At 64.4% G+C, this 44,102-nt stretch carries 39 protein-coding genes and 1 pseudogene (1 of these 40 only partly in view); 30 read left to right on the forward strand and 10 right to left on the reverse strand.

The window, feature by feature from the left end; all coding sequences use genetic code 11:
• The 10 genes from OZ411_RS19325 to hemC form a co-directional block, all read left to right on the forward strand.
• Positions 1-92, forward strand: the 3' end of a protein-coding gene (locus tag OZ411_RS19325; protein WP_282529227.1) for a M20/M25/M40 family metallo-hydrolase. Its footprint begins 1,336 nt before the window's first position; 92 of the gene's 1,428 nt are visible here — the last part of the coding sequence; its start codon lies beyond the left edge, outside the window; the stop codon is at positions 90-92.
• Positions 93-420: 328 nt separating this feature from the next.
• On the forward strand, positions 421-1,293 hold the full coding sequence (locus tag OZ411_RS19330; RefSeq protein ID WP_282529228.1) for a xanthine dehydrogenase family protein subunit M: 873 nt from the start codon (positions 421-423) through the stop codon (positions 1,291-1,293).
• Positions 1,283-1,774: a (2Fe-2S)-binding protein gene (locus OZ411_RS19335; protein WP_282529229.1), complete on the forward strand. Its 492-nt coding sequence runs from the start codon at positions 1,283-1,285 to the stop codon at positions 1,772-1,774. Before OZ411_RS19330 ends, OZ411_RS19335 begins: the two co-directional genes overlap by 11 nt.
• Positions 1,771-4,113, forward strand: a complete 2,343-nt coding sequence (locus tag OZ411_RS19340; protein ID WP_282529230.1) for a xanthine dehydrogenase family protein molybdopterin-binding subunit — start codon at positions 1,771-1,773, stop codon at positions 4,111-4,113. The genes OZ411_RS19335 and OZ411_RS19340 overlap by 4 nt, the downstream gene beginning before the upstream one ends.
• A complete protein-coding gene (locus OZ411_RS19345) occupies positions 4,110-5,228 on the forward strand; it encodes a ring-opening amidohydrolase (RefSeq protein ID WP_282529231.1) in 1,119 nt (372 codons plus the stop codon). Before OZ411_RS19340 ends, OZ411_RS19345 begins: the two co-directional genes overlap by 4 nt.
• Positions 5,228-6,439, forward strand: a complete 1,212-nt coding sequence (locus OZ411_RS19350) for an FAD-dependent monooxygenase (RefSeq protein ID WP_282529232.1) — start codon at positions 5,228-5,230, stop codon at positions 6,437-6,439. The genes OZ411_RS19345 and OZ411_RS19350 overlap by 1 nt, the downstream gene beginning before the upstream one ends.
• Positions 6,440-6,616: 177 nt before the next feature.
• Positions 6,617-7,135 (forward strand): VOC family protein, encoded by a 519-nt coding sequence (locus OZ411_RS19355; RefSeq protein ID WP_282529233.1) that lies wholly within the window; start codon positions 6,617-6,619, stop codon positions 7,133-7,135.
• Positions 7,136-7,228: 93 nt separating this feature from the next.
• Positions 7,229-8,056 carry an aspartate dehydrogenase gene (locus tag OZ411_RS19360; RefSeq protein WP_282529234.1) on the forward strand — a complete coding sequence of 276 codons (828 nt, stop codon included), beginning with the start codon at positions 7,229-7,231 and terminating at the stop codon, positions 8,054-8,056.
• 72 nt (positions 8,057-8,128) lie between these two features.
• Positions 8,129-8,749, forward strand: coding sequence for a bifunctional nicotinamidase/pyrazinamidase (pncA, locus tag OZ411_RS19365; RefSeq protein ID WP_282529235.1), 621 nt, complete (start codon positions 8,129-8,131; stop codon positions 8,747-8,749).
• A gap of 112 nt (positions 8,750-8,861) precedes the next feature.
• Positions 8,862-9,857, forward strand: a complete 996-nt coding sequence (gene hemC / locus OZ411_RS19370; protein ID WP_282529236.1) for a hydroxymethylbilane synthase — start codon at positions 8,862-8,864, stop codon at positions 9,855-9,857.
• A 97-nt stretch (positions 9,858-9,954) separates the two neighbouring features.
• On the opposite strand, the gene OZ411_RS19375 is transcribed toward hemC, so the two are convergent.
• Genes OZ411_RS19375 through OZ411_RS19385 form a run of 3 tightly spaced genes read right to left on the reverse strand, consistent with a single transcriptional unit; the run spans position 9,955 to position 12,523 of the window.
• A complete protein-coding gene (locus OZ411_RS19375; RefSeq protein ID WP_282529237.1) occupies positions 9,955-10,656 on the reverse strand; it encodes a DUF1045 domain-containing protein in 702 nt (233 codons plus the stop codon).
• A gap of 20 nt (positions 10,657-10,676) precedes the next feature.
• Positions 10,677-11,870 (reverse strand): alpha-D-ribose 1-methylphosphonate 5-triphosphate diphosphatase, encoded by a 1,194-nt coding sequence (locus tag OZ411_RS19380; RefSeq protein WP_282529238.1) that lies wholly within the window; start codon positions 11,868-11,870, stop codon positions 10,677-10,679.
• Positions 11,867-12,523, reverse strand: a complete 657-nt coding sequence (locus OZ411_RS19385; RefSeq protein WP_130580474.1) for a DapH/DapD/GlmU-related protein — start codon at positions 12,521-12,523, stop codon at positions 11,867-11,869. The genes OZ411_RS19380 and OZ411_RS19385 overlap by 4 nt, the downstream gene beginning before the upstream one ends.
• A 178-nt stretch (positions 12,524-12,701) precedes the next feature.
• Here OZ411_RS19385 and phnC point away from each other — a divergent pair, with 178 nt between their 5' ends.
• The 4 genes from phnC to phnE (OZ411_RS19405) all read left to right on the forward strand — a co-directional run bounded on the left by phnC (position 12,702) and on the right by phnE (OZ411_RS19405) (position 16,363).
• Positions 12,702-13,517 carry a phosphonate ABC transporter ATP-binding protein gene (phnC, locus tag OZ411_RS19390; RefSeq protein WP_130580473.1) on the forward strand — a complete coding sequence of 272 codons (816 nt, stop codon included), beginning with the start codon at positions 12,702-12,704 and terminating at the stop codon, positions 13,515-13,517.
• Positions 13,518-13,623: 106 nt separating this feature from the next.
• Positions 13,624-14,559: a phosphonate ABC transporter substrate-binding protein gene (phnD, locus tag OZ411_RS19395; RefSeq protein ID WP_282529239.1), complete on the forward strand. Its 936-nt coding sequence runs from the start codon at positions 13,624-13,626 to the stop codon at positions 14,557-14,559.
• Positions 14,560-14,633: 74 nt separating this feature from the next.
• Positions 14,634-15,518, forward strand: a complete 885-nt coding sequence (gene phnE, locus OZ411_RS19400) for a phosphonate ABC transporter, permease protein PhnE (protein WP_282529240.1) — start codon at positions 14,634-14,636, stop codon at positions 15,516-15,518.
• Positions 15,515-16,363 (forward strand): phosphonate ABC transporter, permease protein PhnE, encoded by an 849-nt coding sequence (phnE, locus tag OZ411_RS19405; RefSeq protein ID WP_282529241.1) that lies wholly within the window; start codon positions 15,515-15,517, stop codon positions 16,361-16,363. The genes phnE (OZ411_RS19400) and phnE (OZ411_RS19405) overlap by 4 nt, the downstream gene beginning before the upstream one ends.
• A 103-nt stretch (positions 16,364-16,466) precedes the next feature.
• Here the strand turns inward: phnE (OZ411_RS19405) and phnF are convergent, their stop codons facing one another.
• On the reverse strand, positions 16,467-17,198 hold the full coding sequence (gene phnF / locus OZ411_RS19410; RefSeq protein WP_282529242.1) for a phosphonate metabolism transcriptional regulator PhnF: 732 nt from the start codon (positions 17,196-17,198) through the stop codon (positions 16,467-16,469).
• 161 nt (positions 17,199-17,359) lie between these two features.
• On the opposite strand from phnF, the gene phnG reads away from it, so the two are divergent.
• From phnG to OZ411_RS19465, 11 genes are all read left to right on the forward strand, one after another.
• On the forward strand, positions 17,360-17,773 hold the full coding sequence (gene phnG / locus OZ411_RS19415) for a phosphonate C-P lyase system protein PhnG (protein WP_282529243.1): 414 nt from the start codon (positions 17,360-17,362) through the stop codon (positions 17,771-17,773).
• Between the two features lie 4 nt (positions 17,774-17,777).
• Positions 17,778-18,383: a phosphonate C-P lyase system protein PhnH gene (gene phnH, locus OZ411_RS19420; RefSeq protein ID WP_282529244.1), complete on the forward strand. Its 606-nt coding sequence runs from the start codon at positions 17,778-17,780 to the stop codon at positions 18,381-18,383.
• A 2-nt stretch (positions 18,384-18,385) separates the two neighbouring features.
• On the forward strand, positions 18,386-19,489 hold the full coding sequence (locus OZ411_RS19425; RefSeq protein ID WP_130579910.1) for a carbon-phosphorus lyase complex subunit PhnI: 1,104 nt from the start codon (positions 18,386-18,388) through the stop codon (positions 19,487-19,489).
• Positions 19,486-20,370, forward strand: a complete 885-nt coding sequence (locus tag OZ411_RS19430; protein WP_130579911.1) for an alpha-D-ribose 1-methylphosphonate 5-phosphate C-P-lyase PhnJ — start codon at positions 19,486-19,488, stop codon at positions 20,368-20,370. Before OZ411_RS19425 ends, OZ411_RS19430 begins: the two co-directional genes overlap by 4 nt.
• Entirely contained in the window at positions 20,363-21,163 is an 801-nt protein-coding gene (phnK, locus tag OZ411_RS19435) for a phosphonate C-P lyase system protein PhnK (protein WP_130579912.1), read from the forward strand. The genes OZ411_RS19430 and phnK overlap by 8 nt, the downstream gene beginning before the upstream one ends.
• Positions 21,164-21,171: 8 nt before the next feature.
• The gene (gene phnL, locus OZ411_RS19440) at positions 21,172-21,870 is read left to right on the forward strand and encodes a phosphonate C-P lyase system protein PhnL (RefSeq protein ID WP_282529245.1); all 699 of its coding nucleotides are present in this window, start codon (positions 21,172-21,174) and stop codon (positions 21,868-21,870) included.
• Positions 21,871-21,901: 31 nt separating this feature from the next.
• A complete protein-coding gene (locus OZ411_RS19445; protein ID WP_130579914.1) occupies positions 21,902-23,053 on the forward strand; it encodes an alpha-D-ribose 1-methylphosphonate 5-triphosphate diphosphatase in 1,152 nt (383 codons plus the stop codon).
• On the forward strand, positions 23,050-23,646 hold the full coding sequence (phnN, locus tag OZ411_RS19450; protein WP_282529246.1) for a phosphonate metabolism protein/1,5-bisphosphokinase (PRPP-forming) PhnN: 597 nt from the start codon (positions 23,050-23,052) through the stop codon (positions 23,644-23,646). Before OZ411_RS19445 ends, phnN begins: the two co-directional genes overlap by 4 nt.
• A 13-nt stretch (positions 23,647-23,659) precedes the next feature.
• A complete protein-coding gene (locus OZ411_RS19455; RefSeq protein ID WP_282529247.1) occupies positions 23,660-24,271 on the forward strand; it encodes a pyridoxamine 5'-phosphate oxidase family protein in 612 nt (203 codons plus the stop codon).
• A 259-nt stretch (positions 24,272-24,530) separates the two neighbouring features.
• Entirely contained in the window at positions 24,531-25,664 is a 1,134-nt protein-coding gene (locus OZ411_RS19460) for a diguanylate cyclase (RefSeq protein WP_282529248.1), read from the forward strand.
• A 246-nt stretch (positions 25,665-25,910) separates the two neighbouring features.
• Positions 25,911-27,707 (forward strand): NAD(P)/FAD-dependent oxidoreductase, encoded by a 1,797-nt coding sequence (locus OZ411_RS19465; RefSeq protein ID WP_282529249.1) that lies wholly within the window; start codon positions 25,911-25,913, stop codon positions 27,705-27,707.
• Between the two features lie 120 nt (positions 27,708-27,827).
• Here the strand turns inward: OZ411_RS19465 and OZ411_RS19470 are convergent.
• The 4 genes and pseudogenes from OZ411_RS19470 to OZ411_RS19485 all read right to left on the reverse strand — a co-directional run bounded on the left by OZ411_RS19470 (position 27,828) and on the right by OZ411_RS19485 (position 31,728).
• Positions 27,828-28,150: pseudogene (locus OZ411_RS19470) on the reverse strand (septal ring lytic transglycosylase RlpA family protein).
• 9 nt (positions 28,151-28,159) lie between these two features.
• On the reverse strand, positions 28,160-29,209 hold the full coding sequence (locus tag OZ411_RS19475) for a class I SAM-dependent methyltransferase (RefSeq protein WP_282529250.1): 1,050 nt from the start codon (positions 29,207-29,209) through the stop codon (positions 28,160-28,162).
• 185 nt (positions 29,210-29,394) lie between these two features.
• Complete coding sequence (sulP, locus tag OZ411_RS19480) at positions 29,395-31,119, reverse strand: sulfate permease (RefSeq protein WP_130579920.1); 1,725 nt, start codon at positions 31,117-31,119, stop codon at positions 29,395-29,397.
• 9 nt (positions 31,120-31,128) lie between these two features.
• On the reverse strand, positions 31,129-31,728 hold the full coding sequence (locus tag OZ411_RS19485; protein WP_130579921.1) for a TetR/AcrR family transcriptional regulator: 600 nt from the start codon (positions 31,726-31,728) through the stop codon (positions 31,129-31,131).
• A gap of 102 nt (positions 31,729-31,830) precedes the next feature.
• Here OZ411_RS19485 and OZ411_RS19490 point away from each other — a divergent pair, with 102 nt between their 5' ends.
• Together OZ411_RS19490 and OZ411_RS19495 are read left to right on the forward strand one after the other, a co-directional pair.
• Positions 31,831-33,075, forward strand: coding sequence for an efflux RND transporter periplasmic adaptor subunit (locus OZ411_RS19490; protein WP_130579922.1), 1,245 nt, complete (start codon positions 31,831-31,833; stop codon positions 33,073-33,075).
• A gap of 111 nt (positions 33,076-33,186) precedes the next feature.
• Positions 33,187-36,369: a multidrug efflux RND transporter permease subunit gene (locus OZ411_RS19495; RefSeq protein WP_282529251.1), complete on the forward strand. Its 3,183-nt coding sequence runs from the start codon at positions 33,187-33,189 to the stop codon at positions 36,367-36,369.
• 26 nt (positions 36,370-36,395) lie between these two features.
• Here the strand turns inward: OZ411_RS19495 and OZ411_RS19500 are convergent, their stop codons facing one another.
• Positions 36,396-36,620 carry a hypothetical protein gene (locus tag OZ411_RS19500; protein WP_130226165.1) on the reverse strand — a complete coding sequence of 75 codons (225 nt, stop codon included), beginning with the start codon at positions 36,618-36,620 and terminating at the stop codon, positions 36,396-36,398.
• A gap of 286 nt (positions 36,621-36,906) precedes the next feature.
• The gene (locus OZ411_RS19505; protein ID WP_282529252.1) at positions 36,907-37,707 is read right to left on the reverse strand and encodes an SDR family NAD(P)-dependent oxidoreductase; all 801 of its coding nucleotides are present in this window, start codon (positions 37,705-37,707) and stop codon (positions 36,907-36,909) included.
• Between the two features lie 201 nt (positions 37,708-37,908).
• Between OZ411_RS19505 and OZ411_RS19510 the strand changes: the two genes are divergently transcribed.
• The 3 genes from OZ411_RS19510 (at position 37,909) to OZ411_RS19520 (ending at position 43,827) form a co-directional block, all read left to right on the forward strand.
• A complete protein-coding gene (locus OZ411_RS19510; protein WP_282529253.1) occupies positions 37,909-41,379 on the forward strand; it encodes an indolepyruvate ferredoxin oxidoreductase family protein in 3,471 nt (1,156 codons plus the stop codon).
• Positions 41,380-41,598: 219 nt separating this feature from the next.
• Positions 41,599-41,949 (forward strand): hypothetical protein, encoded by a 351-nt coding sequence (locus OZ411_RS19515; RefSeq protein ID WP_130579927.1) that lies wholly within the window; start codon positions 41,599-41,601, stop codon positions 41,947-41,949.
• 300 nt (positions 41,950-42,249) lie between these two features.
• Positions 42,250-43,827, forward strand: a complete 1,578-nt coding sequence (locus tag OZ411_RS19520; RefSeq protein ID WP_282529254.1) for an alkaline phosphatase D family protein — start codon at positions 42,250-42,252, stop codon at positions 43,825-43,827.
• Positions 43,828-44,102 lie beyond the last annotated feature (275 nt).

A 44,102-nucleotide genomic window follows, 5' to 3' on the forward strand; every position in this document is an offset into this window, starting at 1 on the left:
ACGGCAAGGATGAACGGATCCTCGTGAAATCATTCTACGAAGGCGAGGACTATCTCTACCGCCTGGTGAAGACGCTTGCCGGCGGGACGTGACCGGTGCCACCCGTCATTGCGAGCGGAGCGAAGCAATCCATGCCTCCACAAGCGGTGAAATGGATTGCTTCGCTTACGCTCGCAATGACGCGGATACAGCGTCACGAATGCTGACTCCACAAGGAGGACGCATAATCGCTCTGCACATCAACTTTCTGTGCCGCCCAATGTTTATGCACGGGTGAGAAGAATGAGCAGGGATTAGCTGCATTTACATGCAGTTCTGGGCGCCTTTGGGCTCGCCGACTTTTGACTGGCATTGTTAGATTACAGATAGTCTTATCTCCTGTTTCGAGCCGATGCGGATGCGTTCGTCGAACGAGCCCTTATGAAGCCTGCACCCTTCAAATACATTGCCGCTTCATCGCTGGATCACGCGCTCACGCTGAAGGCCGAACATGGCGATGAGGCGAGATTCCTGGCCGGCGGCCAGAGCCTGATCCCGGCGATGAATTTTCGCCTGGCGCGGCCGGCGGTCGTGATCGATATCAATGGTCTGGATGAGCTGGCTGCCATCGATCACGGCGCAACTATTCGTGTCGGCGCGCTGACCCGCTATTGCGCGTTCGAGCGGGACAGCGAGTTCCTTGATTCCTGTCCGCTGTTCGCCGACGCGCTGCCGCACATCGCGCATCCGCAGATCCGCAACCGCGGCACCATCGGCGGCAACCTCTCCCATGCCGATCCGGCGTCCGAGCTTCCCGCGCTTGCGGTCGCGATGCAGGCGCGGATGCGGCTGAGATCGGCCGGCGGCGAGCGGAGGCTGGCAGCATCCGAATTCTTCCAGGGATCGCTCACCACCGATCTCGCCGCCGACGAGATGCTGGTCGATGTCGAGTTTCCCGCGCTGCCGCCGCGCAGCGGCGCCTGCTTCATGGAAGTGGCGCGGCGTCGCGGCGATTTTGCCATCGCCGGTTTGGCTACCATTGTAACGCTGGACACAGAGGGCCGCTGCAGCAAGGTCCGGCTCGCGCTGTGCGGTGTCGGCGAGACGCCGGTTGATGCCAGCGAAGCTGCCGCGCCCCTGGTCGGTCAGGCCTGCGCCGATGGGCCGATCGAAGCTGCCGCTGCCGCCATACAGGCAACGATCGAGCCGGCCGGCAATGTGCACGCCAGCGCCGATTATCAGCGGCATCTCGCCGGCGTGCTGGCGCAGCGCGCGATCCGCACGGCCTATCAGCGGGCGGCCAATGCAGCCTGACCGCCACGAGATCAGCGTCTCCGTCAACGGGACCGCCTATCGGCGCAGCGTCGAGGCGCGGACATTGCTGAGCGATTTCCTCCGCCATGATCTGTTGCTGGCAGGCACCCATGTCGGCTGCGAGCACGGCGTCTGCGGCGCCTGCACGGTTCTGCTGGACGGCGCGCCGGTCCGCTCCTGCCTGATGCTGGCAGTGCAGGCCAATGGGCACGAGCTCTCGACCATCGAAGGCCTCGCCTCTGACAGCGGCGAACTCAGCCCGGTGCAGAAGGCGATGCACGAACATCACGGCCTGCAATGCGGCTATTGCACGCCCGGCATCCTCATGACCATGACGGCGTTCCTGAAGCAGAACCCGTCGCCGTCGGAAGAGCAGGTGCGCGAGGCGCTGTCAGGCAATCTCTGCCGCTGCACCGGCTATCAGCACATCGTCGACGCCATGATGGCCGCGGCGCAGGCGATGCGGGCGGCCGCGCCATGACCACACGGTTCTTCGGCGCCCCCGTCAAGCGCAATGAAGATCGCAAGCTCCTCACCGGGCAGGCGCTGTTCGTCGACGATGTCGAGCTGCCGGGCATGCTGCACGCGGCGTTCCTGCGCAGCCAGGCCGCGCATGCGCGCATCGAGCGCATCGACGTCTCCCGCGCGCTGCAGCGCCCGGGCGTCGTGGCCGTTTACACCGCCGACGATTACGGCACCTATTGGCAGCCCGGTCCATTATTGGTGCCACCACCGCCGATCCCGGGAAGCGTCTTCAACCAGCGCACGCAAGTGCCGCTCGCCAAGGACAAGGTCCGGCATGTCGGCGAGCCCTTGGCCGTCGTTGTGGCCGAAAGCCGCTACATCGCCGAGGATGCGCTCGACGATATCGACGTCGATCTCGAGCCGCTGGCGGCGGTGATCGATCTTGAAGCTGCGTTGCGCCGCGACTCAGCGCTGGTGCACGACGACCTCGGCTCCAACATCTCAGCGCATGTGCATCAGAGCAAGGGCGACTATCGCGCCGCCGCCGCCAAGGCGCATCTGGTCATCAAGCGCCGCTTTGCCTACGAGCACGGCATCGCCTCGACCATCGAGACGCGCGGCGTCGTCGCACACTGGGAGCCGCGCAGCCAGCACATGACAATCTGGGACACGACCCAGGCGCCCGTGTTCGTCCGCAACGGCCTTGCCGCCATGCTCGGCCTCGGCGAGCGGCAGGTGCGGGTGATTGCGCCCTTCGTCGGCGGCGGCTTCGGGCCGAAGATCATGATGTTCTATCCGGAAGAGGTGGCGCTGCCCTGGATATCGATGCGGCTCAACCGTCCGGTGAAATGGATCGAGGACCGACTGGAGCATTTCTTCGCGACCACGCATGAGCGCGGCCAGATCCATGACGCCGAGATCGCGGTTACGCGCGACGGCCGCATCCTCGGCGTCAAGGACGTCTTCCTGCACGACGGCGGCGCCTATGATCCTTACGGGCTGACGGTGCCGATCAACAGCCAGTGCACGTTGCTCGGGCCATACGTGGTGCCGTCCTATGACGCAACCTTTACCGCCGTTTTCACCAATCTGCCGATCGTGACGCCCTATCGCGGCGCCGGGCGGCAGCATGGCGTGTTCGTGATGGAGCGGCTGCTCGATCTTGCCGCGCACGAGCTGAACATCGATCCCGCCGAGATCCGCCGGCGCAACCTCATCCCGGCCGACGCATTCCCGTACAAGAACGGGATCATCTACCAGGATTTTTCCCAGCTCGAATATGACAGCGGCAATTACGAGCCGGTGCTCGACCAGGCGCTGCAGGCGATCGGCTATGCCGAGTTCAAGCGGGAGCAAGAGAAGTTGCGCGCGCAGGGCCGTCACGTCGGCATCGGCATCGCCTGCTATGTCGAAGGCACCGGCATCGGACCCTATGAGGGCGCGAGAGTGCAGGTGCAGGCCAACGGCAAGGTCAGCGTCGCGACCGGCATCGGCACGCAAGGGCAGGGGCATTTCACGAGCTTTGCCCAGATCGTCGCGGATCAGCTCGGCGTCGACGTCACCGATGTCGACATCGTCACCGGCGACACCGACCAGTTCTATTGGGGCGCCGGCACGTTTGCGAGCCGCGGCGCGGTCGTCGCCGGCAATGCGGTCAACGAAGCCTCGCGCGCGGTGCGGCAGAAGGCGTTGAAGCTCGCCAGCGATGCCTTCGAATGCGCCGAGGAGGATCTGGTGCTTGCCGACGGCAAGATCTCGATCGTCGGCATTCCCGAAAAATTCTTGAGCCTCGGCGAACTCGCGCGGCGCGCCAACCCGATGCGCGGCGCGGTGAAGCCAGGCACCGAGCCTGGACTGGAATCGACGCAATATTTCGGGCCGCCGAGCGGCGCGACCGCCAATGGCGTGCATGCCATGATCGTCGAAGTCGATCCTGATACGTTCGACCTCAAGATTCTGAAATACGTCGTCGTCCATGATTGCGGCACGGTGATCAACCCGCTGATCCTCGAAGGGCAGATCCATGGCGGCGTCGCGCAGGGCATCGGCAACGCCTTCTACGAAAAGCTGGTGTTCGACGACCAGGGCCAGCTCCTGAACGCCTCGCTCGCCGACTATCTGTTGCCGACCGCGCTTGAGGTACCGCGCATGGAGCTCGGCCACACCGTAACGCCATCGCCGCTCAACCCGATGGGCATCAAGGGTGCCGGCGAAGCGGGCGCGATTCCCGTTGGCCCCCTGTTCGCGCAAGCGATCGAGGATGCGCTGCAGCTCAAGGAAAAGAACGTTGAACTTCTGGAGATTCCCTTGAGCCCGAGTCGGATTTTTGAGCTGATCAAGGCGAGCGAGCCATGAGGACGGCGCGGGTTTTCCGGCTTTCGATGGCACATCCCGGCGATCTGTCCGAGCTCGATCGCCTGATCGCCGACGGCACGGTCCGCGCGGCCGATGTCGTTGCCATCATCGGCAAGACCGAAGGCAATGGCGGCGTCAACGATTTCACCCGCGGCTACTTCACCCAGACCTTGATGCTGCTGCTGTCGAAGTATCTGGACAAGCCGTCGGCGCAGTTGATCCGTGAAATCCCCTGCGTGCTCTCGGGCGGCACCGAAGGCGTGATGAGCCCGCATTACAGCGTGTTCTGCATCAGCGAGACCGAACCGGCGCCAGAGGCTGGATCGTCGCTCGCGATCGGCACCGCGTTCAGCGATTCGGTCCCGGCGGAGGAAGTCGGCCGCCGCGCCCATGTCGATAGCGTCGCCAACGCCGTGCGCACCGCGATTGCCAATGCCGGGATCGAGCGATTGCAGGACGTCCACTTCGTGCAGGTGAAGTGCCCCTGCGTGACGGTCGCCCGCGCTGCCGCCGCGCTCGCGGCCGGCAAGACCCCGCTCACCAACGATCCTAACAAGTCGATGGCTTTTGCCCGTGCCGCCGGCGCATTCGGCGTGGCCGTTGCGCTCGACGAACTGGCGCTATCCGCCTTCACCGACGCGTCGCCGCTCAGCGACTTCTCGATCCAGTCACCGCGCGCCAGCATTTCCTCCGGCGTTGAAGTGGAAAGCAACGAGGTCGTCGTGCTCGGCAACAGCCCGCGCTGGACTGGCCCGCTGCAGATTTCGCACCGTCCGATGGCGGATGCGCTCGACATCGGTGCGGTCGTCGATGTGCTCGCCGATCTCGGCATCGCTGCCAATCCGCAAGTCTCGGCTACCGACGCCGCGCGGATCGCGACCGTGCTGGTCAAATGCGAGCCCGACCGGCGCGGAAGAATTCGCGGCAACAGGCACACCATGCTCGACGACACCGATATCAACGCCCAGCGCCACATCCGCGGCGCGGTCGCCGGCCTCGTTGCCGGCGTGATCGGCGACGGCAGGATCTTCGTCTCCGGCGGCGCCGAGCATCAGGGCCCTGATGGCGGCGGCCTGATTGCCGTCATTGCTTCGCAAGAGGAAGGTTTGGCCTGATGCGCATTGTCATCATTGGCGCAGGCGTCGCGGGATGCGTGATGGCGCGCAGGCTCGCGCGATTGGACGGCGTGGAGGTAACCTGCCTCGAGCGGGTCTCGCGCGACGATCATTCCGAGGCCGGTACCGGGCTCAATGTCGGGCCGAACGCCGTCAAGGCGATGAAGCTGATCGATCCGGAGCTGGCCGAGCGCATCACCGCAGCGGGCTTTCTGTGGGAAAATTGGCGGATCTCCCTCACCGACGGCACCGTGCTGTTCGACCTGCCGCTGCAGGAAGTCGCGGACGGACCGGGCTGGCGCATCCGCTGGTCGGAGCTTTACCGCGTGCTGCGCGAGGCCGCCGGCGACACGGTCTCCTATGGCTGCGAAATCGTCGAGGTCGGCCGTGACAGCGTCGATCCGCGCAAGACGTTTGTCAGTTGGACGCAGGATGGGACAACGCATCGGCTCGACAACATCGATCTCTTGATTGCCGGCGATGGCCGCTACTCCGAGGTGCGCCGCGTGATCTCCGGCGAGCCGCGCATCATGCCGACGGGAGTGGCCATCTTCCGCGTGCTGGTGCCGGACACTTCGCGCGGCCTGATCGACGACTACGAACAATGGTTCAACGGACCCCACCGTCTCTTGTCGTTCCGCGTGCCACCGGACCACATCTATGTCGCCGGCACTTTCCCGATCGATCCCGAGGCGCAGATTTCCCAGAGCCAGAAAACGCCCGAGGTCCTGCGCGCCACCTACACGCCGCGCGCCGCGCCGCCAAGCGATCAGGCGCGCTGGCTGATCGACACCGTCTGCAACAACGTCGCCGACACCCATTGGGCGCGGATGCAGGAGCATGAGGTGCTCTACCGCGCCGCCGATTGCAGCGTGCTCTATCTCGGCGATTCCGCCCACGGCATGGTGCCGACATTGGGGCAGGGCGCGACCCAGGCGCTGGAGGATGCCGCCAATGCGGCCGCGCTGATCACGCAGCGCTACAACGCCGGAAGCCGTGATGTCGCAAGCTGGCTCACCGAGTTCGAAGCCCTGCGCAAGGACCGCATGCGTTTCGTGATGGAGTTCTCGCTTGCTGCCACCGACACGATGCTAGCAGGCGCCGATCCCGTCGCTGGAACCCTGCACAAGAACGAAGCGCCGTTTCTGAACAAGTTGAAGTCGCTCTATTGCGACGTCGGACTTCTCCCTCTCCCCGCTCTTGCGGGGTGAGGGGCGGGATGAGGGGCTTCCTCCGCGAACACGGTGAGAGCTGTATTCGTGGAGGCTCCCCCTCACCCGAAATTCAAGCTGCGCTTGAATTCCGACCTCTCCCCGCAAGCGGGGCGAGGTGAAGAAACGTCATCACGCCGTGGAATGAGCGGCCAAGGATTTGAGGAGATCAACGTCATGACCAGAGCCGAACCGACGCTGCCGATCGCAACCGTGCACGGCCTCTATCACATCGCCATCAAGACCGAGAATTTGGCGGCAACGCGGAAATTCTACACCGAGATCATCGGGCTTCGCGAATTCGCACGTCCCGATTTCGGCTATCCCGGCGCCTGGCTCGGTTGCCCGCAGCCCGGCGGGCTCGCGATCATGCACATCTATGCCGGCGGTCCCGCGCTCGGCCCCGAAGGCAAGGCGCCGGCGGGAACGGCGGCGATCGACCATGTCTCGCTGTCCTGCTCCGGCTATCGCTCCTTCGTTGCGCGCTTCAAGGCGGCCGGGCTCGACTGGCGCGAATTCATCGTGCCCGGCACCACGCTCTGGCAGTTGTTCGTCTATGACCCCAGCGGCGTGCAGCTCGAACTGACCTTCGAGTGCGGCGGCGAGGGCGAAGAAAAGCCTGACATGTCGCCGGGCCGCAAATATGTTGCCGGCGCAAGCTTCTTCGACAAGGCGACCTATCCCAAGCTCGCCTGACGATGGCCGGTGATCGCCTGATCCATCCAATCGGCAATTGACACCCGGCCGCCAGTGCGGGACAGGACAGGCATCTGTCCTTGGAGCAGTCGGATGGTGGACTCGAACAGCACGCGACCCGGGGCACGCGTGGCCGTTGCAGGCCTCGGTGCGATCGGCGCGAGCGTGGTGAAGGAACTGGATCGCGGCATCGAGGGATTGGCGCTCAGCGCGGTCTCCGCGCAGAACGTCGCCAAGCACCAGGCCTGGCTCAATGACCTGACAACTCCGCCAAAGGTCCTGCCGATCGAGGAACTCGCCGATGCCGCCGACATCGTGGTCGAATGCGCGCCGAGCAAGCTGGTGCGTTCGATCGTGGCGCCGGTGGTCGAGCGCGGCAAGACCGCGGTCGTGCTCAGCGTCGGCGCACTGCTCCAGAACGAAGACCTGATCGCGCTTGCGCGGAAGAACGGCGGCCAGATCGTGGTGCCGACCGGCGCCCTGATCGGGCTCGACGCCGTCACCGCTGCGGCCGAGGGCACCGTCCATTCGGTCCGGCTGGTGACGCGGAAGCCGCCGCTGGGGCTCGTCGGCGCGCCTTATCTGGTCGAGAACGACATCAGCGTTGAAGGGCTCGCCGAGCCGCTGCGGATCTTCGAAGGAACCGCGCGCGAGGCGGCGAAGGGCTTTCCGGCCAACCTGAACGTCGCCGTGGCGCTGTCGCTTGCCGGTATCGGCCCCGACCGCACCCGGGTGGAAATCTGGGCCGACCCGACGGTGACGCGCAACACCCACCGCATCGAGGTGGATTCCGATTCGGCGCGCTTCTCGATGACGATCGAGAACATCCCGTCGGAAAACCCGCGCACCGGCCGCATCACCGCGCTGTCCGTGATCGCCTGCCTGCGCAAGCAGCGCGCCTCGCTGCGCATCGGGACCTGACGGGCGCGGTTGTCTGCTGCGGGGCCGCGACTTTTCAGCTAAGCTAGGCCAACAGATAGAGCCGAGCTGCCCATGCGAATTCACCCCGACGACCTGCTCCTCATCATCGACGTGCAGAATGATTTCTGCCCCGGCGGCGCGCTGGCCGTTGCCGACGGCGATGCGGTGGTGCCTGTCGTCAACCGCGTCTCCGAGCGGTTCGATCATGTGGTGCTGACACAAGACTGGCATCCGCGCGGCCACAGCTCGTTTGCGACCTCGCATCAGGGCTCCGCGCCGTTCGAAACCATCACCATGCCCTATGGTCCGCAGACGCTATGGCCGGACCATTGCGTGCAGGGAACGGCGGGCGCCGCGTTCCACCCGCAGCTTTCGACCGACAAAGCGGAGCTTGTGATCCGAAAGGGCTTTCGCTCCGCAATCGATTCCTATTCCGCCTTCCACGAGAACGACCGCACCACGCCGACCGGCCTTGCCGGCTATTTGCGCGAGCGCGGACTGAAGCGGATCTTCATGGCCGGGCTCGCCACCGACTATTGCGTCCATTATTCCGCGCTGGATGCGCGCCGCCTCGGCTTCGAAACCGTGGTCGTGGAATCCGGCTGCCGGGCGATCGATCTTTCCGGCTCGCTTGCGGCTGCGCATGCGGCAATGGCGGCGGCCGGTGTTCAGGTCGTAAGCGACCTGGATTGACGCGCTTCCTTCACCGGCCCATTCCTTCCCGGAAAACGCGGCGAAAAGCGTTGTTTTGATTGGGCTTTTGCTCTAATCCCTCGGCTTTATCGACGGCTCGAACGGAGACATCGTGGCGGGACAGACCTTACGCATCGGCACGCGCAAGACGGCCATGGCGATGGCGCAGACCGAGGAGGTCGCGCGCCTATTGCGTGCGTCGGCTTCCGACTTGACCGTCGAGATTGTCAGGTTCGAAACCCGCGGCGATCAGGACCAGACCAGCAAGTTGCTGCGCCATGGCGGCAAGGGCGGCGCTTTCGTCGCCGAGATCCGCGAGGCGATGCGCGCGGGCGAGCTGCAGGCCGCGATGCATTCGCTGAAGGATGTGCCCGGCAATGAGGAAACGCCGGGCCTCGTGATCGGCGCCACCCTGCCGCGCGACGCCGCAACCGACTGCCTGGTGCTGCGTCCCGGTCTTTCGCTGGAAAGCTTTCGTGCAAGCCGCGGCAAGGGTTTCAAGATCGGCACCAACGCGGTGCGCCGCGCGGCTTACTTGCGCAGGCTGTTTCCTGAAGCAAGCGTGATCCATTTTCGCGGCGCCGCCGACACCCGCATTGCCAAGCTCGATCGTGGCGACAAGCAGCGCCTGCCCGATGGCGGCGAGGTCGGCCCGGCGGATGCGCTGGTGATGGCGCGCTCGGGGCTCGAGCGCATCGGGCGTGCAGAGCGCATCGCCTATGACTTCCCGGTCGACGAGATGCTGCCGGCAGTCGGGCAGGGCATCGTCGCCGTCGAATGCGCGGCGAACGATTTTGCGACGCGCGCCCGTCTTGCCAAGATCGAGAATGGGTCATCGCGCCTTGCTGCCGAAGCCGAGCGCGAGGTGCTGTGGATCCTGAACGGCCACTGCAATTCGCCGATCGCCGGCCATGCGACGCTTGCCGGCGGCGAGTTGATTTTGCGCGCCTCGGTGCTGGATGAAACCGGCGACCGCTTCATCGAGGCATCGCGCACCGGCCCCGCCGACCACCCCCGCGAACTCGGCCGCGCCGTCGGACTGGAGTTGCTCGACAAGGGCGCCGCCGAAATCATTGCCCGCACAAGACCGGAAGAAACGGACGAGTAAGTCGTAGCCCGGGTGAAGCGCAGCGCAACCCGGGACCGCTGGTAGACGCTGAGGCAGAGACCCCGGGTTACGCGTTCCGCCCCACCCGGGCTACGGGTCAAGCCCGGGACGACGGCGTAAGCGGCCAATGTGCGATGATGCGGAAGCGCGATACGGCATCGTCCTGGCGAAACAGTGCGAGCCGGTCGATCGCGAGCGTTGCGAGCCGCACAGAGGCAAAGCGCTCTCGCAGCATCGGTACCACGACTTCACGGCGCTCGGCTTCCAACCGTCCGGTGAGCGTCATGTGGAAGCGGAATTCTTCCATCACGTAAGGGTAGCCCCAGCGGTCGAGATATTCGACCTGCCGCGGCGTCAATCGCTCGGGATTTCGCCTTGCGCGATCCTGAGGCGTCAGCGGCGCGCGGAATGAGTCGAAGTCGCGCGTCACGTCGGCCGCGAGCTGCTGCAACTCCGCCGACGGCTTTGCCGGGATCATCGCGATGAAGCCGCTGATCGAATCGATGATGGATTCGATCACGGGAATTGGCCGCGGCGTATCGGCGAAAGCCTCGCATGCGCCAATCAAATCGGCTTCGGTCTTTCCTTCCGCCAGCGCAATCGGCGCTTTCAGCGTGGCATGAAAGCCGTATTTGCGAGGGTCCTGCGTGACCTCGCGCCAGTCCGGCGGCAAGCCCTCGGGAAAAGGCAGGTCGCTGCCATGATAGGCATCGTAGCCGAGCATCTTGGCGCCGAAACGATCGAGCGCACTGGCTGGTGCCGGCGCATAGTAGAGGGCGTAACGCGGAAAGTTGGCCATCGTCGTAAGACCTGGGAGCGTCAAGCGGCAGCAACCGCTTTGCGCGGTGCTGTTGAATAGGTGAGCCGGCTGGCGTCGGCCAGATGCACGAGACGTCCCGCTGATATCACCGCGACAATGCGAGGCCGCAGCGGAACCTTGTCGTCGACGATGATCATGTCGGCGCGGCGACCTTCGGCGAGCACGCCGCGGTCGTCGAGCCCGGCGGCGCGCGCCGGCGCTGCCGAGATCAGGTCCCACGCCTTTTCCAGCGGCAGAATGCCATCCGCGGCAAGGCGGAAGGCCGCCAGCAATTGCGCCGGATAGTAATAGTCCGAGGCCAGTACCGAGCAGAGACCCTTGGCGATCATGTCGGACGCTTTGGTCCAGCCGGTATGGCTGCCGCCGCGCACGACATTCGGCGCGCCGTACACGATGTGATCGCCGGCGGCCGCCGCCTCGCGCGCGGTCTCTTCGTTGACAGGGAATTCGGCGATGCCGACGCCCTGGTCGCGAAAGCCTTTGCGCATCTCGGGGCTGTTGTCGTCATGCGAGAGCATGCGGACATTGGCCGAACGCGCCGCGCCCGCGAGGCGGGAGACTGAGGCCGGCACCTCGTGCGCGCGCGACACCACGCGTGTGACCAACTGGTCGAAGTCCTCGGCCGAAAGTCCGGTGCGCTCCACCATCCGGTTGCGCTTCCGCGGCCTTGCCAGGTCCCCGATCGTCCCATCCATGTGGTCGTTGAACGCGAACAGGTCGACGCGGCCCTCCGCGAGCCAGCCGATGATCTCTGCTTCGGCGTCGAGATTGTAGGTCTCGTGGCGCAGATGGAAGCGCGTGTCGGCTGCAAGGTGCGGGCGCATCTGCTCGATCGCCTCCAGCAGTCTGCGCGCATTGTCGGCGCTGCGCAGACCCGGCTCCCACGACCAGGTCGTGGCGTGGAACACCGTCGTGATTCCGTTTGAGATCGCCTGCCGGTCGCTGTCGGCGAGCGCCACGTCGATCGGGAAATCGACGCCGGCGCGCGGCATCATCTGCCGCTCGAAGGCGTCGCCATGCAGGTCGACGATGCCGGGCAGCACCAAGAGATCACGCGCGTCGATGCCGAGCGCATCGCGACCGTCTCCATCTCCGCCGAGGGCTGCGATGTCCAGGCCCGCGGTCCGCAGCCGCGTTTCGACAAGTTCGCCGTCAACGAGCGCCTTGCCGCGTTCGATAATAATGTCGGTCACGAGATGGCACTCCGGCGGGCTGTTGGCGTGTTCAACGCTTCATACTTTGCGAGGAAGTCCTCGACAACCAGCTTGCGGAAATCCGGCAGCGCTTGGCGCAACATTTCGTGATCCCAGTCCCACCAGGCGAGCGCCGCAAGGCGGCTGGTGATGTCGTCGGGAAAGCGCTTGTGGAGCGGCCGCGCCGGATTGCCGGCGACGATGGTATAGGCGGGAACATCCTTGGTCACGATCGCGCCAGCCGCGACCACCGCGCCGGTTCCGATCGAGCGTCCGGGCAGGATGATCGCGCCATGTCCGATCCAGACGTCATGGCCGATATGCACGCGGTGCTCTCGGCGCCATTCGAAGAATTCGGCCTCGTCATGTTCGCCCGGGAAGTATGCGCTGGCGCGATAGGTGAAATGCGCCTGCGACGCACGATGCATCGGATGATTGCCGGGATTGATCCGTGTCATCGCCGCGATCGAGCAGAATTTACCAATCGTGGTGTAAGTGAGCTGCGCGTCGTTCACGACATACGAATAGTCGCTCATCGTGACTCCGAGCAGGATGGTTCGCGCTCCGACCTCGGTATAGGCGCCAAGCTGGCTGTCCCGCACCGATGCGGTGGGATCAATGGTCGGTACAACGGAAAGCATCTTGCCGGCCATCTTCGCCTCTCGAACGGTTGCGGGGAGGGCACGTCTTCGATGCGCTTCATAACATTAGCGTGACAGATGGGTGACATTGCCGACGGTGTGGAGGATCGCCGCACTGCAGCGCGTTTGTCACACAACTGTAATTCAGCGGCGTTAGCCGTTACGCGACGTGACGGGTTCGGAGCACTGCATGCTGGTGGTGGAAGGTTTGACGTGCCGTTTCGGCACAAAAGCCGCGGTGGACAATGCTTCGTTCTCGGTTCAGCCCGGTAGTTTCGTCGGCGTGATCGGCCGCTCGGGCGCTGGCAAGTCGACATTGTTGCGGATGGTCAACCGTCTCGCCGATCCGACCGAAGGCCGCATCCTGTTCGAAGGTGTCGACGTCACCGCACTGCGCGGCAAGGCGCTGCGGCAGTGGCGCGCGCGTTCGGCGATGATCTTTCAGCAGTTCAATCTGGTCGGCCGGCTCGACGTGCTGACCAATGTGCTGATGGGCCGCCTCGCTGAAATCCCGGCCTGGCGCTCGTTGACCCAGCTTTGGCCCGAGCAAGACAGGGCGCTCGCGATGTCGGCGCTCGAGCAGTTCGACATCGCGCAGTTCGCCGCTCAGCGCGCCGACCAGCTCTCCGGCGGCCAGCAGCAGCGCGTCGCGATCGCCCGCGCGCTGGTGCAGGAACCCGATATCATCCTCGCCGACGAGCCGATCGCCTCGCTCGATCCGCGCAATACCAAGATCGTGATGGACGCGCTGCTGCGCATCAACAAGCATTTCGGCATCACCGTGCTCTGCAACCTGCATTCGCTCGATCTGGCGCGCAGCTATTGCGACCGCCTGATCGGCATGGCGGCAGGCCGCGTGGTGTTCGATGGTCAGCCGTCGATGCTGACCGATCACGTCGCCCGCGAGCTCTACGATCTCGAGGCCAATGATGTCATCGGCGGGGCGCCAATGCCTGCGCCCGATGCCGCAACAGCTCCGGCGCTCGGCACCGCAGCCGCGGCCTGAACGTCGCAACCTTGATCCAGGGAAAGCCGCTGCAGGTGCAGTCGGCCTCTAGAGCATGATCCGAAAAGATCATGTTCCAAGCGCTACCATAACAGCAGGGGTAAACATGATCACTCGTCGCATCGTTCTCGCCGGCGCTGCCGCGCTCGCGCTCACCGCGTCCGCGTCGGCGCAAGACTGGAAGGCCAAATATCCGGAGCTGACCTTCGCGGTCGTGCCGGCTGAAAACGCGTCCGGCGTCACCGAGCGCTGGACGCCGTTCGTCAACTATCTCTCCAAGGAACTCGGCGTGAAGGTCACGCTGCGCATCGCCAACGATTATGCTGCGGTGATCGAGGGCCAGCGCTCCGGCAACATCCAGATCGCCAGCTACGGTTCGGCCTCCTTTGCCCGCGCGCGGCTGACCGGCGTCAAGACCGACGCCTTCGCAAACGACATCAATGCCGACGGCTCGACCGGCTACTACTCGGTGTTCTTCGTCAAGGCGACCAGCCCGTACAAGACCGTCGAGGACGTGAAGGGCAAGAACCTCGGCCTCGTCGATCCGAACTCGACCTCGGGCAACAACGTGCCGCGCTTCGAGCTGAACAAGAAGGGCATTCCGGACGCCGAAGCCTATTTCAGCAAGGTCGTCTTCACCGGCAGCCACGAGAACGCGGTCCTCGCGCTTTCGCAAGGCACCGTCGACGTCGCCGCCAACCAGTGGACCAGCGACGAAGACTCCACGCTCGCCCAGATGCTGCACAAGGGCATGCTGAAGAATGCCGACGGCTCGCCGATGAAGAAGGAAGATTTCCGCATCATCAACAAGTCGGCCGAGATCATCAACGGACCCTATGCCTATAACACCGATCTTCCCGACGATCTGAAGGCCGCGATCGCAAAGGCCTTCTTCGAGGCGCCGGCCAAGGACAAGGTGATGTTCGACAAGCTCTCGGACGGCCAGAAGAAGGGCTTCCACCCCGCGACCACCAAGGATTGGGACGGCACGATCGAGCTGATCAAGTTCGTCGACACCCTGCGCAAGAAGAAGGCGTCCTGATCGGTTGACACGAACTAGACGGGCCGGGTCGACTGGACCCGGCCTGTTTCCATTGAGGGCAAGCAGCAGATCCGATGACCACCGCCGTATCCATCCTTCCCGCTCAGCAGCTCGCGGCGCTGAACGAGGCCTATCGCAAGGCGGTCGCGCGCAAGCGGCTGAAGATGATGCTGGCGGCGGCGGTGTTTATCGCGGCGCTCGTCGTCGCTGGCATCGGCGCCGAAGTGAACCTGCGCACGCTTTTCACCTATTTCGGCAACTTCGTCTCCTATTTCGACCGCATCCTCACGCTCGATAACGGCCAGCGGGTCTGGACCGATTTCGGCGAATGGTTCTGGGGCTGGAAGCAATGGCTGAAGCTGCTCGCCGAGACCATTTTGATCAGCTATGTCGGCACGCTGACCGGCGCCGTCCTTGCGTTCGCGCTGAACTTCTTCGCTGCGCAGAATACCTCGCCCGGGCCGTGGCTGCGCTTCGTCGTCCGCCGCCTGCTCGAATTCGCCCGCACCGTGCCCGGCATCGTGTTCGCGTTGGTGTTCGTGATCGCGTTCGGCCTCGGGCCGATGGCGGGCGTGCTGGCGATCGCCGTGCACTCGACCGGCGCGCTCGGCAAATTGTTCTCCGAGATCGTCGAGAATGCCGACATGAAGCCGGTGGAAGGCATCCGCTCGACCGGCGCGAGCTGGCTCTCCTGCATGCGCTTTGCGGTGCTGCCTCAGGTTTCAGCGGGCTATGCCAGCTATGCGCTGCTGCGCTTCGAGATCAATGTGCGCGAAGCGTCCGTGATGGGCTTTGTCGGGGCCGGCGGCATCGGGCAGGAGCTCGTGGTCGCGATCCGCAAATTCTACTATTCCGACGTCAGCGCCATCCTGGTCACCATCATCGTCACCGTGTTCGTGATCGACATCACCACCGGCTGGCTCCGCGCAAAACTGTTCGGCAAGGAGGCGCGGGCATGAGCCAATTGCCGAAGCCGGATTCGCTGGCGCTGCGGACGAAATATCCAGATGTTTTCGAGCGCCCGGCCTCGGCGCGGCTCGCCACACCCTTGATGCTGCTGGCGGCGTTCGCGGTCTTCGTCTTCGGACTGTTCGATCTCGACTTCTCGCCGACCAAGCTGGTGAGCGGCCTGCGCGAGCTCGGCTGGATCACGCTGATGATGATTCCGCCCGATCCCGGCTCGTCGCTGCCGACCTATCTCTCCGCGCTCGGCGAGACGCTGTCGATCGCGCTGCTCGGCACCACGATCGCCGCGTTCCTGGCGCTGCCGGTCGCCCTGCTCGCCGCGCGCAATATTGTGCCCTCCGCCATCTTCCGTTTTCCGGTGCGGCGCTTCCTGGATTCGATCCGCGGCGTCGACCAGCTCATCTGGGCCTTGGTGTGGATTAATGTCGTCGGCCTCGGCCCGTTTGCCGGCGTGCTCGCCATCGCGGTGTCGGACTTCGGCGCCTTCGGCAAATTGTTCTCTGAGGCCATTGAGGAGGCCGACAAGAAGCAGGTCGAGGGTATCAGAGCTTCCGGCGGCAGCGCGCTGCACGAGATCCGCTTCGGCCTGATCCCGCAGGTGCTGCCCGTGATCGCGGGGCAGGTGCTCTATTACATCGAGTCGAACACGCGTTCGGCCACCATCATCGGCATCGTCGGCGCCGGCGGCATCGGGCTGCAGCTCGCCGAGCAGATCCGCGTCCTGGAATGGCAGAAGGTCTCGTTCCTGATCTTGATGATCCTGGTCGCGGTCGCCGTGATCGACTGGATATCGACAAAACTCCGCTTCGCCATCATCGGCCAGCGCGCGGTGGCGTGAGCCTAACCCCGGTTCCGTAGGGTGGGCAAAGCGAAGCGTGCCCACCATCAAGCACTCCGCTCGGAATGGTGGGCACGCTTCGCTTTGCCCACCCTACAAAATCTCACCCGTTCTCCACCAAAAACTCCACGCGCTCGGCGGCGAAGCGCGAACGCTTTGTCACCAGCGGCTTGTCGTCCGGATCGACGTCGGTCGAGTCGACCACCAGGATCGGGCGGCCGAGCGCGAGGTCGAGCCGCGCCGCGTCGGTGGCGTCGACGATGCCGGCGGTGATCCGCGTCGAGGCGCGGCGATAGTCGCGGATGCCAAAATGTTCGAGCAGCTTCGTCATCGAGCGGACGCTGGCGAACACCTCTCCCGCGCCCGGAAAGCGCTCGGCCGAGAGCCAAGAGGTGGAGATGCAGATCGGCGCGCGGTCAGCGAACCGCAGCGACTCGATCCGGACCAGCGGCGCGCCGACCTTCAGTCCGAGTTCCCGCGCCAGGTCCCGGCTCGCCACGTCTTCCGACGCATCGATCAATTGCCCGCGTGGCTCGCGGCCGCCGGCGCCGACGATCTCCGAGAACCGCGTTCGTGAGCGCAACGGATAGGCGATTTTCTGCACCTCGACATAAGTGCCGCTGCCGCGCTCGGCGCGCACCAATCCGCGCTCGGCGAGCGCCGCCAGGGCGCGCCGCACCGTGTGCCGGTTCACGCGGTAGGTCTCCGCGATCTCCATTTCGCCCGGCAGCTTCTCGCCGGCGGCAAAGCGGCCTTCGGCGATGCCGCGCTCGATGCCATCGGCGACCAGTCGCCACAGCGCGACGCCCGATGAGGTGGTGTCCTGCAGGCTCATATCGGAAACCCAGTCCTGTCGAAAATCATGGCTCTGTCATGAAACAGTCATGGCGTTTGCTTATCAAGTTGTCTATTATCATAGACAACTTCAGTCAGGCAAGGTTCCGCGATATGACGAAGACCGAGCAAGACAGCAGGCGGGCCCAGCGCAGGGCGGGAATGGCGGTGCTCGCACAGTCGGACGCTGCCGAAATTTTGGCCCGGCTCAGCGCGATGGCGCTGCCTGCTCACAAGACCCTGCGCGAGCCGGAAAACGGCCTCGTCATGGTGCGCGGCCGGATCGGCGGCGATGGTGCGGCCTTCAATGTCGGCGAGGCGACCGTCTCGCGCGCCGCGGTGCTGCTTTCGACCGGCCAGGTCGGTTTCGGCTACACGCTCGGGCGCGACCACGAGAAGGCGCGGCTGATCGCGCTATGCGACGCCATGGCGCAATCGGACGACTTTGCCGATGCGGTCGAACAGGAAGTGATCGCGCCGCTGCGCACGGCCATGATCGCGAAACGAAGCCGGGCGGACGCGGAGACGACGGCGACGCGGGTTGATTTCTACACCATGGTGCGCGGCGAGGGCTAAGGACATGACGACGGTTGCTGAACTGCCGCCGGGCTTCTCCGACAAGGTGTTGTCGGCGCAGGCGACGTTCCGTACCGTAATGAACGCGATGGCGCGTCCGGGAACGGTGCAGCGAATCGCGGCATCGGCCGGCGCGCCTTCCGGCGTGATGCACGGCACGGCCGCGATCGCGCTGATGCTGTTCGATCATGACACGCCGATTTGGCTCGATGGCGCGATGTCGACCCCCGACATCGCCAAATGGCTGAAGTTCCACACCGGCGCGCCCATCACCGGCGATCCCGCGATTGCGGGCTTTGCGCTGATCGGCGATCCCAAGAATCTTCCCGCGCTCGATCGCTTCGCGTTCGGCAGCAGCGAATATCCCGATCGCTCGACCACGCTGATCCTGCAGATTGGCAGCCTGTCGCACGGCGCGGCCTACGAACTGCGCGGTCCCGGCATCGACGGCTCCACTGTGCTGACCGCGACCATTGAGCCGCACGATCTGTTCGATCGGCTCGCCGTCAACGCCGCGCTGTTTCCGCGCGGTATCGACGTCGTGCTGGTCGCGGGCGAAGAGATTGTCGCGATCCCGCGCACCACGCGGCTCGCTCATGGGAAGGACTGACGATGTACGTTGCGGTCAAGGGCGGCGAACGCGCCATAGAGAACGCCCATCGCCTGCTCGCGCATGAACGGCGCGGCGACCGGGAGGTGCCGGAGCTCACGCTTGCGCAGATCTCCGAACAGCTTGCGCTCGGCGTCGATCGCGTCATGGCGGAAGGCTCGCTCTATGACCGCGAGCTCGCCGCGCTCGCGATCAAGCAGGCGCGCGGCGACATGATCGAGGCGATCTTCCTGGTTCGCGCCTTCCGCGCCACGCTGCCGCGCTTCGGCGCCACCGAGCCGGTCGATACCGGCAACATGCAGATCCGCCGCCGCATCTCCGCGACCTTCAAGGACATTCCCGGCGGCCAGATCCTCGGCCCCACCTTCGACTACACCCATCGCCTGCTTGACCCGCAGCTTGCCGAGGGTTTTGTGCCGGAGGCGCCTGCGACCGGCGAAACATCGTCCGCCGAAACGCCGCGCGTCACCGATATCCTCGCTCACGACGGTCTGATCGAGCCGTCACCGCAGGCAGAGGCGGACGCGCCGGTCGGCGACCTCACGCGCGAGCCGCTCAGCTTCCCGGCCGACCGCGATCTACGGCTGCAGAATCTCGCCCGCGCCGACGAAGGTTTCCTGCTCGCGCTCGGCTATTCCACCCAGCGGGGTTATGGCCGCAACCATCCCTTTGCCGGCGAAATCCGCTTCGGCGAGGTCGATGTCGAATTCTTCGCCGAGGATGCAGGCTTCGCCGTTCCGCTTGGGAGAATCGAACTCACCGAGTGCCAGATGGTCAACCAGTTCAAGGGCTCGGCGACCGAGGCGCCGTGCTTCACCCGTGGCTATGGCCTCGCCTTCGGCCAGAGCGAGCGCAAGACCATGTCGATGGCGCTGGTCGATCGCTCGCTTCGTGCGCGCGAACTCGGCGAGGAGGTCAGTGCGCCGGCGCAGGACGAGGAGTTTGTGATGTCGCATTCCGACAATGTGCAGGCGACCGGCTTCGTCGAGCATCTCAAGCTGCCGCATTACGTCGACTTCCAGTCCGAGCTCGGCCTGCTACGCAGGCTGCGCAAGGACTTCGCCGACGCCAATACGTCGGAGCCGCTGCAGGAGGCCGCCGAATGAACGCGCCGTCCTATAATTTCGCCTATCTCGACGAACAGACCAAGCGGATGATCCGCCGCGCGATCCTGAAGGCGATCGCGATTCCCGGCTACCAGGTGCCGTTCGCAAGCCGGGAGATGCCGATGCCCTATGGCTGGGGCACCGGCGGCGTGCAGGTCACCGCCGCGATCCTCGGTCCTGATGACGTCTTGAAGGTGATCGACCAGGGTTCCGACGACACCACCAACGCGATCTCGATCCGCAAATTCTTCGGCAAGACCGCAAGCGTTGCGACCACGACGTCGACGACGGACGCAACCGTGATCCAGACCCGCCACCGCATTCCCGAGGCGCCACTGCATGAAGGGCAGGTGCTGGTCTATCAGGTGCCGATCCCCGAACCGCTGCGCTTCCTCGAACCGCGCGAGACCGAGACGCGGCGCATGCATGCGCTCGCCGAATACGGCTTGATGCATGTCAAGCTCTACGAGGACATCGCGCGCTTCGGTCATATCGCCACGGCCTACGCCTATCCGGTGAAGGTGAACGCGCGCTATGTGATGGACCCGTCGCCGACGCCGAAATTCGACAATCCGAAGATGGACAATTGCGCGGCGCTGCAATTGTTCGGCGCCGGCCGCGAGAAGCGCATCTACGCGATCCCGCCCTACACGACCGTGGTCTCGCTCGATTTCGAGGACCATCCGTTCAAGCCGTATCGCTTCGATGCGCCTTGCGCGCTCTGCGCCGCGGAGAACTCCTACCTCGACGAGATCGTCACCGATGACAAGGGCGGGCGGATGTTCGTCTGCTCCGACACCGACTATTGCGAGCAGCGCCAGGCCGAAGGCCATCGCGGCCACCAGAGCGCAGCGCCGCACAAGGAGAGGGCGCATGTCTGAGCCGGTGACCATGCCCGACGATGACGAGCCGCTGCTGATCGCGGACGGCCTGTCGAAGAATTACGGCCGGCTCGCCGCCTGCCGCGACGTGTCGTTCTCGCTCCATCCCGGCGAGGTGCTCGCGATTGTCGGCGAATCCGGCTCGGGCAAGTCGACCTTGCTGCAACTATTGTCGGCGCAGCTCGCGCCGAGCGCGGGCCGCGTGTCCTATCGCATGCGCGACGGCGTGCTGCGTGATTTGGCATCGCTCGGCGAAGCCGAGCGGCGCTTCCTGTTCCGCACCGATTGGGGCTATGTGCATCAGGACCCCGCGCAGGGGCTGCGCATGGCGGTCTCCGCCGGCGCCAATGTCGGCGAGCGGCTGATGGCGATCGGCTGGAATCACTATGGCCGCATCCGCGATACCGCAACGACGTGGCTCGAACGCGTCGAGATCGACATCGGTCGCATCGACGATGCGCCGAAAACCTATTCCGGCGGCATGCGGCAGCGCCTGCAGATCGCGCGCAACCTCGTCACTGCGCCGCGGCTGGTGTTCATGGACGAGCCGACCGGCGGGCTCGACGTCTCCGTGCAGGCCCGCCTGCTCGACCTGATGCGCAATCTCGTCAGCGAGCTCAACCTCGCCGCCATCGTCGTCACGCATGACCTCGCGGTGGCGCGCCTTTTGTCGCACCGGGTGATGGTGATGAAAGGCGGCCGCGTCATCGAGACCGGCCTGACCGACCAGGTGCTCGACGACCCGCGCGAGCCCTACACCCAACTGCTCGTTTCCTCGATCCTGCCGCCATGAGGGCACCGATGACTGCGATGATCGAAATCTCCAACGCGGCAAAGACCTTCACCATGCATCTGCAGGGTGGGGTCGAACTGCCTGTCGTGAGCAACGTCTCCTTCCATGTCGAACCGGGCGAATGCGTGGTATTGTCCGGTCCGTCCGGCGCCGGCAAGTCGTCGATCCTGAAGATGATCTTCGGCAACTACCGTTGCGACACCGGGCGGATCGACGTCCGCCACCAGGGCAAGGTGATCGATCTCGCCAGCGCCGAGCCGCGGCAGGTCCTGAGCGTGCGCCGCGCCAGCGTCGGCTATGTCAGCCAGTTCCTGCGTGCGGTGCCGCGGGTGGCGACCATCGACGTCGTCGCCGAGCCGCTGGTCGCCAACGGCACGCCGCGCGCGGAAGCGCGCGACAAGGCCAAGGCACTACTGCGCCGGCTCAACATCCCCGAGAGGCTCTGGGCGCTGCCGCCCTCGACCTTCTCCGGCGGCGAGCAGCAGCGCGTCAACATCGCCCGCGGCTTCGTGTCCGATCTGCCGATTCTGCTCCTGGACGAGCCGACGGCCTCGCTCGATGCGGCCAACCGCGCCGTGGTGGTGGAACTGATCGGAGAGAAGAAACGCCGCGGCGTCGCGATGGTCGCGATCGTGCATGACGATGAGATCCGTCATCTGATTGCAGACCGAATCGTGGATGTCACGTCATTCGCTGCAGCGGCGTGAGAGGGCAGCGGCATGAGAGGGAAGGGGTGAGATGACTGCAAGAGAGACCATCATCGGCAATGCCCGCCTTGTGCTGGCCGACCGCGTCATCGAGCGCGGCTGGGTCGCCTTGGCCTCCGGCCGCATTGCCGAATTCGGTGAGGGGAGCGCGCCCGATGGCAGTGAGGATGCCGGCGGCGATCTCATCATGCCCGGCATGATCGAGCTGCACACCGATCATCTCGAAGCCCATTACGTGCCGCGCCCGAAAGTGTTTTGGGACCCGGTCGCCTCCGTCATCTCCTATGACGCGCAGCTCGCGACCTCGGGCATCACCACGGTCCTCGACTCGCTCCGGGTCTGGCGCGAGGATGGCGCCGAGGAGGTCGACGGCCGCGCCGGCATTCTGGCGGCGGCGATCTCGGCGGCCCGCGGGGGCAATCTGCTCCGTGCCGATCACTTCCTGCACCTGCGCTGCGAAATTCCGATGCCCGATGTGGTGGCCGAGGCGAAGGAGCTGATCGACCGGCCCGACGTGCGCCTGATGTCGCTGATGGATCACACCCCCGGCCAGCGCCAGTTCCGCGACGAGGTGAAGCTGCGCGACTACTATCGCGGCAAGGGTGGCGGCATGACCGACGCCCAGCTCGACGAGCTCTTCGCCCGGCGCTTCGCCAACCAGAAAGCCTATGCCGCCACCAACATGCGCGCCATCGTCGCGCTCGCGCATGAATACAATATCCCGCTCGCGAGCCACGACGACACCACGGAAGAGAACGTCGTCGATGCCGTGCGCGACCGCGTCTCGGTCGCAGAATTCCCGACCACGATGGAGGCCGCGCGCGGCCTGCATGCGGCCGGCATCGACATCCTGATGGGCGCGCCCAACGTGGTGCGCGGCGGCTCGCATTCCGGCAACATCGCCGCTGTCGATCTCGCCCGCGAGGGCCTGCTCGACATCCTGTCGTCCGACTACATCCCTTCGAGCCTGCTGATGGCGGCGCTGCAACTGCCGCAGCACGTGCCGGCGATCGATCTTGCGTCTGCGGTGCGCACGGTGACGAAGGCGCCGGCCGAAGCGGTGGGGCTCACCGACCGCGGCGAGATCGCGGTTGGCAAGCGCGCCGACCTGATTCGCGTGCATCTCGCGCGCGACCTCCCGGTGGTGCGCAGTGTCTGGCGGGAAGGGGAGCGGGTCGCATGACGGAAGCACAGGCAGTTGCAATCGAGACACCTATAGCGATCGGTCCGGGCCGCCTGGTGCTGGTGGTCGGCCCGAGCGGCGCCGGCAAGGATACGCTGCTCGGGCTCGCCAAAGCGGCCTGTGCCGAGGATGGCAATGCCGTCTTTGCGCGCCGCGTGATCACGCGCGCCTCGTCAGCCGCCGAGGACAATGAGGAGGTCAGCGCGGACGCATTCCGCGAGGCGGTGGCGCGCGGTGACTATGCGATGCATTGGGAGGCGCATGGCCATAGCTATGCGTTGCCGCGTGCTGTCGATGACGATCTCCGCGCCGGCCGCACCGTGATCGCCAACGTCTCGCGCACGGTGATATCGGTGGCCCGCCGCGCCTACGCCAATGTCGTCGTGGTCCAGGTCACCGCGCCGCCGAACGTGCTGGCCGAACGACTGGCGATGCGCGGACGCGCGAGCGACGGCCGGATCGAGCATCGGCTCGGCCGCACCGTCGACGAGACGACCGCCGCGCCGGACTTCACCATCGTCAATGTCGGCACCGCCGACTATCACGCAGGCCAACTCGCGCGGATCGTCAGGGGCAGCCGCTGGGACGAGTAAGCAAGGGAAGCCGATGACAAATATCGCGACGATCGAACAATTGGAGGCGATCTACGGCTTCCCCAACGATGCTTCCACCGTCAAGGTCGCCGACCACATCACGCCGCCCTATCGCATCCTGATCGAGAAGTCGCCGTTCGCCGCGCTCGCCACCGTCGGTCCCGAAGGCATCGATTGCTCGCCGCGCGGCGACCTGTCCGGCTTCGTCCGCCTCCATGACGACAAGACGCTGATGATACCCGACCGCCGCGGCAACAACCGCGTCGATTCGCTCCGCAACATTGTCCGGGATCCGCGCGTCGCGCTGTTGTTCCTGATCCCCGGCTCCGGCACCACGCTGCGCGTCAACGGCAGCGCTTATCTCTCGATCGATCCGGATCTGCTCGCGTCCTTCAAGATGGAAGGCAAGACGCCGCGCTCCGTCATCGTCATGACCGTCGACGAGATCTACTTCCAATGCGCCCGCGCGATCGTCCGCGCCGATCTTTGGAATCCCGACAAGCGCGTCGATCCCAGGACATTGCCGACCCCGGGCCAGATCCTCGCCAGCATGAGCGAAGAAAAGGTCGGCGGCGAAACCTACGACCGCGAATGGCCGGAGCGCGCCCGCCAGACGATGTGGTGAGGTAACCCCGCACAAAATTCGTCGTCATTCCGGGGCGATGCGATAGCATCGAGCCCGGAATCCATCTCTCCGCTTGTGCGTGCGGCCCGATGGATTCCGGGCCTGCGCCTTGCGGCGCATCCCGGAATGACGGCGGTGTGCCCGTTCCAGAACGGAGCTCCTGCCGCCTTGATGGTCCCTTAAGCCTGTCATGAAGCCGGCAACGACCGGGCCGACCCGCAACACCGATTCTTAGCAACTCAGCGGCATGGTGCCGGCCATGAGACTGACAGCCCTGTCCGGCGGCGTGCAGCCTGGCATTCGCCGCGAACTGATCAAATTGCTGTACACGTCGATGCCGCAGGTCATGGCGATCACCGTGACATCAGGCGCCGGCGCGATCGCGCTTGCGCTGGTCAGCGGGGATATCGGCTATGCCCTGATCTCCTGTCTCATTCTGATCACCGCCGCAAGCCGGCTATACAGCCTGCACCTCTACAAGCTGCGATCGGCGAATTTCTCCGACCAGGACGTGCTGCGCTGGGAGCACATCTACGGCATCGGCGCGGTGGCGTTCTCGGTGGGGCTTGGCCTATTGTCATACCGCGCGCTCCGGCTCGGCGATGCGGCTGGGGCGTGGATCAGCTTCGGACTATCGATGTCCTTCTGCGTCGGCATGGTGTCGCGCGCGGCGGTGCGTCCGTGGATCGTGCTGTCGGCATCGGCCGTGCTGTTCGCGCCGACCATCGTGGCGGGCCTGCTGCGGCCGGAACTCGCCTACAAGCTCGGCTCCTGCATGCTGTTCCTGTTCTGGATCACGCTGCGCGAGGCCTCCCGCCATCTCAGCAAGGCCTTCATCGAGCGGCTGGAGGCCCAGCAGGCGCTGGCGCGCCAGGCCCATCATGACTTCCTGACCGGATTGCCGAACCGTGCCGCGTTTCTCGCGGCGCTGGAGAAGACGGCGGGACGCGTCGCCATCGTCGCCATCGATCTTGATGGTTTCAAATCGGTGAATGACCGCCTCGGCCATCACGCCGGAGATGCGCTGCTCCGCCAGGTCGCCGAACGATTGACCCACTGCATCGGGCCGCAGGGCACCGTTGCCCGCTTTGGCGGTGATGAATTCATGCTGTTGCGTCCGGTGGACGACGGGCCGGCGGGGAAAGATGCCGCCGTGGCGCTCGCCAAGCGGGTGGTCGAGGCGCTGTCGCTGCCCTTCTTTGTCGCGCAGAAGCCGGCGCGGATCGGCGCCAGCGCGGGCATCCTGGTGACCGAGCTTGCCTCCGACGCAACCGTCGGCACGGCATCGTTGCTCGAACAGGTCGATCGCGCGCTCTATGCCGCTAAGCGTGCCGGCGGCGGACGCTGGCAATGGTCCGGCGACGAGGCCACTGTCATGGATCAGGCGATCTGAATCACAGATCAGGTCGAACTGCATCGGTGCGCGAGACACCAGGACGTGTATTCATAAATCCCCGCGCCCCAGATCTGAGTCTATCAGGTCCGCTGTGCTCTGATAGCGGCACGATAGCAGCCCGTGGGAGGGCGCTGAGAAGCGTGAACGCCGACAGGAAAATCGGGCCGAGCAAGTCTGGATTCGCTCGATAGTTCGGATAAGATAATTGCAGAAAAACTAAACGCTGCCCCCCGGGAGGAAATGATGCTCGACACCACGAGTAACGCCCATTTCCAGGTCTTTCTTGACAAATTCGAAGCGGCGCTTGCGGCAGGTGATCTCGATGCCGCCGTGGCAATGTTCGCACCGGAATGCTACTGGCGCGACCTCGTTGCTTTCACCTGGAACATAAAGACCATGGAAGGTCGCGATCAGGTCCGGGAAATGCTCAGCTCTTGCCTTGCGCGCGCAAAGCCGGGCAACTGGAAAATCGCTGAAGGGGAAAGCGCGACCGAAGCCGGCGGCGTGACCGAATGCTGGATTTCGTTCGAGACCGAGGTAGCGCGCGGCTACGGCTTGGTCCGCCTCCAGAACGGCCAGATCTGGACGCTTCTGACTACGATGGTCGAACTGAAAGGTCACGAGGAAAAGGCGGGTTTCAGCCGGCCGCTCGGCGCCCGGCACGGCGTCAATCCCGGCGCCAAAACCTGGAAGGAATTGCGCGACGAGGAAGCCGAGCAGCTCGGCGTCAAGACCCAGCCCTATGTGCTGGTCATAGGCGGCGGCCAGGGCGGCATCGCGCTCGGAGCGCGGTTGCGCCAGCTCGGCGTGCCCACCATCGTCGTGGAGAAGAACGACCGTGCCGGCGATTCCTGGCGCAACCGCTATAAGTCGCTCTGCCTCCACGATCCGGTCTGGTACGATCATTTGCCATATATCGACTTCCCGAAGAACTGGCCGGTATTTTCGCCCAAGGACAAGATCGGCGACTGGCTGGAGATGTACACCAAGGTCATGGAGCTGAACTACTGGACCGGCACCACGGCCAAACACGCCGACTGGGACGACGCTCACCACGAATGGACCGTCGTCGTCGAGCGAGATGGCAAGGAGATCACGCTGAAGCCGAAGCAACTGGTATTTGCGACCGGTATGTCGGCCAAGCCGAACCTGCCGCAATTCAGGGGCATGGACGCCTTCAAGGGCGAGCAACACCATTCCTCGCGTCATCCAGGAGCCGACCGCTACAAGGGCAAGAAGGTAATCGTGATCGGCTCGAACAATTCCGCGCATGACATCTGCGCCGCGCTGTATGAGGCCGGTGTCGACGTGACCATGGTGCAGCGCTCGACTACCCATATCGTGCGCTCGGATTCGCTGATGGAATCGATAGCGGACCTCTATTCCGAGCGCGCCGTGCGCGGCGGCATGACGACGGCGAAGGCCGATCTGATTTTCGCCTCGCTGCCCTACAAGATCCTGGCTGGGCTGCAGAAGCCCGTCTACGACAAGATCCGCGAGGGCGACGCCGATTTCTACGCGGGGCTAACGAAAGCCGGTTTTCGGCTCGACTTCGGCGACGATGATTCCGGGCTGTTCATGAAGTACCTGCGTCGCGGGTCGGGCTATTACATCGATGTGGGCGCCTCGCAGCTCATCATCGACGGCAAGGTCAAGCTGGTCGCAGGTCAGGTCGAGGAAATCACGCCCAACGGCGTGAGGCTCGACGATGGCAAGGAATTGCCCGCCGATGTAATCGTCTACGCCACCGGCTACAGTTCGATGAACGGCTTTGTTGCCGACCTCATCAACCCGGAAATGGCCGACAAGGTTGGCAAGGTCTGGGGGCTCGGCTCGAACACGACCAAGGACCCCGGCCCATGGGAAGGCGAACAGCGCAACATGTGGAAGCCGACGCGGCAGGAAGGCCTGTGGTTCCACGGCGGTAATCTGCATCAGTCGCGCCATTACTCGCAATTTCTTTCCCTGCAGTTGAAAGCGCGCTACGAGGGCATCCCCACGCCGGTCTATGGCCTGCAGACTGTCCATCATAAGGCCTGAAGTCGCAAAGCGCTCGGCGGGGTTCTCGGATGCGAGCCCCATGCGCTGAGTTGGTCACGGTCTCCTGAGCGGATGCGCGGCGCCTAATGGCGCGGATCGCCACTCGTGCTCATTTCGCCCTCAGCAGAAAGAGGCTATTGCAGTCCCACCCATGCCGAGTACACGGGCCGCGCCATTCGACAGGTCCATGCACCGTCCCTTCACAAACAGCCTCGGTCATTTATCCGAACCGTAACGCTTCGCCCGGTCGAATGTGAGGTGACGGTGACGTGAGAGCCGAACGGTCTGGAACGGTGCGCTGCGGTCATCGCGCTTGGATTCATCCGTTCGCCGGACGCGGTTCGATCCCCGCCGTAGCCGTAGCGGGAAGCGGTACAAGTTTCAGCAAATGCAGGAGCAGTGAAACAAGTGAGGGCGAAAGCAGCGCATATTGGACCCATCATTGGGACCTGTCATGGATCCCGGCCCGCCGCCGATGGTGCATGCTGATCAGCAACTGCTTCCGAGGATGTAAGAATCTGGGAGCAAGGTGGTGTGGTCGTGGGCTTGGTGGCCAGCACCGTGTTGTACGGGTTGCCAAAAACAAATACCTTCGAAGTACGCCAGATGATCCGTTCCAATTCGACGAATGTGCGCATCCTTAGCCTGTACTTCCACAACAGCATGTGTTGAATGAAGTTCCAGGTCATGCCCCAAGCCCAGAATGGTAGTCGCCGATAACGGATCGGTTTGAAGCCGAGTCGGCGCATCTTGTAGACGAGAAGATTGGCGCCGACAAAATTGTAGCGCCAATTGTCGAAGAAGGCCGTGACGCTCAGGTAATCCTCCTTACGGTGACAATGATCCAGTGACCCCGGCGACCGGATCAAAAGGCGTCCTCCCGGCTTGAGCATCCGCCAGCACCTCGCTAGCCAAGCGTCCAAGTCTTTAGTGTAGCCTATCGATTCGAGGGCATAGATGGCATCAAAATGTTCACTCGGAAGATCGAGGCTGTCGAAGTCGGCAACGATCACCTGTCCACGCCCACCAAGTTTAGCAAATTTCCGTTGGCAGATGTCCGCTTGAACAGCTGAATTGGTCACACACAGAATTTCGATATTGCACCGGCTGGCGAGGTAGTCGGCCGCCGCGCCAGATCCGCAGCCGAGATCTAACAGCCGCATCCCGTCCCTTAGCTTCAGAAGAACATATTCGGCTTCGTATGGGCGCGAAAATGCTACTCGGGGGAAAACGCAGGTGCTGTAGTTCGCCTGCTCGTCGCGATACGTGCTGAACACGTCATCATACGTACGCTTCTCGTCATCGTGCTTGAGAAAGTCGCTCGGCTGCGGCGTCCACTCGACGAGTTGGAGTTGCTCGAATTGATTCAGCTCGTGGCCTATCTTGCTCGCGTCCTTCGGTTGGGTCACCAAAAGAAAAAGTACATAATGAAACAAGTTGTACGCTACGAACAACGCGATGATGATCGCCGCTACCAACTGAAATATCAGAGCAATATCCAAGGTTGCTCCTGTGACTGCTGAAACGTTCTAAGAACGCATGTTGCAATTAATCAAATCACACCGGGGCCGCGTACCGCTAGAGGCCAATGTCCGAGTCGGGGTCACGAGCGGCAATGCTCCGCCCGATCGTAAGATTTCCGCTTGGCCGTCAGAAGCTGACATGTACGCCGTTAAGAGTACACACCCTAGCGGCCGGCTTTTTCTTCCCAGTCCTCCCATTCAACATCGCTATTGATTTCGAGGTAGGCGGAAACGGCGGCGCCGACGGTCGGGAAGAAGTTGTCCTCGCCAAGCTGCGCCAGCAATCCGAATTTCTTCAGCTTGTCCTTTACGGGATCCTTGAGCTCCGCAAAACGAAGCTCGATACCCCGTGCCTGCAACGTCTCGTCCAGCTTGGCAAGTGTATCGCCGGCGGTGACGTCCACACTGGTGACCGGCTCCGCGGCAACGACCAGCCAGCGCACGGGCGTTGGGGATTTCGCCACGGCGTCCAGAACGCGCTCATTGAAGAACTCGGCGTTGGCGAAGAACAGCGGCGCATCCCACCGAAACAGCACCAGCCCCGGGATCTGGCGTGCATCCGGATATCTGGTGATGTCGTGATAACCCTTGACGCGGTCGGCGCGGCCCAACACGGCCGAGTGCGGGCGCCACCCATCCCATAGGAATTCGGCGATGGCGATGACGATTGCGAGACCAATTCCCGGAATGACCCCGAGCACGGCCACGCCGACAAAGCAGACGATCGATAGCCAGAACTCCCACTGCTGGATGCGATAGATTCGTTTGAGGTCGGTGACTTCGAACAACCCGATCGCCGCGGCGATGACGACGGCGGCGAGCGCGGCGTTGGGCAAATGCTGAAGGAGGTTTGGCGCTGCCAGCAGAAGAAGGGCGATGACCAGCGCGCCGACGACACAGGTCAGTTGCGTGCGGGCGCCGGCGGCTTCCGCAACCGGCGTGCGCGAACTGCTGCTGCTGATCGGAAAGCCCTGGAAAAAGCCGGTGGCCAGATTGGCGGCGCCGAGCGCCACCATCTCCTGGTTGGGATCGGTCTGCGTGCTCAGCCGTGCGGCAAAGGCGCGGGACAGCACGCTGGTGTCGGCGAACGATATCAGCGCGACGGCGCAACCTCCGAGCATGACTGGCCATATGTCGTTATAGCCGATCAAGGGAATGGCGAAGCCCGGCAATCCTTTCGGAAGAGAACCCAGAACGGTCACGCCGTAATGGGGCCCGAGATCCAGCGCAGCGACAATGACCGTCGCTGCGACCACCGCAATCAGGATGCCTGGCAGTCGCTTGTTGTTCCGGAGCAGGAGAATAACGATCAACGTGCCGAGCCCAATCCCGAATGCGACCCGGTTGGTCTTGCCTTCAAGGATTGCGTCGGCGATCGACCACATGCTCCGCAACGGTCCTGCGCTCTCAATGGAGAAGCCGAAGAGCTTTGGCAGTTGGCTGATCAATACGGTCAGGGCAATGCCGTTCATATAGCCGTAGCGTATCGGCTTGGAGAGAAGCTCGGTCACAAACCCCAGACGCACGATGCCGGCCAGAATGCATACCGTCCCGGAAACGATGGCCATCATGCCGGCCAAGGCTACGGCGCGCATGGGATCGCCACCCGACAACGGAACGACAACGCCGAGGATGACGGCTGCCAGCGCCGAGTCCGGTCCCAGCACAAGGATGCGGCTGGGGCCGAACAGCGCGTAGGCCAGCAGCGGAACGATCGTTGCGTACAGACCATAGATGCCGGGCAAGCCCGACGCTTCCGCGTAGGCAATCCCGACCGGGACCAGCATGGTCGCCAGCACGAGCCCGGCGAAAAGATCATGCGGAAGCGACGCCGCTTCATATCGACGGACGGTGTCGAGACCTGGCAGCCAGCCGCTCCAATGCCTCATTGCCGGTCGCTACGAATTGCTCTGCTCCTCGATTGCCTTCACCGATACCGCCGCGACCTGCCGAAGCGCCTCGCGGTCGGCGCCGGACGAGGCCATCACGCCCATACCGGCGATGACTGCGGAGAGATAGCGCGCGAGCGCGGCGGGGTCAGCGGTTTCCTTCAGGTCGCCCTCGGCCTTCGCCCTTACGAAGCGCTCGCGGAGCTGGTTCTCGGTCTGCGCCCGATGGGCGGCGAGTTCGAAGGGAACGTTTTCCGAGCCGGTGCCGCAGGCAAGGCCGCCCTGGACCAGAAGGCAGCCGGGTGGGTTGGCGGGGTCGGTCTGGCTGTCGGCGGTGCCCATCAGCATGCGCTCGGCCACCTCGCGGGCGGTCGGCGCGCTCACGATTTCTTCCAGCCAGCAAGCGCGCTTGGCGCTATAACGATCGAGCGCAGCCTTCAAGAGGCCCTCTTTGCTGCCGAAGGCCGCGTACAGGCTTGGCGGATTTATGCCCATGACTTCAGTGAGTTGCGCGATCGTCGCGCCCTCATAGCCGTGCCGCCAGAACACTTCCATCGCCTGGTCCAGCGCCGCGTCGGCGTCGAACGCCCGGGGCCTGCCCATCGCCATTGCGTGCTCCCTGAAAATTTCTTAACATCCGCTACATAAGTATCTTGCGGACCGGCGTCCAGCTCCACATTTGTAGCGCTCACTACATTATGGAGCGCGCAAATGCCCCCCGCCCGCATTACCCCCCGTTCTGGCCGATTCCGACGCATTGTTGGCGGTATTGTGATCGTTGGCGCCGTCGCGGCGGCCGGATCGGTCCTTTCCGGCCGCTATTTTTATGCCGCGCAGGCGACCAGTGCGGCCGCCGCGCCGGAGCAGGCCGTCGCCGTGACGGTCGCGGCCATCGAACCCCGACAGGCCAACCTGTGGGACGATTTCTCCGGCCGGCTCGAGGCCATCGACCGTGTCGAGCTGCGGCCGCGTGTCGCCGGCGCGATCCTGGCGACCAATTTCACTGAGGGTTCGCTGGTGAAGGCCGGCGACGTCCTGTTCAAGATCGATCCCGCGCCTTACGCCGCGGAGGTCGACAAGGCGAGGGCGCAGCTCGAGGCCGCCAAGGCGCGCGTGGTCTTCACGACGAGCGAGCTCGAGCGCGGCGCGCAGCTCGTCGGCAACGCGGTCGTGACCCGGCGCGACTATGACCAGCGCGACAATGCCAATCGCGAGGCGATTGCCAACGTCAAGGCTGCCGAAGCGACGCTGCAAACCGCAAAGCTCAATCTCGACTACACCGAGGTGCGCGCTCCCGTGGACGGCCGCGTCGGCAAGTTCGAGGTCACCGTCGGCAATCTCGTCGCCGCCGGCACGGCCTCGCCGGTATTGACCTCGCTGGTCTCGATCAATCCGATCTATGCCAGCTTCGATGCCGACGAGGAGGTGGTGCTGCGCGCGTTGAACTCGATTGCGGACGCTTCCGGCACCCGCGGCAATCTCGACCGGATCCCGGTCGAGATGACGACCTCCGGCGGCACCACTGCCAAGGGCCACATCCAGCTCATCGACAACCAGGTCAACGGCCAGAGCGGCACCATCCGCGTGCGTGCGGTGTTCCGCAATGATGACGGCCGCCTGATCCCGGGTCAGTTCGCACGCGTGCGCATGGGCCAGCCCGAGAGGCAGACGCTTGTGCTGGTCGATGAGCGTGCGATCGGCACCGACCAGGACAAGAAGTTCGTGATGGTGGTCGGCGAGGACAATCGCGCGGTCTACCGTCCGGTCGCGCTCGGCGGCTCCGTCGACGGCCTGCGCATCGTCACCTCGGGCCTGAAGTCCGGCGACCGCATCGTCGTCAATGGCCTGCAGCGCGTGCGCCCCGGCGCTCTCCTGAAGATGGAGGTCGCCGAAATGGGCGCGCGCAACACCCAGCAGGCCGCCAACGAAGACAACAAGCACATCGCAACGCGGTGATGCGGAAGCTCCCCTCATCCCGACCTTCTCCCCGTACGCGGGGAGAAGGGGAAGTTCGGCTTCAACTGAATTGATCACATTGTAAGGCTCCGCTTAAGCGGGGACAGACCCATGAATCTCTCAAAGTTCTTCATCGACCGACCGATCTTTGCAGGCGTCCTCTCGGTCCTGATTTTCCTCGCCGGCCTGATCTCGCTGTTCGCGATGCCGATCTCGGAATATCCCGATGTCGTGCCGCCGTCAGTCGTGGTGCGCGCGACCTATCCCGGCGCCAATCCGAAGGTGATCGCGGAAACGGTTGCTACCCCGATCGAGGAGCAGATCAACGGCGTCGAGAACATGCTCTATATGAGCAGCCAGGCGACCACCGACGGCGCGATGACGCTGACGGTGACCTTCCGCCTCGGCACCGATCCCGACAAGGCGACGCAACTGGTGCAGAACCGGGTGCAGCAGGCCGAGCCGCGGCTGCCGGCGGTGGTGCGCCAGCTCGGCATCATCACCAAGAAGAGCTCGCCCGACCTCACCATGGTCGTGCATCTCCTCTCGCCGAACAACCGCTACGACATGACGTATCTGCGCAACTACGCGGTGCTCAACGTCAAGGACCGGCTGGCGCGGATCGACGGCGTCGGCGACGTCCAGCTCTATGGCGCCGGCGACTATTCGATGCGGGTCTGGGTCGATCCGCAGAAGGCCGCCGAGCACGGCCTGACTGCTAGCGACATCGTCAGGGCGATCCAGGCGCAGAACGTGGAAGCCGCCGCCGGCGTTGTCGGCTCCTCGCCGAGCGTCAAGGGCATCGACCTGCAGCTCTCCGTCAACGCCGAAGGCCGGCTCGCCAGCGAGGACCAGTTCGGCGAGATCGTGGTGAAGACCGGCTCCCGCGGCGAGGTAGTGCGCCTGCGCGACGTAGCCCGCATCGAGCTCGGTGCCTCCGAATACGGCCTGCGTTCCTTGCTCGACAACAAGCAGGCGGTCGCGATCCCGATCAACCAGGCGCCCGGCTCCAACGCGCTGGATATCTCCACCAAGGTCCGCGCGACCATGGCCGAGATCAAGAAGAACATGCCTGACGGCGTCGACTACAAGATCGTCTACGATCCCACGCAGTTCGTGCGCTCCTCGATCGAGGCGGTGGTGCACACGCTGCTGGAAGCGATCGTGCTGGTCGTCTTGGTTGTGATCCTGTTCCTGCAGACCTGGCGCGCCTCGATCATCCCGCTGCTCGCGGTGCCGGTGTCGATCGTCGGCACGTTCGCGGTGATGCATGTGTTCGGCTTCTCCATCAACGCGCTCAGCCTGTTCGGCCTCGTGCTCGCGATCGGCATCGTCGTCGACGACGCCATCGTCGTGGTCGAGAACGTCGAGCGCAATATCGAGGCTGGGCTTTCTCCGCGGGAGGCCACCTACCAGGCGATGAAGGAAGTGTCCGGCCCGATCATCGCGATTGCGCTGGTCCTGATCGCGGTGTTCGTGCCGCTCGCCTTCATCTCCGGCCTCACCGGGCAGTTCTACAAGCAGTTCGCGCTGACGATCGCGATATCGACCGTGATCTCGGCCATCAACTCGCTGACGCTGTCGCCGGCGCTCTCGGCACTGCTGTTGAAGGGCCATCACGAGCCCAAGGACAAGCTTACGATCATCCTCGACAAGGCCCTGGGCTGGTTCTTCCGCGGCTTCAACCGCGTCTTCACGCGCTCCTCGGAGAATTACGGCCGCAGCGTCACCAAGGTGATCTTCGGCAAGGCCGCCGTGATGGGCGTCTATGTGCTCCTGATCGGCGTCACGGTCGTGCTGTTCAGGCAGGTGCCGGGCGGCTTCGTCCCGGGCCAGGACAAGCAGTATCTGGTCGGCTTCGCGCGGCTGCCTGACGGCGCGACGCTCGATCGCACCGAAGAGGTCATCCGCAAGATGAGCGACATCGCGCTGACCCAGCCCGGCGTCGAAAGCTCGGTGGCGTTCCCAGGGCTGTCGATCTCCGGCTTCACCAACTCCTCCAATGCCGGCATCGTGTTCTCGACGCTGAAGCCGTTCGACGAGCGCAAGAGCTCTTCGCTCAGCGGCAATGCGATCGCCGCGGAACTGAACAAGAGATATGCCGGCATCCAGGAGGCCTTCATCGCGATGTTCCCGCCGCCGCCGGTCAACGGCTTAGGGACCATCGGCGGTTTCAAGCTGCAGATCGAGGATCGCGCCGGCCTCGGCTATGACGCGCTCAACGATGCGACCAAGGCGTTCATGGCGGCGATGTCGAAAGCGCCGGAGATCGCAGGCCTGTTCTCGAGCTTCCAGGTCAACGTTCCCCAGCTCTATGCCGACATCGACCGCACCAAGGCGTTGCAGCTCGGCGTGCCCGTGACGGAAGTCTTCAACACGCTGCAGATCTATCTCGGCTCCTACTACGTCAACGACTTCAATAAATTCGGCCGCACCTATTCGGTCTATGTCCAGGCCGACGCGCCGTTCCGCGCCCGCGCCGACGATATCCGCCAGTTGAAGGTGCGTTCGTCCTCAGGCGACATGGTGCCGCTGTCGGCGCTGTTGAAGATCCGCCAGAGCGCAGGGCCCGAGCGCGCGATCCGCTACAACGGCTTCCTGTCCTCGGACATCAACGCCGCCGCGGCGCCCGGCTATTCGTCCGGCCAGGCGCAGGAAGCGGCGACGCGGATCGCCGCCGAAGTGCTGCCGCCGGGATTTGCCTTCGAGTGGACCGACCTGACCTATCAGGAGTTCATCGCCGGCAATTCCGGCCTCTGGGTCTTCCCGCTGGCGATCCTGCTGGTGTTCCTGGTGCTGGCTGCACTCTATGAGAGCCTGACGCTGCCGCTCGCGATCCTCATGATCGTGCCGATGGGACTATTGGCTGCGATGTTCGGTGTCTGGTTTTCGGGTGGCGACAACAACATCTTCACCCAGATCGGCCTGATCGTGCTGGTGGGATTGTCGGCGAAGAATGCGATCCTGATCGTCGAGTTCGCGCGCGAGTTGGAATTCGCCGGCCGTTCGCCGATTCGCGCCGCGATCGAGGCGAGCCGCTTGCGTCTTCGCCCGATCCTGATGACGTCGATGGCGTTCATCATGGGCGTGCTGCCGCTGGTGCTGTCGACCGGCGCGGGCTCCGAGATGCGGCGCGCGATGGGCGTCGCGGTGTTCTCGGGCATGATCGGCGTCACGATCTTCGGTCTGTTCCTGACGCCGGTATTCTACGTGCTGCTCCGCAGCGCCACCGGCATGAAGCCGCTGACGCATCACGGCGAAGCTACCATTCCAACAAAGGCACACGCGGCATGACGCCGCGTGTGCTCACACACCTCGCCTCAGGCGGCGAGGTCCTGCAGCAGTTTCGACGAACCGCGCACCAGCACCTTGCGTCCGGCAGGCGTTAACGCGAGCGAATCGCCGCGCATCGCGGCGAGCCCGAGCGTGATCAGGCTTTCGACCGCAAACCTGCTTATTCTCGAAGGGTTTGCTGCAGGTGCACGCAACGCTTTGAGAACTTCCCACTGATCCGTTGTCAGTTCGTAGTCGAATTCGTCGTTCATGGTCCCTCGGATTCGTTAACCATCGACGGGGCGCGTATTACCGAGCGCTCGTGAAGAACATGCGACCAGAACGAGTCAGGATTTCGAATTACGGGGATAGACCGTCACATCATCGTGTGGCTGGAATTCTTCAATATTTTCAAGCCATCCATTGAATCTTAACCAGGTGATACAGCAGCACTCCTGACCCGTAGCCCGGGTGGAGCGAAGCGTAACCCGGGGCATCTCATCCACATTCGCAGGCGGTCCCGGGTTACGCTCGCGCTTCACCCGGGCTACGCACCTTTCAACCGCGCCGGACGCTGGCACCGCCGTCCACAGGCAATGTGACACCGGTAATAAAACTCGCTTCATCCGAAGCCAAGAACAGCGCGGCATTGGCGACGTCCCAGCCGGTGCCCATCTTCCGTCGCAGCGGCACCTTGCTGTCACGCTCGGCTTCGACCTCGGCACGGCTCTTGTTGAATTCGCGGGCGCGGGTGTCGACTGCCATCGGCGTGTTCATCAGGCCGGGCAGGATCACATTGGCGCGAATGCCGTATTGCGCGTTCTGGTAGGCGAGCTGTTCGGTGAATGCGATCATCGCCGACTTCGTCGCCTTGTAGGCGACGTAAGGATAGGTCGTGATCGCGGCCATCGACGAGATGTTGATGATGGCGCCGCTTCGCTGCGCGCGCATGATCGGGATCACATGCTTGGCGGCGAGGATGCAGCTCTTGAGGTTGATCGCGACGCAGCGGTCGAACGCCTCCTCGCTGATCTCGAGCAGTTCGGCATCGCCGCTGGAGAGGCTGACGCCGACATTGTTGTGCAGGATGTCGACCTTGCCCCAACGCTGATGCGCATCCGCCACCATCGCCTTGATCTCGGCGTTCTTCGTCACGTCGGCCTTGAAGGCTGCAGCGGTGCCGCCCTTCGCCGCGATCATGTCGACGGTCTCCTGCGCCGAGTCCAGATGGTGGTCGACGCACAGCACCTTGGCGCCTTCGCGCGCGAAGGTGAGCGCGGTGGCGCGGCCGTTGCCGATGCCCTCGCCGGGGCTCTGGCCGGCGCCGACGATGATGGCGACACGATCTTGAAGGCGCATCTCGTTTCACTCCCGCTTTTCGTTCTTGTCCATCGGGGTTCTCCCCGTTGACAACAGCGTTTCAAAGATGCGCGGGGCCGGCAAGGGGGCGGGAAATGCCGGGAGATATGCTGTTACGCCATGAATGCAGGCCCTTCAACGCATAGCAAAACGGTGCATTTTATGCAGCCATAAAAAGCTTGCACGAACGGGGAGCGAAGCATGTCGCTGATGGAAGTTGGCCTGGACGACAAGTACCGGTTGGACGTCAAACGCATCTTCCTTTCCGGTACCCAGGCGCTGGTCCGGCTCCCCATGTTGCAGCGCGAACGCGATCGCGCGCAGGGACTCAAGACAGCGGGTTTCATCTCCGGCTACCGCGGTTCGCCGCTCGGCATGTACGACCACACATTGTGGCGGGCAAAATCTTTCCTCAAGCAGCATGACATCGCCTTCGTTCCCGGCCTCAACGAGGATCTGGCGGCGACCGCGGTGTGGGGCAGCCAGCAGGTCGGCATGTTTCCGGGCGCCAAGGTCGATGGCGTGTTCGGCATCTGGTACGGCAAGGGCCCCGGCGTCGACCGCTCGCTCGATGCGCTGAAGCATGCCAACTCGGCCGGCACTTCGCGGAACGGCGGCGTGATCGCGCTCGCCGGCGACGACCATGGCTGCCAGTCCTCGACGCTGGCGCATCAGAGCGAGCAGGTGTTCGCATCCGCGCTGATGCCGGTCGTCAATCCGGCCACGCTGCAGGACTATCTCGACCTCGGCATCCTCGGCTTCGCGCTGTCGCGCTACAGCGGCTGCTGGGTCGGCTTCAAGGCGATCTCCGAGACGGTGGAGAGCTCGGCCTCCATCATCAGCGATCCCGGTCGCATCCAGATCGTGACGCCAGATGATTTCGAGATGCCGCCGGATGGCCTCTCCATCCGCTGGCCCGACGCGCCGCTCGAGCAGGAGCGGCGCCTGCACGGTCCGAAGATGCAGGCCGTCGCCGCCTTCGCCCGCGCCAACCGCTTCGACCGCATCGTGCTCGACTCCAAGCCGGCGCGGCTCGGCATCATGGCAACCGGCAAGGCCTATCTCGATTTGCGTCAGGCGCTGGCCGAACTCGGCGTCACCGACGCGGAAGCACAGGCGCTGGGCTTGCGCATCTACAAGGTCGCGCTGACCTGGCCGCTCGAGGAATCCGGGGCCCGCGCCTTCGCCGAGGGCTTGCAGGACGTGCTCGTGGTCGAGGAGAAGCGCGGCTTCATCGAGGACCAGCTCGTCCGCATCCTCTACAATGTCGATGCCTCCAAGCGCCCGTCGGTGGTCGGCAAGCGCGACGAGAGCGGCGCGGTGCTGCTGCCGAGCGAGGGCGAGTTGACGCCGACCATGGTTGCCGCCGCCGTTGTTGCGCGGCTTCGCAAGCTTGGCCATCGCAGCCCGATGCTGGAGCAGCGGCTGGCCAAGCTCGAAGCTTTCGATCGGCCGGCCGAAGGCATCGGCGCGGCCAAGCTGCAGCGCACGCCCTATTTCTGCTCGGGCTGCCCGCACAACACTTCGACCAAGATACCCGAAGGCAGCCGCGCCATGGCCGGCATCGGCTGTCACGGCATGGCGCTGTCGATCCCGGCGCGCCGCACCGCGACCATTTCGCATATGGGCGCGGAGGGCGTGGCCTGGATCGGGCAGGCGCCGTTCACCGACGAGCAGCACGTCTTCCAGAATCTCGGCGACGGCACCTACACCCATTCCGGCCTGCTGGCACTGCGCGCCGCGGCCGCCGCCGGCGTCAACATCACCTACAAGATCCTCTATAACGACGCGGTGGCGATGACCGGCGGCCAGCCCGCCGAAGGCAGCTTCACGGTGTCGCAGATCGCGCATCAGGTCGCCGCCGAAGGCACCAAGCGCATCGCCATCGTCTCCGACGATCCGACGAAATATCCGCCCAACTATTTCCCCACTGGTGCCACCGTGCATCACCGCCGCGAACTCGACGCCGTGCAGCGCGAGCTGCGCGACGTCGCGGGCCTCACGGTCCTGATCTACGACCAGACCTGCGCCGCGGAGAAGCGCCGCCGCCGCAAGCGCGGGCTCTATCCCGATCCGCCGAAGCGCGTCTTCATCAACGAGCGCGTCTGCGAGGGTTGCGGCGACTGCTCGGTGCAGTCGAACTGCGTTTCGGTGCAGCCGCTCGAGACCGAGCTCGGCCGCAAGCGCCGCATCGACCAGTCGAACTGCAACAAGGACTTCTCCTGCATCGAGGGCTTCTGCCCGAGCTTCGTCACCGTCCATGACCCCAAGCTGCGCAAGGCCGACCGTGCCGCTGCCGATCCGTCGGCGCTGTTCGCGGACCTGCCGACGCCGAAGCCGCAGGCGCTTTCCGGTTCCTACAACATCCTCGTCACCGGCATCGGCGGCACCGGCGTCATCACCATCGGCGCGCTGCTCGGCATGGCCGCCCATGTCGAGGGGCTGGCCTGTTCGACGCTCGACTTCACCGGCCTGTCGCAGAAGAACGGAGCGGTCATGAGTCATGTCCGGCTCGCGCCGCGTGCGGAGGATCTCGCCAGCGTCCGCATCGCCGCCGGTGGCGCCGATCTGATTCTCGGCTGCGACATCGTGGTCGCGACCAGCGTCGCGGCGCTGAGCCGGGCCGAGCGCGGCGTGACGCGCGCGATCGTCAACGCCGACCTGCTGCCGACCGCGAGCTTCGTGATGAATCCCGACCTCGATTTCGAGGCGGGCGCGATGCGTGATGCGCTGAATGAAGCCGTCACCTCGTCCGACCTCGACATCCTCGACGCCACCGGGCTGGCGACTGCGCTGATAGGCGACAGCATCGCCACCAACGCCTTCCTGCTCGGTTTCGCGTTCCAGCGCGGCGCGGTGCCGATGTCGCTGGAGGCGCTGATGAAGGCGATCGAGCTGAACGGCGCCGCGGTCGACATGAACAAGATGGCCTTCTCCTGGGGCCGGCTTGCCGCGCACGACCTGGCGCGCGTCGTCAGCGCCGCGCGTTTCAAGACCTCGAGCGCGGCGCCGGCAAGGCGCACGCTCGACGAGACCATCGCCTTCCGCGCCAAGTTCCTCGCCGATTATCAGGACGAGGCCTATTCGCAGCGCTACCTCGCCGACGTCGCGCGCGTCCGCGCTGCCGAAACCGCGGCCGCTCCCGGCTCGCACGAACTGACGGAAGCGTTCGCCAAGGGCTTGTTCAAGCTGATGGCCTACAAGGATGAGTACGAGGTCGCCCGGCTCTATACCGATGGCGAATTCGCCAAGGCGTTGAAGGAGCAGTTTGACGGCGAACCCGGGTTGAAGGTGCTGCTCGCCCCGCCGCTGTTCGCGCGCCGCGATAAGGTCACCGGACATCTGCAGAAGCGCGAGTTCGGGCCCTGGGTGTTCAGTGCGTTCAATCTGCTGGCGCGGCTGAAGCGCTTGCGCGGCACCGCGCTCGATATCTTCGGCTACACTGCCGAGCGGCGGATGGAGCGGGCGCTGCCGGGCGAATATTCGGCGATGATCCTCCGCCATCTCGGCAAGAAGCCGCTCGATGTGCCGCGGCTGGCGGCGCTGGCGAAGGCCGCCGAGTTGGTACGCGGCTACGGCCACGTCAAGGAAGCCAACGTCGCGCGCTATCGCCAGGAGTGTCAGCGGCTCGAAGCTGCGCTTCAAGCCCCGGTGGCGCAGGCGGCCGAGTAGGTTCCGATCCAGTCCTTGGGCCGCAGGAAGCAATCTGCGGCCATTCCATCGCCTTCGTTGATCGGTAACCCTGCCCGCAGGATCGGCTGGAATTGTCCGGCCGGCCTCCTACATGATGGGCATGTTCCATTGGAGTCATTTCGGAGGCGTTCGGTGAGCTCCAGAAATGCAGTTCTGGCCGCCGTTGCCACCGCCGCCCTGGTCCTGAGCGTCCCGGCGATGGCGGACGATTACCGCCCCGGCGACTATTTCAATCTCGACCTCTCCAAGGCCGTGCTGTCGCCCAAGCGCCTCGGCCCGCCGACCGAGTTCGCCCGGGTTCCCGTCGAAGCCAAGAGCGATCACAATGATGCTGCACACGTGGTCGCGGAACCGAAGCCGGTGCAGACGAAAAGGGTCAGGGCAGCGCATGTCGCGCCTGCGCCTGAGCGGTCGGTGCGCACCGAGCGCCGCGTTCCCGCCCGCGCCAAGCTTGCCCGCCGGCACGGCAACCCACTCGACGCCCAGGCCCGCGACACCCGCATCCAGACCTGGCCCTGCCGCTCCGGCGGCATCTGCAACTGGCGCTGACCCGCGCGCCCGGCAAAGTCTTAAGAGCACCACTGGCGTACACATTCTCCGTCATGGCCGGGCTTGACCCGGCCATCCACGAAGCCGCTTGCGTGGCTGCAAGACGTGGATGCCCGGGACCCGGCTACGCCAAGGCTTCGCCGAGCGCTCCGCTGTCAGTCCGGCGAAGCGATAGCGAAGGCGGGCAAGCCCGGGCATGACGAGGGTGTTTTCACGAGTCATCCCCCTGTCGTAAAACCGTAAGCCGAGAGTCAAGCAGCGCGGGCAACCTTCGTCGCGATTCGACGGAGATCCTGCCCAATGGCGATCGCGACACGCGCCAGGCGCGGCCTGACCCGGCGCCAGCTTCTGATCCGGTCAGGCTCATCAGCCGCACTCGCAAGTCTTGGCACTCTCGCAAAACCCTATCTCAGCCGCGCTGCTGATCGCCCCGAACTTCGATGCGGGATTCAATCGGGCGACGTCTCAGGCGATGCCGCGGTGATCTGGTCGCGCGCCGATCGGGCCGCGCGGATGCAGGTGGAATGCGCAGCCGACGAGAATTTCAAAACCATCCTTCGCACTGTTGCGACCGACGTGTTGCCTTCGACCGACTTCACCGCAAAGCTCCTGCTCGACGGCCTGCCGCCGGGACAGGACATCTTCTATCGCGTGCGCTTTGAATCGTCCGATGGGCTTGCGGGCGAGGCGAGGACCGGCCGTTTCCGCACGGCGCCGGTGACGCGCCAATCGATCTCCTTCGTCTGGTCCGGCGATACCGTGGGGCAGGGCTGGGGCATCGATCCCTCCCGCGGCGGCCTGCGCAGCTACCGCACCATGCTGGAGAACCGTCCCGACTTCTTCATCCATTCCGGCGACCACATCTATGCCGATTGCCCAGTGCCGTCGGAGTTGCCGTTGCCGGACGGCACGCTCTGGCGCAACATCGTCACCGAGGCGAAGTCGGCCGTTGCCAGGAGCCTCGAGCAGTTTCGCGGCAACTACAAATACAATTGGTATGATGCAAACTTCCGCGCCTTCCATGCGGAGGTGCCGATGTTCGCGCAGTGGGACGACCACGAGGTCGCCGACGACTGGTCGCCGATCGGCACCGTTGATGAGGCCGGCTATGCCGAGGACGGCTCCTCGCGTCTGGTGGCGCGGGCGCGGCGCGCATTTCACGAATTCATGCCGATGCGCCCGGTGTTCGAGCAGGACGGCCGCGTCTATCGCAAGATCGCCTATGGCCCGCTGCTCGACGTGTTCCTGATCGACATGCGCTCTTACCGCGACTCCACCTGGAACAAGGGCGGTGGCAGCGACAGCTTCATCCTCGGCAAGGCACAGTTGGCGTGGCTGAAGCGCGAGCTGGTCGCTTCCAACGCCACCTGGAAGGTGATTGCCGCGGACTTGCCGATCGGCCTCATCAGCCTGGATGCGGTCGCGCTCGGCGACGGCCCGCCGGAGCGGCGCGAGCACGAGATCGCCGATCTCCTGTCCTTCATGAAGCGTGCCGGCATCCGCAACACGATCTGGCTCACCGCCGACATGCATTACACCGCGGCCCATCATTACGATCCGAACCGCGCTGTATTCCCAGATTTCGAGCCGTTCTGGGAATTCGTCTCCGGCCCGCTGCACGCCGGCTCCTGGTCGCCTGGCGTGCTCGACAACACTTTTGGCCCAAAGGCGATGTATCAGAAAGGCTGCAGCGCGGAGCAGGGCGACAACCTCGCCCCATGCTTCGGCCTGCAATTCTTCGGCCGCATCGACATCGACGGAACGAGCGAGGTAATGACGGTGACGTTGAAGGACGTCGATGATCGCGACCTCTGGTCGGTCGATATCGAGCCGCAGCCGGATGCGCGGCCCGGCGAGATCATGGCCGAGCACATCTGACTCCCTTCGTCTTCCGGGGCGTCCGAAGGACGAGCCCGGAATCCATCAGGCCGCAGGCGCAAGTGGAGAAATGGATTCTCTGATGTGCAATTGCACATCATAGCTCGATGCTGGCGCATCGCCCCGGAATGACGGTGTGGTTGCTTTCCGTGCGACAAATCAACCCGACGGGCAAATCAGTCGAAAGTCTGTCCAGACTATCAGCGAAAAATATTCCGCTTTCGCCGTCGGGCAAATCAGTGATTTAACTCCGCGCGTCTCACGGCGGATGAGGG

Origin of the sequence: Bradyrhizobium sp. Arg237L, assembly GCF_029990105.1 — a bacterium.
GTDB lineage: Bacteria > Pseudomonadota > Alphaproteobacteria > Rhizobiales > Xanthobacteraceae > Bradyrhizobium.

What these genes read in the sequence shown, in the direction of transcription:
- phnN (WP_282529246.1), top strand. Translation starts at nt 23,050, where the DNA reads ATGACGGAAGCACAGGCAGTTGCAATCGAGACACCTATAGCGATCGGT.
- OZ411_RS19495 (WP_282529251.1), top strand. Translation starts at nt 33,187, where the DNA reads ATGAATCTCTCAAAGTTCTTCATCGACCGACCGATCTTTGCAGGCGTC.
- OZ411_RS19515 (WP_130579927.1), top strand. Translation starts at nt 41,599, where the DNA reads ATGGCGGACGATTACCGCCCCGGCGACTATTTCAATCTCGACCTCTCC.
- OZ411_RS19505 (WP_282529252.1), bottom strand. Translation starts at nt 37,707, where the DNA reads ATGCGCCTTCAAGATCGTGTCGCCATCATCGTCGGCGCCGGCCAGAGC.
- OZ411_RS19445 (WP_130579914.1), top strand. Translation starts at nt 21,902, where the DNA reads ATGACTGCAAGAGAGACCATCATCGGCAATGCCCGCCTTGTGCTGGCC.
- OZ411_RS19375 (WP_282529237.1), bottom strand. Translation starts at nt 10,656, where the DNA reads ATGGCCAACTTTCCGCGTTACGCCCTCTACTATGCGCCGGCACCAGCC.
- phnE (WP_282529241.1), top strand. Translation starts at nt 15,515, where the DNA reads ATGAGCCAATTGCCGAAGCCGGATTCGCTGGCGCTGCGGACGAAATAT.
- OZ411_RS19355 (WP_282529233.1), top strand. Translation starts at nt 6,617, where the DNA reads ATGACCAGAGCCGAACCGACGCTGCCGATCGCAACCGTGCACGGCCTC.
- OZ411_RS19490 (WP_130579922.1), top strand. Translation starts at nt 31,831, where the DNA reads ATGCCCCCCGCCCGCATTACCCCCCGTTCTGGCCGATTCCGACGCATT.
- OZ411_RS19385 (WP_130580474.1), bottom strand. Translation starts at nt 12,523, where the DNA reads ATGGCCGGCAAGATGCTTTCCGTTGTACCGACCATTGATCCCACCGCA.
- OZ411_RS19345 (WP_282529231.1), top strand. Translation starts at nt 4,110, where the DNA reads ATGAGGACGGCGCGGGTTTTCCGGCTTTCGATGGCACATCCCGGCGAT.
- OZ411_RS19340 (WP_282529230.1), top strand. Translation starts at nt 1,771, where the DNA reads ATGACCACACGGTTCTTCGGCGCCCCCGTCAAGCGCAATGAAGATCGC.
- OZ411_RS19335 (WP_282529229.1), top strand. Translation starts at nt 1,283, where the DNA reads ATGCAGCCTGACCGCCACGAGATCAGCGTCTCCGTCAACGGGACCGCC.
- phnH (WP_282529244.1), top strand. Translation starts at nt 17,778, where the DNA reads ATGACGACGGTTGCTGAACTGCCGCCGGGCTTCTCCGACAAGGTGTTG.
- OZ411_RS19455 (WP_282529247.1), top strand. Translation starts at nt 23,660, where the DNA reads ATGACAAATATCGCGACGATCGAACAATTGGAGGCGATCTACGGCTTC.
- OZ411_RS19360 (WP_282529234.1), top strand. Translation starts at nt 7,229, where the DNA reads ATGGTGGACTCGAACAGCACGCGACCCGGGGCACGCGTGGCCGTTGCA.
- OZ411_RS19350 (WP_282529232.1), top strand. Translation starts at nt 5,228, where the DNA reads ATGCGCATTGTCATCATTGGCGCAGGCGTCGCGGGATGCGTGATGGCG.
- OZ411_RS19520 (WP_282529254.1), top strand. Translation starts at nt 42,250, where the DNA reads ATGGCGATCGCGACACGCGCCAGGCGCGGCCTGACCCGGCGCCAGCTT.
- OZ411_RS19465 (WP_282529249.1), top strand. Translation starts at nt 25,911, where the DNA reads ATGCTCGACACCACGAGTAACGCCCATTTCCAGGTCTTTCTTGACAAA.
- phnC (WP_130580473.1), top strand. Translation starts at nt 12,702, where the DNA reads ATGCTGGTGGTGGAAGGTTTGACGTGCCGTTTCGGCACAAAAGCCGCG.
- OZ411_RS19485 (WP_130579921.1), bottom strand. Translation starts at nt 31,728, where the DNA reads ATGGCGATGGGCAGGCCCCGGGCGTTCGACGCCGACGCGGCGCTGGAC.
- phnL (WP_282529245.1), top strand. Translation starts at nt 21,172, where the DNA reads ATGACTGCGATGATCGAAATCTCCAACGCGGCAAAGACCTTCACCATG.
- OZ411_RS19510 (WP_282529253.1), top strand. Translation starts at nt 37,909, where the DNA reads ATGTCGCTGATGGAAGTTGGCCTGGACGACAAGTACCGGTTGGACGTC.
- OZ411_RS19330 (WP_282529228.1), top strand. Translation starts at nt 421, where the DNA reads ATGAAGCCTGCACCCTTCAAATACATTGCCGCTTCATCGCTGGATCAC.
- pncA (WP_282529235.1), top strand. Translation starts at nt 8,129, where the DNA reads ATGCGAATTCACCCCGACGACCTGCTCCTCATCATCGACGTGCAGAAT.
- OZ411_RS19500 (WP_130226165.1), bottom strand. Translation starts at nt 36,620, where the DNA reads ATGAACGACGAATTCGACTACGAACTGACAACGGATCAGTGGGAAGTT.
- phnK (WP_130579912.1), top strand. Translation starts at nt 20,363, where the DNA reads ATGTCTGAGCCGGTGACCATGCCCGACGATGACGAGCCGCTGCTGATC.
- OZ411_RS19425 (WP_130579910.1), top strand. Translation starts at nt 18,386, where the DNA reads ATGTACGTTGCGGTCAAGGGCGGCGAACGCGCCATAGAGAACGCCCAT.
- OZ411_RS19430 (WP_130579911.1), top strand. Translation starts at nt 19,486, where the DNA reads ATGAACGCGCCGTCCTATAATTTCGCCTATCTCGACGAACAGACCAAG.
- phnG (WP_282529243.1), top strand. Translation starts at nt 17,360, where the DNA reads ATGGCGGTGCTCGCACAGTCGGACGCTGCCGAAATTTTGGCCCGGCTC.
- OZ411_RS19460 (WP_282529248.1), top strand. Translation starts at nt 24,531, where the DNA reads ATGAGACTGACAGCCCTGTCCGGCGGCGTGCAGCCTGGCATTCGCCGC.
- phnE (WP_282529240.1), top strand. Translation starts at nt 14,634, where the DNA reads ATGACCACCGCCGTATCCATCCTTCCCGCTCAGCAGCTCGCGGCGCTG.
- phnD (WP_282529239.1), top strand. Translation starts at nt 13,624, where the DNA reads ATGATCACTCGTCGCATCGTTCTCGCCGGCGCTGCCGCGCTCGCGCTC.
- phnF (WP_282529242.1), bottom strand. Translation starts at nt 17,198, where the DNA reads ATGAGCCTGCAGGACACCACCTCATCGGGCGTCGCGCTGTGGCGACTG.
- sulP (WP_130579920.1), bottom strand. Translation starts at nt 31,119, where the DNA reads ATGAGGCATTGGAGCGGCTGGCTGCCAGGTCTCGACACCGTCCGTCGA.